The organism is Rothia terrae (assembly GCF_012396615.1).
Lineage (GTDB): Bacteria > Actinomycetota > Actinomycetes > Actinomycetales > Micrococcaceae > Rothia > Rothia terrae.
Map to the genome: position 1 here is coordinate 1 of NZ_JAAXPV010000003.1, position 57,671 is coordinate 57,671.

Here is a 57,671-nt window from a genome sequence, read left to right on the forward strand (position 1 = left end):
TGGCGGTGAGGCCGGTTGTACGCTGGTGTTGCAACGGTTCTTCCGGTATGGCTTGAGGTTATTTGTAGAGATTTAACGCTCATATTTTTGCCGCTGGTGGGGCCGTTGTCTAGTTGGTGGGTGTGGGATTTGCTCTTACTTTTGAATAAGCCTCATTACTGCTCCTATCTGTAAAATAAAGCAGTGATAGATGTGGATATTGGGCTGTTCTTAATTGTTTTCAGTTCAACTATTTTTAGAATCGGGAAAAGAAAATGATTCGTCATTCTTGCAAAATATTTGCATTTACCATGATTGGTGTTACTGCTCTCATGGGATGCGGTGTCCAGACTAATGAAGAAGCTATCCAAGGAAAAGCACAGGAATCCGCATCTTCTCCGACTTCGCCGTCAACTTCTACTGCCTCAGAATCTGAAGCTACCTCCCCAAGCCCAACTTCCTCTACGTCTCAAGCCTCCGAAAGTAATCTACTGGTGGCATCAAACTCCGTTGAATCACAGGGCATTACTAAGAAATACAGCATTGATGGCGACGTGTACGATGTTCTTGGCGACCATATTGTAGGGCCCATTTCAACTAATTCAATTGCCGTTGCATCTCTCTCTTCTGGAGATAACCTCGTTGGAATCAGCCTTGAAGATGTACAGCAGTCAAGCGGTCATAAACATGAATCGATTGTTGGGGCTGTTCTGATGAAAAAGAGTGTAATCGTAATAATGTCCTCTTTGGCGGGGGAAGATAAATATAACACCGGTGAAGACGAGAGTGCTTTTGCGGTTTTTGATACTGAAAGCGGTAAACAAATCGGCGATACAGTCTACTCTGACATATACTCGAGCTCTGCGCGTGATGCTTTAGTCAATAACCAGTCATATACCACGTGGGCTGCCGGGGTACCTGGGGAAAGCTACGTATTGATGAAGGGTCAGGATACCGTCATTAGCAAGGGAGCTGATTCCGGGAATGTAGCAATTTTCGAAGATCAAAAACCGCCTAAGACACAGGTTCTAAGTGATAATGATTTCAAAGTATCCCACGTTTTGCAGGGTGAAAACCTGGTAGCGGTGCCCGGCTATACGCATAACCGTCACACTACACAGATTGGCGCTAACCAAGTAATTGCGTATGCTGACGCTGGTAAATATTCCACAGCGACCCCCTTCGTGACTAGCATCGAGGGTGCAGCGAACGCAGCAACCACTGGAACTGAATTTCCTATTTCAAACTTTTCGAACCGGGAGAGCTTGAAAAATGGCAACTCTATCGCCTACTCACAGGATTCAAAGAACTACGTATTCAATATTGCAGAGGGCACCTCAGTGAACACGGGCGATGTCAAAGGTGATGGGGTAGCACCTGACGGAGTCGTCATGGGAACTAAAGGCACACGCAGCCTTGCTGTTTTGATGAAGGGCGACAAGGTTCTCGACTTGCCTTCAGATGTTTCTTATAGCTCGAACCATGTTGTGACCGATGAATACGTGATTTTGGAACAGTACGGTCAGGCATCGATTTACTCGTATTCCTTTAAATAGGAAACTCCCACATAAGCACCACTGTGACCTCAGAAAGCGTCAAAATACACCCACTTTTCGGAGTATTTTGACGCTTTCTGAGGTCACTGTGCGTTAGGGGCTGGGTTAGGTGACGTTCGTGCCCAGTAGGGTGCCGATCAGCCAGGTTGCCGCCAGCGCCAGCGTACCGCCGATAACAACACGTAAGGCGGCGCGTCCGTACTTGGGGGAGCCACCCCACTTAGCGCCCAAAGTACCGGTGATCGCCAGCGCCACCAGTGTTCCCGCAAATGTTGCAGGAACTCGAATACCTGCCGGCAAAAGCAGAATCAAAAGGGTCGGCAGCAATGCGCCTGCCACGAAGGCTATTGCTGATGAGAAAGCAGCGGTCCACGGTGAGGGGATGTCTTCGGCGTCGATACCGAGTTCAAAATCCAGGTGGGCGTGCAAAGCGTCCTGCTCGGTGAGCTCGATAGCCGCCGCGCGAGCTGTCTTTGCGGTGAGACCACGCTGCATGAGGAGGCAGGTGAGCTCATCGAGCTCCTGTTCAGGTTCCTGCTTGAGTTCGGCTTTTTCTTTGGTAATCAGTGCCTCTTGACTATCTACCTGCGAGGAGACTGAGACGTACTCGCCAAGTGCCATAGAGAGCGCGCCACCGACAACGGCTGCGGCGGCCGCGATGCCGATAGTGTGAACAGATGTGGTTGCGCCTGCAACACCAACAACGGTTGCTGCAACGGAGACAATACCGTCATTCGCACCGAGTACGGATGCGCGCAGGCGGTTGAGCTTCTCTTGGTAGGCGCTATTAACGTGAGCTTCATCGGCGTGCTGGGTGTACTTCAGAGCCGGATCGTGTACAACGGAGGTCAAAAGGTTCGCGCGGTCTTCAATGGTTACCATCATGGTATTAGTACACACCTGTATCAAAAGTTTTTCTAGCAAGTATTTGTACAGGATCAAGTAAGGTAGCGCGTCCTTACCTTCAGCCAACCCCTGCCGTTTCGCTCACGATAAGTAGTTCGAGTGTCAGCAGATGAGCAGAACGCTAAGGGCGGGAGAGCGCCACGCATCTGTCTCTGGTTAGGGTAAAAACCGACAAAACGTAAGAAACAAACATAAACAAATATAGTCGCACACGTCCCTAGGTTTCGTCCTTCAAAAGTGAAAAGCTGAGTATAAGAAACCGGTCGCAACCGGCACTCACACACATCAGGAAAAGACGATGGCAAGTTTAGTCTCAACCAAATCTTCACCTCGCGCATCCACTGGCAGGCGCAAGCGTCCGCTGATTTCAAATGTGCTCGCTAAATACATCATGGCGGTCACGGGCATCATTTTCGGGCTCTTTGTATTCGTGCATATGTACGGCAACCTCAAGGTCTATACGGGTCCGGAACATTTCAATGCTTACGCACTGTTTTTGCGTACTCTCTTTGAACCGCTTTTTCCTTATGAGGGTTTCCTCTGGGTTTTCCGCATTGTTTTGCTCACTTGTTTGATTGGCCATGTTGGATGCGCGTTTCTGATTAGTTCCCGCGCTAAGAAGGCACGCGGTGCGCATAAGCGTCGTGGGCTGCGCGGATTCAAGTCTTTCACGGCACGTACGATGCTTGTTACCGGTATCGTGCTTCTGCTGTTCATCATCTTCCACATTCTTGATCTCACCGCTGGCGTCGCTGTTGCACCCGAAGGCTTCCAGCACGGTTCTGAGGCGGGGAGCTTCGCCTACCAGAACCTGATCGCAAGTTTTCAGCGACCCCTCGCGTCCTTGGTGTACATCGTTGCAATGGTCATTCTCTTTTTGCACCTAGCGCACGGCCTGTGGGCAGCGGTTTATGACTTTGGTGTGACCGTCAGCGAGAAAGTACGCTCTTGGATCATCCTGATTGCCGGCGTATTCGCCCTCATCGTCATGCTGGGCAATATCAGCATTCCCATTGCCGTTCTCACCGGAATCATCTCTTAAGGAACCCACCATGACAGACATCAAAATTACTTACGGCGACGACATCAGTGGCAATGTACCCGAGGGCGACCCCTCAACAGCGTGGGAGCGTCGCCGCGACGACTACAAACTCGTTTCACCGCTGAACCGCCGCAAGTTCAAGGTTATTGTGGTGGGCACCGGTCTTGCCGGTGCAGGATGCGCCGCAGCTCTTGGCGAGCTCGGCTACCAGGTTTCTAACTACACCTTCCATGACTCATCACGTCGTGCTCACTCGGTGGCAGCGCAGGGCGGTATTAACGCGGCGCGCGCTCGCAAGGTTGATAACGACTCGATTCACCGTTTTGTGAAAGACACCGTGAAGGGCGGTGACTTTAGAGGACGCGAGGCGGATGCTTTCCGTCTGGCTGAGGAGTCGGTGCGCGTGATCGACCACATGAACGGTATTGGTGCTCCGTTTGCCCGTGAGTATGGCGGCGAGTTGACCACCCGTTCCTTCGGTGGCGTGCAGGTGTCGCGTACGTATTACACGCGCGGTCAGACCGGTCAGCAGTTGCAGGTCTCTGCGCACCGTGCGCTGCAGCGTCAGGTGGCAGCCGGTACTGTCACCCTGCATACCTACTCCGAGATGCTTGATCTGATTGTGAAAGACGGTCGCGCTGTCGGTATTGTCTCTCGCAACCTGCGTACCGGCGAAATTACGGCAGAAACGGCGCACGCGGTCGTCTTGGCAACCGGTGGTTACGGCAACGTCTTCCACAAGTCCACATTGGCTAAGAACTCTAACTGCACCGCCGCCTGGCGCGCTCATCGTCGCGGTGCCTATTTCGCGTCCCCGGCGTACATTCAGTTCCACCCCACGGCGCTGCCGATTAGCAATAAGTTCCAGTCAAAGACCACGCTGATGTCGGAGTCTTTGCGTAACGACGGCCGTATTTGGGTACCCAAGAAAGCAGGCGATGACCGCCCTGCCAACGAGGTTCCCGAGGACGAGCGCGACTACTACCTAGAGCGCAAGTACCCGGCATTCGCCAACCTGACTCCGCGCGATATTGCCTCGCGTGCGGCGCGTGAACAGATTGAATCTGGCCACGGTGTTGGACCGCTCAAGAACTCGGTCTACCTGGATTTCCGCGACGCGAAAGCTCGCCTGGGCGTCAAGGTGCTGGACGAACGTTACGGCAACCTTTTTGAGATGTACCAGGACGCCACGGGCGAGGACCCGCACGAGGTTCCCATGCGTATTGCTCCCGGTGCCCACTTTGCGATGGGCGGCCTGTGGAGCGACTACGACCAGATGACCAGCATCCCCGGTCTTTTTGTGGGCGGTGAGGCCGGTTGGGGCTATCACGGCGCTAACCGCCTGGGTGCTAACTCGCTCCTTTCTGCCTGCGTTGACGGCTGGTTCACCCTGCCCTACTCGGTGCCCAATTACCTCGCGGATCACCTCGGTACCGCCCCGCTCGATGTGCAGGACGCCGCCGTGCAAGAGACCTTGCGCGAGGTGCGCGACCGCGTCCAACGACTGGTGAACATCAAGGGCAAGACCCCCACGGATCACTTTCACGCTCGTTTGGGCGAGATTTTGTATGAAGGCTGCGGCGTCTCACGCAATGAGGCAAAACTGACTCGCGCTATCGAGCAGATTCGTGAGTTGCGTGAGGAGTTCTACCTGGACCTCTTTGTGCCCGGCACCGGCGAAACCTATAACCAGGAGCTAGAACGCGCAGGACGCGTCGAAGACTACCTCTATCTCGCTGAACTCATGTGCGTGGACGCTCTTGACCGCAAAGAATCAGCCGGCGCGCACTTCCGCGAAGAATATCAAACTGAAGAAGGTGAAGCGGAGCGTAACGATGATGAATGGTGCTTTGTTTCAGCCTGGGAAGAAGGCGCTAACGGCGAGCATATTCGCCACGCCGAGCCGCTGAACTTCGAGATCATCAAGCTACAGACAAGGAACTACAAGTAATGCGTTTAACCATTGAAGTATGGCGCCAAGACAACCCCGAGGTCGAGGGCCATTTTGAGACTCACCTGGTGGAGGGTGCCCAAGAAGAGATGTCTCTGCTGGAGCTCATTGATTATCTCAACGACCAGCTGGTGTCTGAAGGACGCGAACCCATCGCCTACGATTCCGACTGCCGCGAGGGCATCTGCGGTACCTGCGGTATCACCGTGAACGACGACGCCCACGGGCCAGTCAAAAACACCCCGTCATGCCGTCAGCACTTGCGTTCTTTCAAGGACGGCGCGGTACTGCGTCTAGAGCCTTTCCGCTCCGGCGCTTTCCCCGTCATCCGCGACCTCGTCGTCGATCGCTCCGGCATGGATCGCGTCCTCCAAGCCGGCGGTTATATCTCGGTGGACGCGGGTACCGCCGCGGATGCTGATTCCATGCAGATTGGTCACGGTAGAGCAGAAAAAGCTCTGGACTTCGCCGCCTGCATCGGCTGCGGCGCCTGTATTTCGGCCTGCCCCAACGGTGCAGCAAACCTGTTCGCGGGTTCTTTGCTCAACCACCTCTCAACCCTGCCACAGGGCTCAACCGAGCGATCCAAACGCGCCCGCGCCGTCATTGCCGAACTCGATGAATCCTTCGGCCCCTGCTCCGTCTACGGCGAATGCGCGAAAGTCTGCCCCGCAGGCATCCCGCTCTCAGCCATCGCGGCAGTCAACCGCGAACGCGCTCGCGCGCTCATTCGCACCGGCAAGGATGACTAAAATCTAGCTTGATATCACGTTCCCTACGCCCGGAATCACGCGGTTTTCGGGCGTAGGATTAAAGGTGAAAACACCACATACCCACGAGTACCTCTGTTCGTCGTAGCGGGGGCAAAGAAAGCAATCATGGCTTCGACAACTCAACCGGCGAAAACGGCAGAAACCGCCCAGAAAACAGCGCCGGCACCCTCAAAGCAGCGAAACATGGTGATCGCAAAAGTTGTTGCGATTCTCGCCGTCACGCTGATTCTTTACTTCATGCCCGTGCCCGAGGGCGTTGACCCTCGCGGTATGCACATGGCAGGCATCTTTGCCGGTACAATTCTCGGCCTGATTCTGCAGCCGCTTCCTACCGCGTCCGTCGCGTTGATTGGTTTGGCTGCCGCAATGATGACAGGCACGATGGCAGCTAAAAATGAGGCACTCACCGGCTTCGGTAGCTCTACTATTTGGCTGATTGTGGCTGCTTTCTTTATCGCCGACGGCTTCTTGCTCACGGGGCTAGGACGCCGCGTCGCGCTGATCTTTGTTTCGAAGCTCGGTAAGTCATCGCTTGGTTTGGCTTACGGCATGGCACTCACTGACTTTGTGCTCTCACCGGCGACGCCTTCTAACACTGCTCGTGCCGGTGGCGTGGTATACCCCATCGTGAAGTCGCTGGCTGTGGTGAATAATTCTGAGCCCACCACCGATGAATCCCGCAAGCGTCTTGGTGCTTACCTCTCGTTGACTGCAGTTCAGGTCAACACCATCACCGCGGCTATGTTCGTGACCGCTATGGCGGGTAACCCGCTGGCTGTTGGTTTCGCTGAAAAGCAGGGCGTGCACATTACCTGGGGCACCTGGGCTTTGGGTGCTATCGTGCCCGGTCTGATCGCTTTGGTCGTGATGCCCTGGGTCATGATGAAGCTCTACCCGCCCACACTGCGTGAGACTCCGGACGCACCGGCTCAGGCGCGTCAGCAGCTCAAAGAATCCGGCCCCATGTCACGCGGTGAATGGATCATGCTGGTCACCTTTGTGCTTCTGCTGGCGCTGTGGATTCTCGGCTCAACCCTCAAGATTGATGCGACCTCAGCAGCCTTCTTCGGTATCGCTCTTCTTCTGGTGACCAAGGTTCTGACCTGGAGCGATATGGCTAAAAACTCCGGCGCATGGTCAACCCTCATCTTCTTCTCGGTGCTCGTTGCAATGGCTGAACACCTCAATACCCTGGGCGTTATCGGCTGGATCGGTACCTCGGTCAGCAACCTAGTAGGCGGTCTGCCGTGGGCTGTCGCCTTTGTGATTCTGTTCCTGGTGTACTTCTACGTTCACTACTTGTTCGCATCCAACACCGCGCAGATTGTGGCAATGTACGCGGTCTTCCTCTCGGCAGCTATCGCAGCTGGCGCACCTCCCATGTTCGCAGCGCTCATGCTTGGCTTCGCAGGCAACCTGATTGGCGGTCTGACCCACTACGCATCCGGCCCTGCAGGTGTTGTCTTTGGCTCGGGCTACGTGCCCACCAGCGAATGGTTCAAGACCAGCTTCTTAGCATCACTGGTGAATGTGCTCATCTTCGGTGTTATTGGCACCGGCTGGCTGATGCTCATTGGACTGTGGCGCTAAGCTACGCGCAGGTTCTTTAGCAAGTTTTACCTCAAGGACGCGCCGTCCCGCTTCTCCCGCTGGTGTGGGGGAGTGGGGCGGCGCGTCCTTTAGTGTGCGCTGATGTTGGGATGAAAATCGGTGAAAAGAGCACCTGAGATGCAGAAACTTTCCATTACTTGAAAAAGAAAGTGATATTTTCAACCCTAAACCCCTTTTTATTATGAATAATTCATAATAAGATAGATGATGAAGGCGCACGAAGCGCCACGAAAAACATTCACAAAAGAAGGAGCATCATGCCCGTTCTCACCATTGGCGACGAATTCCCCGAGTACGAGCTCACCGGCGTTATCCCCGGCGACCTCTCAAAGGTAGACGCACAGCAGCCCGAGGACTACTTCACCACCGTCTCATCCAAGGACCGCGATGAAGACCAGTGGCGCGTTGTCTTCTTCTGGCCCAAGGACTTCACCTTCGTATGCCCCACCGAAATCGCAGCATTCGGCAAGCTCGCAGACGAATTCGAAGCACGCGACTGCCAGGTTATCGGCGCATCCGTTGACAACGAATACACCCACTACGCATGGCGCCGTTCACACGAAGAGTTGCAGGACCTGCCCATCGTGATGGCATCAGACCTCAACCGCGAACTCGTAACCGCCCTCGGCATCAAGAACGCTGCAGGCGTAGCAGACCGCGCAACCTTCATCATCGACCCCAACAACGTTATCCAGTCAGTATCCATCACCGCTGACTCAGTTGGACGTAACACCGATGAGATCCTGCGCCAGCTCGACGCACTGCAGTCAGACGAACTCTGCGCATGCAACTGGAAGAAGGGCGCAGCAACCATCGACGCATTCAAGGAAATGGGTGGCGACAAGTAATGAGCATTGAAAACCTACGCGGCGCACTGCCGTCATACGCAAAAGACCTCAACCTCAACCTGTCATCGCTGACTCGCATCAACAACCTGACCGAGCAGCAGCTGTGGGGCACTATTCTGGCAACCGCAGCAGCAACCAAGGTTGACTCCGTTGTTGTAGAAATCGCTGAAGAAGCAAAGCAGCACCTCTCAGACGAGGCATTCAACGCGGCTCTCGGCGCAGCAACCATCATGGGTATGAACAACGTCCTCTACCGCACCCGCGGTTACTTGGACGGTGCCTACGACGATCAGCGCGCAAACCTGCGCATGCAGATCATCGGCAAGTCAGGTGGCATCGACAAGGTTGACTTCGAGTTCTTCTCACTCGCAGTTTCAGCTGTCAACGGTTGTTCACACTGCCTGTCCGCTCACGAACACGAAGTTCGCGAAGGCGGCATGAGCAAGGACCAGGTCAACGAGGCAATCCGTATTGCATCAACCATGGCCGGTGTTGCTCAGGGCATCCAGCTCGCTGAGGCACTCGGTGCATAAATAAAGACTTTGCGCACGGGCTAACCGTACGCAAACTTCAGGACTACCTTCACGGGCGCACACGTCCACTACCCCAAAACATGTGCGCTTGGGAGGTGGTCCTTTTTTATTTTTACGCCGAGATCCTGATTAATCGCCGAAATCCTGATTTAAAACAGGAACTCGGCGATTAATCAGGATCTCGGCGGGGTGGAAACTCAGATAGGGTGGGAAATATGAGTACTCAGCCTCGAGAACCGCACTGGCACGACAACCAGCTACCCGCGTCCACCCCTGATGACGGTGCGCCACCCGTTCGCATCCCGTGGCAGCAAGAACCCGTGAACCTGCAGGGAAACTACGGACAGGCGCCTGCCGCCGGTGCACTACATCCCAACTCTCAGTCGGCGTACTCCGCCCATCGTCCTCCTCACAGTTACCCCGGTATGGAAGCTCACCCGCCGGTGCCTGCGCGTCAACCGGTCACGCGCGTCCTGGGCTATCACCGGTTGTCTCACGCAGACCCTAATACCCGCTGGTGGTCGCCACTCGTTGAGGGGCTTATCGGGTTGGGCGTTTTTGCGGGGCTTACTTTCATCATTACGCTACCGCTGTTGGCTGCGATGTTCGTCGACCCCTACTACGCGAATGTTCTGACGGCACCGGACCCGATGAAGTCTATGACGGATGCGGCGTTTGAGAACCCGTGGATGTTTGCCTATCTCTTTGGGTCTATTGCCATCATGTTCCCTGCCTTGTGGGTGGCGCGCCTTTGCATGGGGCCTAAGCCCTGGGGTCTTGTTCATTCAGTGGCAGGACGCATGCGCTGGGGCTGGCTGCTGATATGTGCGGGTATTGCGGCTGTAGTTTTTGTGCTTCTTCCAATGATCATCAACGCGGTGCTGGGTGCAGGTGAGGCCCCGCTTTTGCGTCAGCCACCGCAGCACTTGTGGATTTTTATTGTCTTGCTGCTGACTCTCGTTCCTGTGCAGTGTTATGCCGAAGAGCTCGTATTCCGCGGCTACTTGATGCAAACTATCGGGCGGTGGCTCAAGCATCCGGCTTTTGCGATTATTTTGCCTGCACCACTGTTTATGATCGGGCATACGTATGATCTGTGGGGTCAGGCATCGGTGCTGTGCATGGGCGTGGCTGCCGGTTTCTTGGCGTGGCGCACCGGCGGGCTGGAATCAGGAATTGCCCTGCACGCGGTTAATAACATCATCGCTATGTTTGGCGGGCTGATGGGAACGGGTGATCCTTTCGTGCAGCAGGGTTCTACTTTTGCCGATTTCGCCGTAGTCTTCGCCATCGAGCTCATCTATGTGCTGGCTGTGCTGTGGGTAGCCAAGCGTCGTAAAATTCAGCGTACGCGCGAGATTACCTACTAGCGCACAGTGCCGGATGCGCCAAGCCCGGCGCAAACCGGCATTCTAGCCCTTGGGGGAGAAAATCCACCGTGCGTTGCGGGCTGAGACCTGTACGGGGATCGGCGGGTTGTCACCCTTGATGCTGTAGCTGTGGGTGTCTTCGCTCTTATCACCTGCGAGAACGTCGAAAAGTTCTGTACCCGAGAGCTCGTCAACGGGGTTTGGATGAGTGTACGCGCCGCTGTCGTAGGTGCTCCCGTCATCGATGCGCTGTGTGTGGTGGGTGATGCGTGAACCGCTTTTTTCGGGGTCGTAGTAGAAAGCCTGCAGTTGTGAGTCGCTGGCGAAATCACCGGTGACGGTGGGCGCGTGTTCCGGCGGATGCACACGGATTTTTCACTGGCTGCCTTCGGGAAGCTCAATCTGAAAAATGTCGTTGTGCTCCTCAAAGACGTGAGGCATCCAGAAACTGGCACGGTATTCCTTGCCTGTCTCGTCCCACTGTAGGTCGAATTCTTTACCGACAATGGTGTCGAATTCTCCGTTGTCTTTCAGTGTTTCAGCGCGGGAGTGCGCGAAGTATCCGGTCCCAGCTTCCGAGGGTGTGAAGATAAGTTCTGCCTAGGCGAGATTGCGGTAGGCGTCGTCTCTCCTGGCACCGAACATGTATTCACCGTGCGCGGGGGAGCTCTCGGTATCGTCGGTCGCTACATTTTTGGTGTTGTTCGCAGTGAACTCTTTGTAGGAGCCTTCGGGAAAGTCCCGTGCCTCGGGGTGCTGTGCCGCATCGTACTGCTGGTTGAATTCATCGGTACTCTGCGTGAAAAAATGCGTTGGGAGTGCTATGAGAAAGACGCCTGCAACGACCAAAATCCCGATGAATGCGAGGACGCACATATACAGAGCGCGTCGAGGAGAAAAACGTTGTGTGCTCATGGAGGGGGTAATCTATCTAGCGTGCAGTGTTTGAGGTACACATTACCGAAGTTCTCTTTGCCGTTGCGGAGCTTTATTCTCTCGCGCGCTACATTACGAGCAAACACCGGTCGCCGTACACAGCAAAATATGGCCGTAGTAATCTAGTGCCATGATCATTGACCCACAGCAGAATATTGAAGATCTCGGCGCTTTTGTTCAGGCGTCGCCCACCTCGTTCCATGCGGTTGCTGAAGTTGCGTCGCGTCTTGAAAAATCCGGTTTCACTGCCCTCAACGAAGAGGATGCGTGGGGTGCGGATGCCGCGACCGGCAAGCATTTTGTGGTGCGCGACGGCGCGATTATTGCGTGGGCGGGTGCTGCGCAGGCGGGCAAGGCATCGGGCTATCGCATCCTGGGCGCGCATACTGATTCGCCGTCGTTCAAGCTTAAGCCGAATTCATCGGTGCGTACTTTTTCGTGGAATCAGGTAGGCGTTGAGATTTACGGTGGCCCGCTGTTGAACTCGTGGCTTGACCGCGAGCTGTGTATTGCAGGACGCCTGGCTGTGCTCGATGCGGACGGCAAGGTTGAGCAGCGCCTGGTAACGACCGGCCCGGTGGCGCGTATTGCGCAGCTGGCTATTCACCTTGATCGCGACGTCAATAACGGGCTCAAGCTTGATAAGCAGAACAATATTTACCCGATTTGGGGCGCTGGCGAGTCGAAGGGTGATGTGCTCGGTTATCTCTCCGATCAGGTGCAGGGCGAACCCGTCGATTCCCGCCGCATCCTCGGTTATGACCTGCTGCTGGCTGACACCCAAGCACCGCGAACCTTCGGCGAGAACAACGAATTTTTTGCGTCCGGACGCCTGGACAACCTGTCATCCGTGCACGCCGGTATGACCGCCCTGCAGCGTTTTGTAGAGTCTGAGGATTACAAGGACGCCACCCGCACCGTCATGCTCGCTGCCTTTGACCACGAGGAAGTAGGCTCCGAAACTCGCTCCGGCGCGGCTGGTCCCTTCCTCGAGGATGTTCTCGTGCGCCTGAGCACAGCACGCGGTGAAAGTGCCGAAGAATACCGCTGTTCCGTTGCAGGCTCCATCTGCCTCTCCTCAGATGCTGGCCACCTCACCCACCCCAACTACGCGGGGCATCACGATAACAACGTGCGTCCGCAACCGGCATCCGGCCCGCTACTGAAAATCAATGCGGTGCAACGTTACGCCACGGACGCGATGGGTGCGGGAATCTTCGCTCTGGCCTGCGAAAAGGCTGGCGTGCCCTACCAGGAGTTTGTATCGAATAACAATGTTCCGTGCGGCTCGACCATTGGCCCGATTACCGCAACGCGCATGGGCATGCGCACCATCGACGTGGGTATTGGTTTGCTGTCCATGCACTCGGCACGCGAAATGTGCCACGTGAACGACATGGCGTACATGACCCGCGCCATTGAAGGTTTCTTCTCGCTCTAACCGCTGAAAGTTACTCCTAAAATACGTTTGTACTGACACTAGCGTCAGTACTTTCGCACTATGGGAGTAATTTTTTGAAAGGATCCCATGCCGCTTTCTATCATCGGCGCGTTCTGGCTCATATCGTTCATGCTTGCGTGGGTGCCCGGCGCAGACTGGGCGTACACCATTAACGCGGCAATCAAACACAGGACGCCTGTGCCCGCTGTTGCCGGTGTCTGGGCTTGGGTTACATGATCCTGGCTTTGCTGGCGGCCGTGGGGGCGTCTGCCCTGATTGCAGGTGTGCCCGGTGCGCTGGCAACGCTCACCATTGTTGGCTCTGTGTACCTGCTCTGGCTAGGTATAACGACGCTTCTCAACCCGCCCACCCTGCATGGTGTGGTGCCAGAGTGAGCGGGGGACGCCGCATCCGGCGCCCCTATTTCATCCGGTGCATCGGTGCGAGCAACGACGCCTGCGCGCCAGTTTTGGACTGGTGCCGGTATTAGCGGCCTGAACCCCAAGGCACTGTTGACGTATGTGGTGTTGCTGCCGCAGTTCACCGCTGCTGACAACAGCTGGCCGATGATGATTCAGCTGGGTGTGCTCGGGCTCATCCACACGTTCAACTGTGTGCTGGTCTACCTCATGGTGGGCTTCTCAGCACGCAAGGTTTTGGGTACGCGTCCTGCTGTTGACCGGTGGGTATCACGTGCGTCCGGCATAGTCATGATCGTTATCGCGGTGACGCTGGTGGGCGAACAGGTAGCGCACTGGCTCTAACTTTTCTTCCGCGAGGGGTCATTTATCGTTCAAAATCAGTGGTATTTTGAACGATAAATGACCCCTCGCGGCGTTGGTGGTGCAAAGTTCCAGAAGATGAATCATTTTTTCTGTGACGCAGGCTATGATTTTCGCCCATTTGAGTTTATTCTAGTCCTAAATAAAGTCTTTAGACTCTGACTCAAGAACACTTGATGAAAGGTGGAGCCGATGGCCGGCATTACTTTCTCAGACGTTACCTGTCGCTATGAAGGCGCTAGCCGCGACTCGGTTTCACACCTCAACCTCGATATTAAAGACGGTGAGTTTCTCGTGCTCGTTGGCCCTTCAGGCTGCGGTAAATCCACTGTGCTGCGTATGCTTGCCGGTCTTGAAGAGGTGACCTCCGGCTCCATTCACATCGGCGATGTAGATGCTACCGACCTTCCTTCCCAGGACCGTGACATCGCAATGGTGTTCCAGAGCTACGCGCTGTACCCTCACATGACGGTGCGCGATAACATCGCTTTTCCTCTCAAGATGGCGAAGTTCCCTAAAGACAAAATGAACCGTCGCGTGGAAGAAGCGGCACGCTTGCTTGACCTCACCGATTACTTGGACCGCAAGCCCAAGGCTCTGTCGGGCGGTCAGCGTCAGCGTGTGGCGATGGGACGCGCGATTGTGCGAGAACCGCAGGTCTTCTTAATGGATGAGCCTCTCTCAAACCTGGACGCGAAGTTGCGCGTGCAGACCCGAACCCAGATTTCTGAGCTCACCACTCAGCTAGATGTCACTACGGTTTACGTGACGCACGACCAGACTGAAGCGATGACCATGGGACATCGCGTTGCCGTTCTCAAGGACGGCGTCCTGCAACAGGTAGACACCCCTTCTAATCTTTACGACCATCCGGCAAATGAGTTTGTGGCGGGCTTTATTGGATCGCCTTCCATGAACATTCTCTCGTGTTCGGTAGATACAGACGGTGCACGCCTCGAAAATGCAGTAGTGCCTGTTCCTGCTGAGGTGCGCTCGCGAATGCATGCCGATGGTGCCATCCACTTGGGCGTCCGACCTGAGGACTTTGAGATTGTGAACCCTGAAGAGGGCTTTGAGGTGCACGTTGACTTGGTTGAAGAGTTGGGTGCTGATGCCTATATTCACGCTTCTCTGCCGCGGAGCTCCTCCATTAAGCTCAAGAGCCCCAATGTTGAGCGTCCTGCTCAGATTATTATTCGCACTGATGGTCGTAGCCCAATCAAGCGATTTGACCGCCTGTGGATTGCTCCGCGAGGTATCAGTCACTTCTTTGATGCTCAGACTGGTGACAGCCTGACTCACTAAGTGCAAGTAACACACAGCGCCCGAGCAGTGGTTGAGACTGTTCGGGCGCTTTTCTTGTGCTTTTGGGATTAGGTGAGGTCCTCCAGGGCGTTGAGTCGTACTCTTTCTATGGCTGACTGAAGGGCACCGAGTCGCACCGCTTCTTCGCCAATGGTGGATGTTCTGATTTCGACCCATGGTGTGTTGAGGTATCTCTGTAGCTGACGGTGAATTTCTGCTGTCTTTCCGCGAAAGGCAGGAGCTGCACCGCCGGCGATATTGATGCGATCGAGGTCCAACGGGCCTGCGAGCACGGCGCACACGCGCGCTAATGAATCGGTGAGTTCTGCGACGATGGCGCTGGCAACTGCGTCACCGCGTTCTGCTTCTGCAAAGACATTTTCGGCGGTGAGTTTTTCCGGTGGCCAGTGGGCTAGCGATGTCGGCTCAGCTTCACTCTTTCGAATGGCCTTCTGACCGGCTGTGCGTGCTCGGGCGGCAATACCGTCGGTGCCCTTAACGCCGCTGACGATATCGAGAATCCTGAGCTCACCTGCCATGCCGTGGCGCTGTCGAAGGAGGGTTCCATTGAGTACAATTCCCGCGCCAAAACGCTCCCCGGCAAGGACAGTGGCAAATGAGGTTCCAGCTAGCGTGGGGTCTGTGCTGAGGTCTGCTAGGGCAGCGAGGTTGGCGTCATTATCCGCTGTGATGTTCCATGAGAAGTCCTCCCGTAGGGAAGTGAGATCCGGGTTCATGACGCTCCAGAACGTGCTGGTGCCGTCTTTGGGTGACTTTCCTTCGAAATTGACGGGTGCAGGAACCCCCACCACCACAGTGTGAATGTCGTTGGGTGAGAGGTCCGCGGTGTCTAGAGTCTGCAGGATGGTTTTGAGAATGTATTCTCTGCGTTCGTTTGCGTTTTTCCAGGTGGCGTTGTAGTTGCGGTGGATAGTTGAAATTTCTGAGCCTGCGAGGTCACTGACGGTTGCAGATATGCGGTGCTCGCCGGCGTCTACACCGACTACTAGAGCCCGAGATGGGTTGAACTCATAGCGTTTTGCAGGGCGCCCCATGGCATATTCGCCTGCTTGCCTACTGTCTTGAGCTGAGCGGATCCAGTCTAGATTCTCAAGGTCTTTGCAGAGTGAAAGCACGGTAGCGCGCGTGAGGCCGGTCTTGTCCATGAGCTCTGAGACGGTGGTTGCTGGGGCTCCCCAGAGGGTGTTGAGAACCGACTGTGCGTTAAGACTGCGTGGTGAGAGGGGTTTGGTGGGTTCAGCTGAGATGGGGATGACGGGAGCCATGGGGGAGTCCCCTTTCTGTAATGCCAATTTTTGTTAATTGTATCCATTGAACTTATTTTATTTAGAGTCTATATTTAGTCTCAATAGAACAAGTGTGCCGCACAACACAGGGAGTAAGTATGGGACGTTCTGGCGCTTCATTACCGCTCATGTCACGACGTAACCTTTTTCAAGCTGGCGCCCTCGGCGCGTTCGCTTTTGGGCTTTCAGCTTGCGGTTCGTCCTCTGCCCCCACCATTAGCCTCTATCAGTCAAAGCCAGAGGTTATTCCATATTTTCGTGACTTGGTAAGCTCCTTTAACACCGAGCATCCCGCTATTCACGCAATTCACGATGCCACGAGTAGCCTCTCGGCGAGTTTCGCGCGTGCAACACCGCCAGACCTTGGTTGCCTCAACTACAACTTTGAAATGGCACGTTTTCAAGAACGAGGTGAGCTCTCCGACCTCTCAGACTTGCTCCCCGAAGCTAACATTGCCCCCAGCGTCCTAGAGCTTGTAGACCAGTACCCCACATATCCCGGGCGAACGAGCGTTATCCCTTACTCCATGATGGGCGCGGCAACGTTCTACAACAAAGATATCTTCGATCAGCACGGACTGGACGTGCCGACCACCTACAGTGAGCTGTTGGGAGTCTGCGAAAAACTCAAGAGCGCTGGAGTTACTGCTTTTTACTTCACCAGCGCAGACGCGTGGACGCTTGCGCAGGGTATCGCAGACTACAGCATCGGCGGTGCGATTGATGTTGCTGACTTCTTCAAGAGGATGCGCGATTTAGGCACTGAAGCCTCCAACGACTCTGAGGTTTCATTCTCTAAGAACCTCAAAAAGCCGCTAGAGAAAGCTGTAAAACTTGCCGAGTACACCAACGCGGACGCCACCTCTCGCAAGTATGCTGACGGCAACGTTGCCTTCGCAAACGGTGAGGCCGCCATGTACTTGCAGGGACCGTGGGCTATCACCGAAATTATGGCGTTGAACCCCAAGATGAACATGGGTATCTTCCCGCTGCCAATGACGGAGAACCCCGAGGACCGTAAGGTGCGCGTCAACCTCGACCTTGCCCTGTGGATTCCCGAAGGCTCTCAGCATAAGGACGAGGCACGTGAGCTGCTCAAGTACCTCATTCAGCCTGAAATTGCCGATAAATACAACGCTACAAACAATGGCTTTGGTGTGCGGGCTGATTCTCCCGCAGTCAGCGACGAACGCTTGAAGGACCTTCAGGGTTTCATCGATAAAGCTGCGTTTTACCAGGGAACTTCAACCGCGATTCCCAAGACAATTCCCTTCGAAAACTATATGCAGAGCATTTTCACCGGGGGAAGCATCGAAGAAACACTGGCAACTCTCGATGGCGATTGGCAGCGCAACGCGCGTCGTCAAGGAACCAACTAGGCACCGACACAGAAGAGGAAAATTATGTCGTCTGTAGTTTCAACTACTTCCAAGCGTCGCCGACGCGGGCGCGTAGAACCCATGTTCTACTACTTCTTGGTGCCCGCGCTGGTTCTTTTCACCCTGTGCATCACTGTTCCCGCACTGATGGGTATCTACTACAGCTTTACTGACTCTATTGGTTTCGGTGAATATAACTTTGTAGGTCTCAACAACTACGCGGTGCTCTTTAGCGATCCTGCGATTGTGAAGTCTTACCTGTTCACTATCGGTGTTTCGTTGCTGACCGTTATTTTGGTGAACGTTATTGCGCTGTTTTTGGCCATCGGACTGACGAGTCAGATTAAGATGCGTACTGCCCTTCGTACTATCTTTGTGCTTCCGATGGTGGTTTCAGGCATCATTATCTCGTTTGTCTTCCAGTTCATCTTTGCCAACACTGTGCCTGCCGCAGCAGCCAATATGCACTTGCCTTTCCTCCAAGAATCTATCCTGGCAGATCCTAAACTGGCATGGCTGGCAATCGTGCTGGTGACCACCTGGCAGGCGGTACCGTCAGCAATGCTGATTTATATTGCCGCACTGGTGACGATTCCCAACGATGTCTATGAGGCATCGGCACTCGACGGTGCACACTCACCGCAGCAGCTCATGCGCATCACCCTACCCATGATTTCTGGTTACGTGCTGATTAACGTCATTCTTGGGTTCAAGGGCTTCTTGAGCATGTACGACATCATCGTCGGATTGACCAACGGCGGTCCGGGCACATCAACTCGCTCGGTAGCAATGACCATCTTCACCGGTTTTGATACCGGCGACTACGCCTACCAGATGGCGAACTCCACTATCTTCTTCATCATCACCCTAGCTATCGCACTGATTCAGCTGCGTGTATCTCGCGGAAAGGCACAGTTCTAATGACCGCACAAGTACTGCCCGAAACCCCGCTTCAAGAAGAAGTAAAAAACTCGGCCCCGCGTCGTCGCATCCGCAAGTCAACCAGCTCAGCGTGGATTAAGACGCTACTTCTTGCACTGTGCTCACTCACTGTCTTGCTGCCCTTCTTGGTCGCAGTCTTGATGGCTTTCAAAACGACGGATCAAGCAATCCTCAACCAGGCTTTTGCTCTGCCTAAGCCCTGGAGTATTGAAGGATTCAAAGAGGCATGGACACTGACCAACTTTCCCCGTACTTTCGCGGTATCTGTTCTTATCACGGTCTTCACCGTACTGTTCTCAGTACTGGTCAGCGCCATGGCGTCCTATGCTATCGCTCGTAACTGGAAGCGCAAGTTCTTCCGCTTCTCTAGCTACTACCTCATGGCAGCAATGTTTCTGCCCTTCCCCGTGCTGGCACTGTCGCAGGTAAAACTCTCCGGTTATGTGGGGCTCGATAACCCCGTCGGCGTTATCCTGTTGCACGTCATGTTTGGGTTGTCCTTCAACGTCCTGCTTTTCACCGCTTTTATTCGTTCACTTCCCGAAGAACTAGAAGAAAGCGCTCGAATGGACGGCGCGTCTCCGTGGCGTACCTTCTGGACCATTATTTTTCCGCTCATGCTCCCCATGAGCGCGACTGTGGCTATCTTTGCGATGCTGTCATCATGGAATGACTTTATGATGCCGTCCATGATTATCGCGGATCCCAGCTTGCAGACATTGCCTGTAGTACAAAAGATGTTCCAGACTCAGTTCTCTAATAACTACAACGTGTCGTTCGCTTCGTACCTGCTAGCGATGGCACCGTCTATTGTTGCTTACATTTTTACCCAGAAATGGGTGATGTCTGGTCTTACCCAGGGCGCTGTAAAGTAAATTTTCCACACAACACTATCTAGGAGAGACAGTGACTCAACCCAAGGATTTCAACGGCGAAACCCCGCTTGGCATTGACCCCGACTGGTGGCGTCAGGCAGTGGTGTACCAGGTGTACCCGCGCTCTTATGCGGACGCGGACGCCAGCGGTATCGGTGACCTCAAGGGCATTACCTCACGTGTTCCCTACCTCAAAGAGCTGGGTGTGGACGCCATCTGGCTTTCACCGTTCTACCCTTCACAGCTGGCTGATGGCGGTTACGACGTTGATGATTACCGCGATGTTGACCCCAAGATCGGCACTTTGGATGACTTCGACAAAATGTCGGCTGCTCTCAAGGAGGCTGGTATCAAGCTGATTGTTGATATTGTGCCTAACCACACCTCTAATCAGCACGAATGGTTCAAGGCTGCCCTGGCGGCTGGCCCCGGTTCCCCCGAGCGTGACCGTTACATCTTCCGCGAAGGTAAGGGTGAAAACGGTGAAGAACCACCGAGCGACTGGGTCTCAATCTTCGGTGGTCCCGCATGGGAACGCGTCGAGGATGGCCAGTGGTACCTGCACCTCTTCGCCCCCGAACAGCCTGACCTCAACTGGAACAACCCCGACGTCCACGAGGACTTCAAAAAGACCTTCCGTTTCTGGTCAGACCGCGGCGTGGAGGGCTTCCGCATCGACGTTGCGCACGGTTGCGCTAAAGGCGATATGTGGGGCGACCTTCCCAGCGAGGCTGAGCTTCTTGCCATGCCCAAAGATGGTAACCACCCCATCTGGGATCGCGACGACGTCCACGACATCTATAAGGAGTGGCGTGAGGTCTTCAACGAGTACAACCCGCCGCGCACCGCTGTGGCTGAGGCGTGGGTTGAGACCGACCGACGCCCACCATACGCATCACCCGAAGAACTGGGTCAGGCGTTCAACTTCGACCTTCTTTCAGCGCGTTTCGATGCGGGCGAATTCAAGAAGATTGTCACCGATAACCTTGAGCTTTCTGCCAAGTCGGGTTCATCATCTACCTGGGTGCTGTCTAACCACGACGTGGTGCGCCATGCAACGCGCTACGGTCTTGCTATCGACCCCGAGAAGACGAATGAGCAGGTAGCTCGCGAATGGCTTCTAGCGGGCGGTAGCGAGGATCAGCTCGACCGCGAACTGGGTGAAAAGCGCGCTCGCGCAGCTACCCTCTTTGAGTTGGCTCTGCCCGGTTCCGCCTACCTCTATCAGGGTGAAGAGCTCGGTTTGCACGAGGTTGCTGACATCCCTGATGCTGAGCGTCAGGACCCCACTTTCTTCCGCTCACCCGGCGTCAACATCGGTCGTGACGGCTGCCGCGTGCCCCTGCCGTGGACGCGCGAAGGCAGTTCCTTCGGTTTCGGTGAGGCTAAGGCACATCTGCCTCAGCCGGCATGGTTCGGTGATTACTCTGTCGAGGCGCAGGAGTCGGACGCCGCGTCCACCCTCAACCTCTACCGTGTGGCCCTTAAGGCGCGACGTGAGTTGCAGACTACCGAGGGGCTGGAATGGCTGGAATCCGGTAGTGAGGACGCGTTGGCTTTCCGTCGTCCCAACGGCTGGGTGAATTTCACCAACTTCGGTAATGAGCCCGTGCAACTGCCCGCTGAGCTTGCCGTAGGTGAGTTAAAGGTGGCGTCCGCGGACGTCAGCGGCGATATTGTGCCCGGCGCGACGACGGTTTGGCTGAAGCTGAGCTAGCCCCCACCTTGCGCAAAAAGTTACTCCCAAAGTGCGAACGTACTGACGCTAATGTCAGTACAAACGCACTCAGGGAGTAACTTTTTCCAGCCTAAGCCTTGTACCAGGTATCTGCCGGGGTAACGGGTAGGGCACGCTTGTGGCGTGAGCGCAGGTACTTGCCTTCGAGGTTCTCGGCGGCAGCGGCATCAATCTGCTTGCCTTCAAGATAATCGTCGATCTGGTCGTAGGTGATGCCGAGCTCGTCCTCATCGGTGCGGCCGGGCGTACCGTCGAGTAGGTCTGCGGTGGGCACCTTCCCCCCCAGGCGATCCTCAGCACCGAGGGTCTTCAGTAGCAGGCGGTTTTGACGCTTGTTCAGGCCAGCCAGGGGTAGGACGTCCGCGCCGCCATCGCCGAACTTGGTGAAGAAACCGGTGATGGATTCTGCCGCGTGGTCAGTACCTACAACGAGCAGGTTCTTTTCACCTGCAATCGCGTACTGCGCAATCATGCGGGCACGTGCTTTGACGTTGCCCTTGTTGAAGTCTGCGATGTCGCGCAGAGTTGCCTCGTTGAATGCGGATGCGAAGCCGTCGACCGCGTCACCAATATTGAAGGTGACGGTGTGCTTGGGGCGGATGAACTTGAGGGCTACCTGTGCGTCGTCTTCGTCTGCCTGGGTTTTGTAGGGTAGGCGCATGGCAACGAAGTCGACGTCGGTGCCTTCGATGGCGAGTTCTTCGACGGCGAGCTGGCAGAGTCGACCTGCGAGGGTTGAGTCTACGCCGCCGCTGATGCCGAGCACGAAGCCCTGCGTGCCGGTTGCTTTGAGGTAGTCGCAGAGGAATCGGACGCGTTTGCGGATTTCTTCTGCGGGGTCAACCTCAGGGTGTACGCCGAGTTCTTCGATGATTTTCTTCTGGAGTTCGCTCATATAACCATGGTAGTCCGTGTGAGCGGGGTTATAAAACGTGAGGGCGGCTGGGTTGCTTGTAGTGAAATTGTTTCTAGGCAGTAAGGACGCGGTCTCCTCCACTGCGCTGGTAGGGGCCCGGTAGAGCCAGCTCTACTCTTTGGGCTTACCCCTGTTGGGCGCGGTTTGGCGCCGATAGACTGGATACATCAGATGTAGTTCCCATGAAAGAGAAGAGCAATGAGCACCTCGCCCAACCCGGAAAATCCTAATTTCGATAACGAAAACCGCGAAAATAGTGCGGGGCAGAACCCCTACGGTAGCTACCGTCATTCAGAGAACCAGCAGGGCCAGCGTCAGCAGCCGCGCCAGCTGAATGAGCAGCCCGGCCAGTTTACTCAGCAGCCCGGCAACGTTGGCTTTGGCGGCCAGCAGGGCTATGGGCAGCCTCACCACGGCCAGTTCAACCAGAACGCCGGTTTTGGCGGTCAGCAGCAGACTTTTGACGCTTACGGTAATCCCATTCCGTCGGATGCCAAGATGATTGCGGTGCTCTCGCATCTTTCATCCTTGGTGGCTACGGTTCTCAGCGCGACGTTCTTGAGCTTTGTGGCACCGCTGATTTTCTGGTTTATTTACAAGGATAAGCCGGGGTACGCGTTTGTGCGCGTGGCATCCGCCGGTGCCTTTAACTTCAACTTCACCATGTGGGTGATCAACATGGCGGCGTGGCTGGTTATCGTGATTACTTTCGGTATTGCAGCTGTCTTTATGTGGATTGTTTTCTTAGCAACTACCATCGCGATGCTGGTCTTCCATATCATTGCGGCGGTTAAGGCTAATAACGGCGAGGTCTACAACTATCCCATGCAGATTCGCATCCTCAAGTAGCTAGCTCTGTGTAAACACAAGGAGGCGTGGTGTCTTCTCTTCAGGAGAGGACGCCGCGCCCCCTTGGTATTGGGGCTCTTTAGCGTTTTACTTAGCAGTATAAAGTTGCTGAGCTTCCTTATTTTTGATCTGAATCTGCTGAGCCGACGGTAGTGGGCTTTCTAAATCATCAAAACTATAAGTGCGCGTGAGGTCGGTAGGAACCTTCCAACGCGTACCTGTATCTGCGAGCGAACCGTGTTTTACATCGTAGTACCCGACTTTTCCGCTCAGTGCAATACCACGTGCCCCGTGCATCGATCCCACCAAATGATGGTGAAAGCGAGTCGTCAACCATACCTGATGGGGTGCAAATCTAAACCCTGAACGCCAGAAATGTGCAAAGGGGATAAACCCATTATCCTCAGAAATGTATTCGCGAAGCGATGCGTAACCAGCGTAATCATCGCCTGGAATTGCTTCAACGTAGAAAGTCTTTTCGCGTGGAATGCCTAGTTTCTCGATTTGAGCTTTGGCATACGAAATCAGCTGGGTATGAGCATTTTCATCCAAGGCATCATTCTGGATGCAGATATATAGCTCTGATTCTTCTGGTGTATAACTCTGCTCAGAAAAAGTGGGAACTCCGGTTACGAGATAAGCATCGTCGTAACCGCGCGCTATTCCCAGACTGTCTGCGCTTGCCTGATCTCTTACACTGACGTACTCAAAGTCATGAAAGTCTTCAGGAACTCGGGGCATTAAACCTTGTCCAGTAGCAAGCAGGCGTGCTCCGGAGATTTCACGGGCAGCACGCATCGCATCTACCAGCAGGGTATTCTCCTGCCAGATAGCGTTGACGAACCCACCTCCTAATAAGTGAATCGTTGTGGCTTCTCGTAGTTCCAAGAGACCAACATCGAATTTAGGAGACCCCAAATCTCTGACCAGCTCAGCTGGAGTGCGGTTTAATCCGTGAACATGTTCGTGGATAGCTCGAAAAAGAGTATTAGTGATGTGAAGACGAGGATGTATTCCCTTAAGAAGTGAGGCAACTGTACCAGGTTCTCGCACGTCTAACCAAACATCAACATCTGGGTGATGTTCTGCTAAAAAATGTAGCCAACGAGCAGCTATGAGTTCATCACCGTAGTTGGGAAAACCAGCCATGGAGATCAAATAGACAGGACCTTCAAAGGAAGACTCGGGTACGACTTGTGCCTGGGTAGATGCGGATTTTAGTCCGAGAACTTTGGAGAACATAGTGTGAATTTTACTCAGAAAACAGGGGACGAACATGGTAAGAGGGTGGTCTTAACGGTTTTGCCGTTGAGACCACCCTTCTTAACTTTGCGTTTGGTTCAGTAAGTTCTATTTGTTGTTGAGAACTTGCTGATCAAAGCGGAAGATGAATGCGGCCATCTGACCACGTTCAATGGATGCAGAAGGACGGTACGTGCCGTCGTCCCAGCCGTTGGCGATGCCCTGTGAATGCATCCACGCGATTTCTTTGTAGAAGACGTAGTCAGTGGGTACGTCCTTGAACGGTGAGGTTGCCGGTGGGGTGTACTGTGGTGATCCTGCCATGCGGTAGAAGAATGCTGCCATTTGGCCACGTTCTACTGACGCAGCGGGGTGGAAGGTGCCGTCGTCCCAGCCGTTGGCGATGCCCTGTGAATGCATCCACGCGATTTCTTTGTAGAAGACATAGTCAGTGGGTACGTCCTTGAACGGTGAGGTTGCCGGTGGGGTGTACTGTGGTGATCCTGCCATACGGTAGAAGAAAGCTGCCATTTGGCCACGTTCTACTGACGCAGCGGGACGGAAGGTGCCATCGCTCCAACCGGTAGTGATGCCGCGGCTTGCCAACCAGGAAATCTCGTTGTAGAACACATAGTCCTTGGGAACGTCGGTAAAGCGAGCGTCCTGAATCTTGATGACGCTGGTCTTGCCAACGCCTACAACCTGAGCCTTAGCGCCGTCCTCACCTGCATGGATACCGGAGAGATCACCGGTCGCATTATGCATGTGCAGGAACAGAGCCTTGGTGTCGTGCTGTGAGTTACCGAAAGCAACCAGGCTGGTTTCGGGAGCATCAACGAACAGTGAGCCATTCACGTTCTTATCCGCACCGAATGCGAGTTCCGGATTGACGGGGTTGTAAGAGACCCAGTCAGTGCCTTCAAAGTCACCCTGCTGTGCCCAGCTGGATGAGAAGACCTTGTAGCGGAAGTTCTGAGCCTGCTCATCGGTAATGCCCAGCTTGTCGTACTGGACGGGCAGAACCATCGCGTTGGAGTCCATGGTGTTGGTGTCAATATCGCCAAATGAGCCGTTGAGAGGCTGTAGGTCTACGATGTCGAACTTACCCTCTGCGTTGCGCTTGTGCAGCTCAACTACGGGGTAATCAAGACCGGTGACGCGTGAGGTAATAGCGAAGAAGTCTGCCTGACCGTCATTGTCGATATCGATATCAATCTCGTAGCCGAAGTTGGGGTTTACGGTGTCCCAGTTACCCCATGAGGTGAGACCGAAGTTCACGAACGCGGGCTGATCCTTGACGCCCGCTGCACGCTGTGCCGGGATGGTGGAGTTAGCGCCTGCGTACTGCAGATCTGCTGCCTGAGCTGAAGGAATCGGAAGCTTGCCGGTAGGAATACGCGGGCTTTCGATGCCGAGCTGGAAGGCGCCCAGTGCTGATACGTAGCCGTTCTGGTTGAGTGATGAGCCTGCAAGCTTTACCTTTGCAACCTCTTCATCGGTAGCGAAGTTAATCTTGCTGTCTTCAACCTTCATGTCAGAGACCGGCTTGGGCGCAATCTGAACGGGAGTGCGCAGCTGCAAGTCGCCGTCGGTCAGAATCAAACGGCTTGAGACGGTTGAAATGTACTGGCGTGCCTCGTCCAACTGTTTTTCTTCGGTGGAAGCGTCAAGCTGCTTTGCGAGCTTGGAGCCGTCGATAGTTGCAGTCAGAGTGATTTCAGCGGAGGAGTGCGCACCCACGCTCACCGATGAGGGAGCTGAGATGCTTACGCCTTCCAGGCTGGAGCTGTCTGCCAGCTTGACCTCAAAGGTGCGTGCGTTATCACCGCGGTTTTCAACGGTGACCTTGCGGGTCAGGGTAGTGGTGTCGCCGTGAGCTACCTCAGCTACGCCGAAGGAGGTTGAAACCTGCTCGGGGCGGTCTGAGTTGTAGAGGAAGACATCGTCGTTGATAGCTGCCAATGCGTCGATGCGACCCGAGCCTACGCGCTCAACAGAGAATACATCGCCTTCATCGTCCACGAGATCGTGGTTAGCGGTGTTCATGATTGCTGCCTTGATGTTGGCAGGTGAGTAGTCGCGGTGTGCCTCAAGAACCAGTGCGGCAACACCCGCTACGTGCGGGGACGCCATAGAGGTACCGGTCATGACGGCGGGGTCTGAGCCACCTGCAACGCCTGCTGACTTAATGGAGGTGCCGGGTGCTGCAACGTCGGGCTTGGTAAAGCCCTGTGAACCGTGCTGGCCGCGTGAAGTTGAGGGATTCAAGGTGTCGCGTGCGCCGGTCTCAACAGCAACGGTTGACTGCCAATCGGCGTTGAGCTGGATCTTAGCTCCGCCCTGCTTGACGGCTTCACGAACCTTCTCGGCGCTATCGGAATTGATGCGTACGCCGGGAATGGTGGTGTTGCCAGCGATGCCGGAATCCTCAAGCTTCACCTGTGATGCTAGAACGACGCCCTTACCGCCTGCTGCCTCAATGTGGTCAAAGCGAACCTTTGAACCGCAGGGGAAGTCACCGGTCTCATCTGACCAGTCAATGAAGACCCACTTGCCCGCAAAATCAGTACCGTCGGGGTACGCATCGCAAGCGTAGGGGTTCTCGGGAGTGGTCATGACGATTTCGCCGGTCAGCTGATCTTCGGTTGCAGAACCGTAGTCGAAGTTCGCGCTGTAGTCACCAACAACGTCACCGAGCCCCTTGGGCGCAAGAATCTTTGCCTTGTCACCGTAAGCGTAAGAGCCAATGGAGTTTGCAACGGTTAGCGATGAAATGGTGTTACCGGGGGTACCCAGAATGTTGTAGGTATCGCCTTCGCCGTTGTAACCGTTAGCGTTACCTGCTGCAATAACGGACAGAGTGCCGTTGCGGTAGAGGGCATCCACGATTGCGTTTTCGGGATCATCAACAGAACCGAAGTCTGAACCGAGGGACAGGTTGACGATGTCTGCACGGTCTGAGAAGTCGCCGTCACCGTTGGGGTCAAGCGCCATATCCAGTGCCTGGCCGGTGAGGTTGGTTGAACCTTCACAACCAAAGACGCGGAAGCTCATGAGCTGCGCCTCAGGTGCTGAACCCGGGCCAATCTTCATGTCTTTGACCTGCTCTGCGGTGAGCTTGGTGTAATCGCCCTTGAAGGTGGTGCCGTCAGCGTTGACGCCGTAACCAGCGGTGGTGCCTGCAACGTGAGTGCCGTGGCCACCAAGTTCACAGTCAAGAGGGTTGCTGTCGGGCTGAGGAGCCTTGTCAGCCTGTTCAGCGTCGTAATCATCGCCGGCAAGATCGTAGCCACCCACGAACTTTTCGGGGTCGTAAAGCTTGCTGTCGGCAGCAGGCATATCCTTAGATGCCTTAGCTGCCTTGTACGCCTCATCGGTGCCCGGGCCACCAAAATCAGCGTGAGTGTAGTCAAGGCCGGAGTCAATCACTGCTACCTTGACGTCCTTACCGGTGTGGCCGGTCTGAGTCCAAGTATCAATAGCCTTGGTGTCGATGACGGTGCCACCGTTGCTGCGCTTTTTGGGAATGATGCGGGCAATATGCTCAACATCGCTGCGTCCTGCAAGATCGCGCAGTGCCTGCGCATCGCCCTGAAGTGCCACGCCGCGCACGGTGTTGTGCGTGGTATAGAGAACCTCAGAGTTTGCCTGATCAGAAACCTGAGCGGCCTGGGATTCCACTGCCTTTTCAATGGACTGCGCCTGTGCAGTTGCCTTGACGGGTTCTGACTTGCCTTGGCGAACATTCGCGGGCTGCGTTGCCTCGAATGCGCCGCTGCCTTTGAAGGTGACGAACACGGCTACCTGGCCGGATGCGTCCTTCAAATTGCCGCTGACCTTAGACGTTGCAGGGTTGGTGACGGTGGGGGTTGCCTTGCTCAAATCCAGCGCCTGAGCAGCGGGGAAGGCTGCAAGCGGTAGCGCCAAGCTAAGACCCAAAGCCGTGGACGTGCATGCACGCACAAACTTCTTGCGCGGTGATGTGTTTTTCATATGGGTTCCTCGGGGAGTTTCCAAAGTGGATGTGGTGATATAGTTCACTCACTATTTAGTGGTATGTGTCACCGCTCTGTCAAGGAATCCTGTGAAAAAATCCACCAAATGGGCAAAATGCAGTTTTCTTACGTCATGAACCTTTTGTGACAAACTGTTCCTTGACGTGCAGAAATACCGGCTAGATAAGCTCCAGACGCGCAAAACCCTTATAGAGACCATCCTCGGTGGCATCCGCAGTTACCCAGTCAGCTGCGTCCTTGGCACCCTGCCCAGAATTACCCATAGCGACGCTACGGGCAGCGTATTCGAACATCGGAATATCCACTGCGGCGTCACCAAACGCTACAGTGTCAGCCTGCGATTTATTGAGATGCTCTACCAGCTTTTGCATAGCGGTTGCTTTAGTGATTCCATCAAGCGCTAAATCGCCAAACAGGGCGTGCTCACCCTTGCCGCCCCAAGTCCCCGCTTTCAAATGAGGAAACTGCTGTTTAGCATCCAGAAAATCCTGGTAATCATGCAGAACAAAACTGATCTTATTGAGGTCACTGCGGTAGAGTTCGCCGTCAAAAATCATCTCGGGAAAAGCCTTGCGCAAGGTGAAGGACGCGGCGTCCTGGTTGCCCTTGCCCGCGGCATAGTCGCGAATAGCGGTGGCAGCTCCCTCCTCAAAATCTGGGCTGGCAAACAGGCCGTTATTGCTTTTAAGGAAGAAGGGGAGACCTCGGGCTGTCAGCCAATCCACGATGCCCCGCGAATCTTCAGCGGAGATAAGCTGGTGAGCAACCACCTCTTCACGGTGCTCCACGTAGCTACCGTTGCCGCCAATCAGCCCGTCGACACCGATATCCCAAAGCTCCTGATAAATTTCTGCGCGGCTACGACCGGTACACAAATACACCAGATGCCCGTTGGCGCGCGCGGCACGGATAGCCTGCACCGCAGAAGCAGGAACCTTGCCTTCGTAATCGCAGACAGTGCCATCGACGTCCAAAAAAATCAGCTGAGACAATTCAACCTCCACACAAGTAACTGCACTTTTAAGCCTAGCTACCACCCGCTCCGAGAGGTCAATGTAAGACAGTTTTTAACCCCAAACCCGTCCAAAAATGACCTCTCGACCACTCAACCGCAACTTGTCAGCATAAAAACCCGCAAAAGATAGCCCGCCTACACATCAGACGGGTATTCTTAAAAGCTGGTGTGCACTGCACTTATGCCGTCCAGCAGCGCGGTGTAGAAACCACGCTCACGCACACCGCACCTGCTGTGAAATTCAGCCGGGTGAAGCATCCTTACCAAGGAGTACACATTTCATGCCAGCGATCGTAATCGTCGGTGCCCAGTGGGGCGACGAAGGTAAAGGCAAAGCAACCGACCTGCTCGGCGGACGCGTCGACTACGTTGTCAAGCCCAACGGCGGCAATAACGCAGGCCACACCGTTGTTGTCAACAGCCAGAAGTTCGAGCTCAAGCTCCTTCCGGCAGGCATCCTCTCAGAAAACGCTGTACCCGTTATCGGTAACGGCGTTGTGGTAAACCCCGAAGCTCTCTTCGAAGAAATTGACGGTCTTGAAGCACGCGGTGCAGACACCTCAAAGCTCAAGATCTCAGCAAACGCGCACCTGGTAGCGCCCTACCACCAGACCATGGATAAGGTCACCGAACGCTTCTTGGGTAAGCGCGCTATCGGAACCACCGGACGCGGCATCGGTCCCGCTTACATGGACAAGGTAGGACGCCTGGGCATCCGCGTTCAGGATATTCTCGACGAGTCTATTCTGCGCCAGAAGGTAGAAGGCGCACTGCGTCAGAAGAACGAACTGTTGGTGAAGGTCTACAACCGTCACCACGTAGAAGTTGAAGAAATCGTTGAGTACTTCATGAGCTACGCTGAGCGCCTCAAGCCCATGATTGTTGAGTCCACTCAGCTACTTAACGACGCGCTGGACGAGGGTAAGAACCTGCTCATGGAAGGTGGCCAGGCAACTTTCTTGGATGTTGACCACGGCACCTACCCCTTCGTCACCTCATCCAACCCCACCGCTGGCGGCGCATCCGTCGGCTCAGGCGTTGGCCCCACCCGCATCTCACGCGTGATTGGTATTCAGAAGGCATACACCACCCGCGTGGGTGCTGGCCCCTTCCCCACCGAGCTCTTCGACGAGATGGGCGAGTTCCTGCAGAAGACCGGCGGCGAGTTCGGCGTGAACACCGGCCGCCCGCGTCGTTGCGGTTGGTACGATGCTGTGCTGGCGCGTCAGGCAGTGCGCATCAATGGCTTCACCGATCTGTTCATCACCAAGCTGGACGTTCTCACCGGCCTGGATAAGATTCCGGTATGTGTAGCTTACGACGTTGACGGTGTGCGCTTTGATGAGATGCCCATGACCCAGTCGGACTTCCACCACGCGAAGCCCATTTACGAGTACTTCGATGGCTGGACCGAGGACATCACCGAAGCTAAGTCACTCGATGAGTTGCCCGAGAACGCTCGCAAGTACGTTGAGAAGCTTGAAGAAATCTCAGGATGCCGCATCTCAGCAATCGGCGTTGGCCCCGGCCGCGAGCAGACCATCGTCGTGCGCGACCTTATTGAGGACGAGAAGTAAAAAGAACGAGCTAGCCCCCGATGTTCCGCTCATTCACTGACCTTAAAGTATCAGTGGAAGAGCGAAACACCGGGGGTTAGTTTTTAAGAACCTATTTGCTGGGGCGGCTAGAGCGTGCGAACTGCTCAGCCTTGGCTGCCTCGCTCTGGAACTTCTTCTTGAAAGCGTCGATGCGGGTCTTGAGGTTACCGCCGATCACGTGGTCTTTGCCAGCCAACAGCGCTTCAACGCCGCGTCGGGCAACCAACGCTGGATCGTTCTTCCAGCTGTTATCACCGAACTTGGTGTTATCCATCTTTGCGGTGTGGTGGAAGTCAGTGGCGGTTGCACCGGGCAAAAGCGCGGTCACTGAAACGCCGTAATCCTTCATTTCTTCACGCAAACCCTGGGCGAAGCTGTACATGAAAGCGCGGGTGGGGCCGTAAATAGACTCGAACGGGGTGGGAGTCAAGGCTGACATTGAAGTGGTAATAAGGATGCGTCCACTACGCTGCTTTGCCATAGCGGTCACGACCTTCTTCGCGAGCTTAACCTGCGAAGTGACGTTTAAGTTCAGCATATACAGCTCTTCGTCGAGGTCAGTATCGACGAAAGAGCCGCCCAAGCTCTTACCCGCGTTGAGTACGGCAATATCCAGCGGGCGTCCTAGCTTTTCAACCTCTGCCCACAGCTGCTCAACGCCGCCATCGGCTGTGAGATCAACCTGCACAGGGTAGACTTTGCCGCCGTGCAGGTGCTTGCTGGATTCGTGCACGCGATCGGATGCGCCAACGGTGATGATATCGTAACCGCGCTGGGCTAGTTGCTGCGCAATGTTGAAACCAATACCGGCTGATGAGCCTGTAACCAGTGCCAAGGGAGCCATGTTTTTACCTTTCATGTATCAAAAAGTCTTTATACTTATCTTTCTCTTCCGAACAGTCAAAGTAAAGGTATAAGACGCATCGTTACCGTGTAGCGAACACTGCGAGCGCCGCAGAAAGCGATGCTCGCTAGGACTTTTGCTGCGGGATATACGGCATCGGGAGTACCCTAGAGACAAACACCTACCAGAAACGATGCCATGCACAAACTTGCTTCTTTGCTTGCCGAGATTTTCTCTCCGTTTATTCTCTGCGGAATCCTTATCTCGACCATTGCGCTAGCTACAGACCCGCATCCGCTACCTGCTATTGGGGTTGCCCTGGGTTTTCTTGTTCTGGTGCCGCAGGTACTATCGGTTCGCCTGTATAAAAGCGGCAAAACCACCGACCGTTTTGTGCAGGTGCGTGAACAGCGCACGCAACTGTACGTCATGACGCTGGTATCCGTTGTCATCGGATGCCTGCTGCTTAACCTGCTTCCCACAAGCCGTGACGTGCAGCTCATCATGAATACCGCTGCCGCGACTCTGGTCGTTGCGATGCTTCTCAACTTCATCATCAAAGTCAGTATTCATGCCCTGATGGCGGCGTTGTTCGGGATTGTGTTGCCGGTGTATTTGGGTGGGGCTACGCTCTATTTTGTGGTCGGGGCACTTATCTGGGCGGTGACTGTCTGGGCGCGCCTGCACAACAAGCGTCATAGTGCGCTCGAACTTGTGTTGGGGACGCTCGTGGGTGGCATCGTTGCTCTGTTTTACCTGAGCGCGCTGAACTAACCCTTGGCGCTGCGCTCATCCACTGGGACTTTAACACCTTGTAGTGAGCGGAACACCGGGGGTAATCGTTTTCGTGCAACGCCGTGTCCTCACCTAAGATAGAAACCATGTCTTTGCTACTCAATAAAGTAGCCCGCATCGACGGGCCGATTGAAGAAATCGAAACACTGGCCGAACTGGAAACTAAGTTTTCTGCCGACAGTGATGACCGCGCCTTCATCGGCCTGCTCGACCCAACACACGATGATCTTCAGCTGCTCACCCGCATCTTTGACCTGCACGAGCTGGCAGTGGAAGACTCCGAACACGGTCACCAGCGCGCGAAGCTCGACCGCTACGGTAGCACCTACTTTCTGGTTCTGCGCCCCACCGTTTACCTCGACGAGACAGAAGAAGTCCGCTTTGGTGAGACCCATATGTTCGTGGGTAAAAACTTTGTTATTTGGCTGGTAAAGGACGCGCTGCGTTCTCAAGAAAAAACCCGCAAAGCCATGCAGGACGCCTTCCAAGAAGCACTGGATGAAGAAGGGCGTCCTGTCGTCCCGCTCGTCTTCTTGCACCGCGTCCTTGACTCGCTGGTAGATAGCTACTTCCCTGTAATCGAAGGCCTTGAAAATGACGGGGACGAGGTTGAAGATACCCTGTTTGCCGATAATTCAGAGGCCTCCGAAATCTCTCAGCGCACCTACGGATTGTTGAATGAGGTGAGCGACTTCAAGCGTGCGGTAAAACCTGTGGGACAGATGCTGGATATTCTGATGGGACGCATCCGAATCCTTGCCAAGGCGGAAGACAACGAGGAGCAAGTAGAACTCATCCGCCGGTTTAGAGACGTCAACGACCACGTTTTGCACGTCAATGACCGCGTGGACGACCTGCGCAACTCCCTAGAAAACGCGCTCGCCGTGAATTCAACCATTGTGGCGGAACGTCAGAACGATGACATGAAGCGTATCTCTGCGTGGGCGGCAATTCTGGTTGCTCCCACTATTATCGGCTCAATTTACGGCATGAACTTTGATGATATGCCTGAGCTCCACTGGGCATTTGGCTACCCCGCGTCATTGACGCTCATGGTTCTTGTGTCCTTTGGGCTGTGGGTTGTGTTCAAGCGTAAGGAATGGCTGTAAATTCCTTGAACCGTGAGAGGGGAGGGATGTACCGTTTTTAAGCTCAAAAACGGCACATCCCTCCCCTCTCACGTTATTTTTGCAGGTTGCGTTCTGCCTACCCCCACCCGGTGTGTGAAAAAATAGTGGGATAACCCCGTCGCACTACTTTAGGAACACGATGCTAGAGCATGACTCCTCCCGCGAATTTCATGAAGCCCTCATACCGGCGCTCAGCGCCATGCGAGCAGTTGGTGAAGATTTTACTCAGCTCATGATGGAATACCAGTTCGGTATCAACGAAGTCATGACAAAGGTGGAGATTCTGCGCCAAGAGTTCATGCAGCGCAACCGCTACAACCCCATCGAGCACGTTAGCTCACGCATCAAAACCCCCGAATCTATCGCTAAAAAGCTGGTGCGCAAGGGCATCCCACTAGACTCCGAGCAAATCGCGCAAAACATCTTCGATATCGCGGGTATTCGCATCACCTGCAGCTTTATCGCCGACACCTACCGGGTGCTGGACGCGCTCGCCTCCCAGTCTGACATCACGGTTTTGCAGGTCAAAGACTACATTAAGAACCCCAAACCCAACGGGTATAAGTCTCTGCACGCGATTGTGCAGGTGCCGGTCTTTCTATCTACCGGGCCCAAGGACGTCGTGGTTGAGCTGCAGATTCGCACGATTGCCATGGATTTTTGGGCGGCTTTGGAACACAAAATCTTCTACAAGTACGAGGGTGAAGTGCCTGATCATTTGGTCGATGAGCTTACCGAGACCGCTCGCGTTGCCGCCGAATTAGATGAGCGTATGGAACGCCTACATACATCCGTGCACGGTGAAGGCAACGGGCCGCGCATCGTGGGTAACGATGAAATCGCGAACTCCGCGCTCCTACAACAATTGTGGGAGATGGCCTCTATCAAACACAAAGACTAGCCCCTCTCGGGTACCTACAATGTCACTAATTTAGATAATCTCTACTGCAGATTTTCTCTTAGCGTTTTGACGTCAGAGTGTGAAAGCGATGTCCCTGATACGGTTCAGAGCTATCGAGTGCGTATCAGCATTATCAGTAAATAGAGGCCGCCTACTGCCCCCATGACTAAACCAACCGGAATCTGAAAAGGGCTCAGCGCATGGGCGGCTATATAATCGGCGATCTCGAGTAATGTAGCGCCCAGTAGCGAGGATTGACAGAGAGCGATACCCGGTGTCTTCCATGCACGGGTTGCCAACTGCGGAGCAATCAAAGCCACGAAACTAATGGGACCGCCCAGCATAATAGCTAGAGCAGTTAATAAAACAGCTGCTCCCACCAGCATATTGAGAGTGGCTTTAGGCGGGATTCCTAAACTAGAGGCCAGGTCGTCACCCAGTTCTAGAATTCGTAACCGGCGGGTTAAAAGTAGGGTTGCTGGGACGAAGAATAGAATAAGCAGAACCGGCCCCGCCACCACATCCCACGTCAACGCGTTCAGAGAACCATAGAGCCATGTTTTAGCGCTCTCTGCGGCGTCCAAATCTGCGCGGGTGAGTAAGTAATCGTTGAGCGACCCTAACATTGCTCCCACCGCAATACCTATAAGGATCATCTGGTTTCCCAGGGACGTTCCACCATTTTTGGATGCATGACTCGTTAGAAGAAGGACGATGGCCGCTGTGAGAAAACCTCCTAACACAGCGCCCAGACCGATGCTAATTCCAGGTAAACCAGTAGAATCTGAACTCGTCATAGAGCTAGCGACCAACATAATAAAGAGCGCGCCGCTAGCAGAACCTGTTGTAAAACCAATAACATCGGGCGACCCCAACGGGTTGCGAGAAACAGACTGGAAGATAGCGCCAGCTAATCCCAGCGATGCACCCACCGCTCCCGCAGCTACCAGGCGGGGGAGCCGTTGATTGAAAATAATATGTTGATCTAATGCGCTACCGCTACCGGTTAATACTGACCAGATATTTCCGCTTTCCACCTGATAGGTCCCCGCCAACAGGGTGAAAAGCGCCATGATCACCAATGTTAATAGACACAAAACCGTCCATGTTTCACGCCGAATCTGCACTAGTTCACGCTCTTCCTGCATGCGGAAGGTGCTTTCGCTTAGCGTGGTTCAGAGACTCACTAGGCGCAGTGCAATAGTTTTTTGAGGAGCAGTCAGCGCGCATTGTTTTGCTAAAGCGAGGTGTCTTAGGGGTTGAATTTATACGCATCACCAGCCACAGCAGAATAGGTGCTCCTATAAAAGCAGTGACGATTCCAACCTCGATTTCGTTGGGAATGGCAACGACACGTCCCAAAATATCGGCGCCAAGCATCAGTATAGGACCGGCGATAAGAGACATGGGCAACAGACGTGAAAGCTTGTTGCCTACTAGTATCCGTAAAGCATGCGGCACTGCTAGACCCACAAAGCTAATTGGACCAGCAAGCGCTGTCGCACCACCGCATAAGAGAGTAACTGCGGTAAGAGCTGTTACTCGGATAATCGGTAATGGGAGCCCTAAACTAGCAGCACAGTCATCACCCAACGCGAGAACGGATAGCGGTTTGATGAGTAGTAACCCCGCCACCAATCCAACAAGAATTACGGGGGTAACGGCCGCTATTGAACCGTAAGTGCGCTCAGCAACTGATCCCACCACCCAAAAACGATGAGAATCAAAAGCTACGGAATTAAACATTGTGATAATGCCAGTAATAGAACCGAAACAGGCGTTTAGCGCAACACCAGCAAGAATAAGTCGAGTCACGGAGTCCTGTGAGCGACTGCGAGTACTTCCTAGTAAGAAGGATAAGCAGGCAGCTAACGCTGCGCCTGCCAGGGCGAACCACACCTGACCACCGGTGGAAGTTATCCCAAAAAATGCTACTGCGCTGACTACAGCTATCGCAGCTCCACTATTTACGCCGAGTAGTCCTGGCTCCGCTAAAGGGTTACGAGTCAGTGCTTGCATGAGGACACCGGCACTTGCTAAGGATGCGCCCACCACAATGGCAGCAAGTGTACGGGGTAAACGAAGCTTCCAAACGATAATTGATTCAGTAGTAGTGCTTGGGCTGAAAAGTCCCTGAAAGGTTTCCGTTGGGGTGAGCGCACGAGAACCGATACCTAGAGAAAGTATGATCAGGCACACCAACAGAAGGAGCGAGAGAAAGGCTATAAGAGGGATTCGTCGGTGCGCAAAGATTGAATGGCGCAGTGAGAATTGGCGTGCGCGAACACGACTGATTCCTACGACTGCCACCATACCTCCTAGCAAAAGCCCTCTTGGATAACTATTTCATAAAGTGGATAAAAGCATATATTTATTCGCTAATTCTCTTTAACTTAGGTTACCCTATCCATATGAGCTCACGCGAAAAACTGTCCAACGTTATCCTGTCCCGTCGCTCTTTTGCTGCAGTAGGTGGTGCTGGTATCGCCAGCATTCTTTTGGCTGCCTGCGGCTCAGAAACGCCCTCTACTTCCTCTGAATCTTCTTCTACCGGGGCAACAACGAGTACTGACCTAGCGCCAGCCTCTCTACCCGATGGCATGGGAACCCCTGCTAAAGATGGCGAATTCCCCCGCACAGTAAAGCACTTCCGCGGTGAAACTACTTTGGAAACCAAGCCCAGCAAAATCGTGGTTCTGTCAACCGGTCAATTGGACGATATTCTCGCTTTGGGCATTGTTCCTGCGGCCTCTGCGACTGCTAACGATGCTGATTTAGTACCTACATACCTAGCTGAAAAATATAACGATCAGAAGTCTGCTCTTGATTCTATGGCGACTGTTGGCACACGCAAAGCACCTGATATCGAAGCAATTGCGAATCTCAAGCCGGATCTAATTCTGATTAACAACACCAACAAGGATGACTCCCTCTACGAGTCTCTTAAAGCCATCTCACCAACAGTGGTCACTGAGGGTACCGGCGTGAACTGGAAACAGGATTTCTTGCTGATTGCTGCGGGACTGGGCACCACCGATAAGGCAAATTCATTGCTCAGTGACTACAACACCAAGGTATCTGAGTTGGCCGAAAAGGCATCAGATTCTGACACTTTCTCTTTCCTCTACGCACAGTCTGATCGCAACCGTGTATTCGCAGCGTCCTCGTTTGTGGGGTCCATTGCAGCAGATGCAAAACTAGCGCGTCCTGAATCTCAGCAGGTTGAAAAGACCAGTGTTGATATTAGTGCTGAGCAGCTGGATCAGGCAGATGCTAGCTGGATTTTTTACGGCGTTCAAGGCGAGGATGACGCTGCGCTGAAATCCGAGGCACTCTGGGAGACCTTGAGCGCGGTGCAGAACGATCATGCTGTCAAAGTTGATTCAGATATGTTCTTCTTAAATGCAGGTATAACGGCCGCTCTTGGTGTGATCGAAGATATTCAGAGCGCCCTATAAAGTAGCGCTATAGCTGGTTAGTAAAACTTACTAGAGTTTACTGATTTGTACACCGGATAAAAGCGTAACTTTGTTAATACGCCAGAAGGAAGCGGTGGGACACCTTTACTCAAAAATGACCCACCGCTTCCTTCTGGCGTATTGAGATACCAGACCTACTGCTTATGCACTCGCACCAGGTGTTCGTTGGTGAATTCTCGTAGGGCCCAGCGTTCGTTCTCGCGTCCAAAACCTGAGCGGTTGATGCCACCGAACGGGAATGCTGGTTCTGACTCCATGTGCTTGTTGACGAAGGTCATGCCGGCCTCGATGCGCTCAGCAAACAGGCGTCCGCGCTCCAAATCTTCGGTCCAGACAGACGCCATGAGACCGAACTCTGTGGCGTTCGCGATGCGCAAGGCGTCCTCTTCATCCTTAGCCTTGAAGACGTTGACGACGGGGCCGAAGATTTCCTCCTGCCCAGCCTCAGACTCAACATCCACGTCGGTCAGGAGCGCCGGTGACATGAACCAGCCGGGACGGTCCAGCTTCTCACCGCCGGTCACCAAGGTCGCGCCGTTAGCAACCGCGTCCTGAATCTGCTTGAGAACATCATCGCGAGCTGATTCTGATGACATGGGACCCATGTCGGTGTTGGGGTCGTCGTAATTACCGACGGTCACGTTTTCTACGGCTTCCTTGGCGGCTGCCACAAAGTCGTCGTAGTACTCCTCAAGCACAATGATGCGCTTGGGTGAGGTGCAGACCTGACCGGCGTTGGTGGTGCGGTAGGTCACTGCCTGCTGCGCTAACTTCTTGACATCCGAGGTGTCGAGAACCACGAACGGATCATTGCCGCCGAGTTCCAACACTTGACGCTTGAGATTTTCACCCGCGATGGACGCGATGGATGCGCCCGCACCCTCAGAGCCGGTGAGCGAGACACCCTTAACGCGGAAGTCCTTAAGAATCTTCTCGGTGTCTTTGCTGTCCATGTAGATGTTGGTGTATACACCGCGCGGCAGGCCGGCCTCTTCGAGGAGTTCCTGGAACTTCTGTGATGAGACGGGGCAGATGGATGCCTGCTTCATCAAGATGGTGTTGCCGACCATCAGATTAGGTAGGACAAAGCGCGCGATTTGGTTATAGGGAAAGTTCCATGGCATAACACCCAGCAGAACGCCCAGAGGCTGGTGAACAACATAGGTGCGCTCAGCACCAGATGCCTCTAGTTCGGTGGGCGCAAGGTGAATGGGCGCCTTGTCAGCGAACCAGCGGGCGGTGCGGGCAACCTTTTCAAGCTCCGACTTACCTTGTGCTAAGGGCTTGCCCATTTCGCGTCCGATAATGTCTGCGAGCTCATCTGCGTTCTCGTCAACGAGGTCAGCAAAAGTGCGCAGAACCTTGCCGCGCTGACCGATGGGAGTTGCTTTCCACAGGGTGAAAGCCTCATCAGCAGCGTCGATGATGGCGGGAAGCTGCTCGGGAGTGAGCGTCTCAAAAGTCTGCTCAACTTCGCCCGTGTTTGCGTTGGTTAGTGCGTATTTACTCATAATGTTAAGCGAATCATCTTTCGTGGATGAGAGCTAGAGGTTTGTCGTACAGCGAAACATGGGCTGGTTCTTCTGCCACCTCAACTTTCCGTGGATTTACGCTGTAATTTGCGCGTTTTTACAGCGTGAATCCACGGAAAGTGCGAAATAGTGTTTTGATGCGGTGCATCCACCTCACAAAAAGGGGCGCTTCATGCCTCTGCTGAGTGCGCTTAAGACCGCATAAAATGACATTTAGTAAGCCTAATAAACTAATTATTTTTACTCAGCAAGCTGTCAAAAGAGGCTTCTGACTAGGAGTTAAACCTTTTTAGGTTACTAGAAGTATGCTTAGTGAAAAGAAGTTTAGAAATTTTCATTTTCCAGCTGATTCTGCCTTTACAAGGCAATATTCTGCTCTAGAATAAAAAAGGCTCTTACGGAGCTAGCGTGTAAGAGTCTTCAGCTACTAGAGACGGTCTTCCCTAAACGTTTCTAGAGGATGCTGGAACGGGACTTCTTTGCTCCCTCATTATTGCTTTCCCCCTACACAATGAGGTCGAGCGTCCCTGTGGTGTCTCAGCCAGTGCGCTTTAATTCATCTGGCTGAGGCACCCCTTCTAACCGTAGAAACTTGCAAAGTAAACGCTAAGTTTCTCACTGGTAATAAACGATTGTAGGCTAAGAAGTAGTTTATGGCTAGTGTGTTTGCGGTTTTCCCTATCACATTTCTTCATGATGCGAGGATTAAGCGGACTCTCCTGTGGAGTGCATAGGGTATGGTGTATGAAAAACTACTGGTCAGCCCTAATCTTTTGCCCTCATGCCCTCATCTGCGGTCTTTCCGCATACTTAGATAATTTGGGTATCTTTTCTTCATGTTCCCTCCTGAAAGCAGGAGATGACGACCGATTTTAATTCCACTCAGATTTACACCGCTGTTCGTGAGCTCATTGCCCCGCTGGATGATGACCGCGCGCTCGCCGATGATCTTGCTAGCGCGATTGAACTTGTAGCGGGCGGCGCTATAGCAACCGTTGTTCAGGACGCGGTTGAGGCAGGTCTTGCAGGTAAAGAAGGTTCATATGTCATCTAAACAGTGATGCCTTCGACACAACCGACAAGTTTGCTTATAAAGTTTTGAATAACCTAACTCCTGTGAAAGATACTGATGTGCTAGATTCCCCTAACGCTATTGAATTCAAGTCAGTCACCAAAAAATACGGTGATGTTGTGGCTGTCGATAACCTCAACCTGAGCATCCCCCGCGGCAAAATCACCGTATTCGTGGGACCCTCTGGTTGCGGCAAAACCACCTCTTTGCGAATGATTAACCGCATGGTTGAGCACACCAGTGGTGAGATCCTGGTCAACGGTGAACCCAATACCGCGCAAGAACCCCACAAACTGCGTCGCTCCATGGGCTATGTGCTTCAGCAGGCTGGTCTGATGCCGCATCGTACTATCGTGGACAACATCGCAACCGTGCCTCGCCTCAACGGCACAAGCGCTAAATCAGCGCGCACCGAGGCACTTCAGCTCATGGAAACCGTCGGCCTCGACACCTCACTGGCAAAGCGCTACCCCGCGCAGCTCTCCGGCGGTCAGGCGCAGCGCGTAGGTGTGGCTCGTGCGCTCGCATCCAACTCATCGATCTTGCTCATGGACGAGCCCTTCTCAGCTGTTGACCCCGTTGTCCGTCAGGACTTGCAGAAAGAACTTTTGCGCCTGCAATCAGAGCTTCAGCGCACCATTATCTTCGTGACGCACGATATCGATGAGGCTGTTCTGCTCGGTGACTACGTTGCTGTTTTCGCAGTGGGAGGACGCCTCGCTCAGTTTGGCACCCCCGAAGAAATTCTGCGTGAACCTGCTGATGACTTTGTGGCATCGTTTGTAGGACGCGACCGCGGTATGCGCCGCTTGACGTTCGCGGGCGCATCCGACGTAAAAATTCACCCGCTGACGAGCCAGCACACTCCGTGGCAACAGTGGGAACTCAAGGTAGAAGACGGCAAACCCGCCGGTTGGATCATTGATGGACGCACCATTCCCGGTGGCTCACTCTTTGTCGAGGGCGGCACTTTGCGTGATGCGCTGGACTCGGTGCTGTCATCGCCGTCGGGTGTTGGTGTGGCGGTTGATCGTAACGGTAAGGTGCTGGGCTTACTGAAGTCCGAGGACGTTCTTGCCGCCACTGAAGCTGAGCGTCACCGTCGTTACGGGGTGAACGCGTGAACTGGCTGATGAATAACCTGCCCTATGTGGGGCAGTTGAGCGCGCTGCACCTGTTGCAGTCGATTATTCCGGTAATTGCCGGAACGCTCATTTCAATTCCGATAGCTCGGTTGGCGGTAGGACGCCGCCGCGATGGACGTTCAACCGCCGGTCACACTGCGGGGTCAGCGTTTAAGCGTGGGGCGGTTGTGAACACTGCCGCGCTGCTGTATACCATTCCGTCGCTGGCGCTCTTTGTGCTGATGCCGCTGGTGCTTGGTACCTCGATCACCTCACCGTTGAACGTCTACGTGGCACTCACTATTTACGTGGTTGCCATGATGGTGCGCTCCGCCGTGGATGCCTTTGAGTCCGTCTCACCGGTCACCCTGGAGTCAGCAACGGCTATGGGTTATAAACCTGTGCGTCGTTTCTGGGCAGTGGAACTTCCCCTCGCGGTGCCCGTTATGCTGGCGGGTCTGCGCGTGGCTCTCGTTTCGAACATCTCAATGGTGTCGGTGGGTGCAGTGATTGGTATTCAATCCCTCGGTACGCTTTTTACGGACGGTCTGCGCCGCAACCTACCTGCTGAAATCATCGTCGGTATTGTGGGCACCGTCGTCCTTGCTCTTATTCTTGACCGCCTGCTTGCGCTCATCGGCGCGTGGCTCACCCGCTGGAGGAAAGCATGAATATCTTCGATAAGACGTGGGCTTGGTTTACTGCTGACGGCGCGTGGACGGGCGCCGGTGGTATCTTCCAGCGCGTGGCTGAGCATCTTGGCTACTCGGCTCTTATTTTGCTAATCGCGGCTGTGATTGCTGTGCCGATCGGTTTGATGGTGGGGCATACCGGACGCGGTGAAAACGTGGTGGTCGCTATCACCGGTGCCTTACGCGCTTTGCCGACTCTCGGTTTGCTGACTCTCTTCGCATTGTGGCTCGGGCTGGGGCTGGTGGCCCCGATTGCCGCTCTGGTGATCCTCGCAATTGCGCCGCTTCTGGCAGGCGTCTACTCGGGTATCGCCGCCGTCGATAAGGTGACGGTAGATGCTGCTCGTGCCCAGGGCATGACTGAAAGCCAGATTCTGCGCAAGGTTGAGTTGCCGCTGGCGCTTCCGCTGATTTTCGGTGGCATCCGCAATGCTGCACTGCAGGTTATCGCAACCGTCACCGTGGTCGCCTACATCAACCTAGGTGGTCTTGGCCGCTACCTCATTGACGGTCTTGCTGTGCGTGATTACCCGCGCATGGTTGCCGCCGTTGTTCTCGTTGCTCTTCTTGCGCTCATTGTGGACGCACTTCTTGCTTTGCTTCAGCGCGCACTTACCCCGCGCGGAACCCGATAGGACTTACCCATGAACACTATGAATCGTCGTCAACTTTTTACTTTGGCAGGGCTAGGCACGGGCGTGCTTGCGCTGAGCGGATGCGGTCTCTCCGGCGAAACAGCTTTTGGTAGCGGGGGAGTGAGTGACACCGTGACTGTCGGTTCGGCTGACTTCACGGAGTCGCAGATTATCGCTGAAATTTACGCGGCTGCTTTGAAGAAGCGCGGTATTAATGCTGAAACTGTTCCCGCTATTGGTGCGCGTGAGGCGTACATCGGTGCGCTCCAAGAAGGAACGGTAGGCGTTGTGCCTGATTACAGCGGTAACTTGCTACTCTACTTTGATGCGCAGACCAAGGCGCAGGCTCCCGAAGAGATTATGAAAGCTCTTCCTTCTGCTCTTTCCGATCAGCTTTCGGTGCTTGATCCTTCTCCCGCTGAGAATAAGGATTCGCTGGTGGTCACCGCGGAAGTGGCACAGAAGTTCGGGCTGAAGTCTATTGCAGACCTCGCCGTGCATAACTCTGAGATAACTCTCGGTGGTCCTCCTGAATTTGCCGAGCGTTCGTACGGTTTGCCAGGGCTGAAAAAGAACTACGGTTTTGTGCCGGCTAAGTTCTCACCGATTAACGACGGCGGCGGCCCGCTAACTGTGCAGGCGCTCATCGACGATCAGGTACAGACGGCAGATCTTTTCTCCACCGATCCTGCGATTGTGAAGAATAACTTTGTGGTGCTGGAGGACCCGAAGAATAACTTCTTGGCTCAGCAGGTTGTTCCCGTGGTGAATGCCAAGCAGGTTTCGGTGGCTGCTGCCGATGTACTGAATGAGGTGTCTGCCTTGCTGAAGACCGAGGATCTCATCGCTTTGAACGACAGGGTTTCAGGCGAGGAAAAGACTAATCCGGCTACCGCTGCCAAGGATTGGGTGGATCAGAAGTTAGTAGCCTAGCAATCAGTCCATTGGCTTTACGTTCTGAATAGTTAGGGCGTAAGCGTATAAACGATTTGCTGTATCTTGGGCTGAGGATTTTCCATTTTCTTGGGTGATTTGTTCAGCGAGAGAGGCCATGACGCCGCCGGTGATAAAGGTGAGTTTTTCTTTTTCATCGGTCTTGAGTTCTTCATATTTTTCTGCAAAAAGAAAAGAAGCAAGTTTTCTCTTAAGCCACTGCCTCAGTTCATTCCGAGTGCGGTTGAGCTGGCTTGTATTGCTGAGAACTTCACTGTAGAAATTATGAGATTTTTCAATGTATTCAATCAGTAAGGTCAAAGCCTCTCTCAGACCTTCACTAAAAGCTGGAGCGTCTTCTTGGTTCATGCGCCGGCTCAGCATATCAATAACGAGAGCCCCATAGGCCGCATCAACATCTGCAAAGTGCTGATAGAAAGTGGGTCGGGAGACTCCGGCTTTTTTGCATAGCTGGGATACAGAAATCTTGTCGGGAGGTTCTGTTTGAATGAGTTCTGAAAGCGCTTCTCTCAGGAGAGAGCGAGTCTGAAGTACGCGGGGATCTTCTGAGATCTCAGGGCTTTGGGTCATATGAGCAGTATAACAATGAAGAAATGTACTTTACACCTGTAAATTTACTTTACAGGTGTAAAGTACATTTTATGAACGCGCAAAATTCTTCTGTACCTCCGAAAAAAATTGAACCAAAATTACTGATTGTCATGATGCTGTTCCCACTTTTCATGGCTATCGCTTACCCTCTCTCCTTTATGGGTGCTTTTCACAATCCGGCACCGCATCAGATGCCGGTGGCAATTATCCAAACTACGGATAACGCCCAACAAATAGCTCAAGGATTAGAGGCAGAAGCTGAGGACGCAGTGGAGGTCTCTACCGTTCAAGACGTAGAGACAGCTCAAGAAAAGGTTCTGCGCCTCGAAGAACGCGCTGCCTACGATCCTGCTACGGGAGATTTATACGTCGCCTCGGCTGGTGGGCCGCTCGCCACAAATGCTGCTCAAAGTATTTTTAGTGAGGTTGCGAAGCAATCTCATACCGAACTTCATGTACAAAATCTAAAGAAACCTGCGGAGAGCGATTCTCTGGGTACTGCCTATATGTATGGGGTCATGGGTGCGATTATTGCGGGTTATATCGCTTCTACTATCATCAATGCGCTAGGCAAAAACACTAAGCTGTGGACAAAGCTTGCTATATTGCTTGGATTTGCTGTACTGGCAGGGATTACCGGAACGGCCATCCTCTACGGTTTCTATGGCATCTATACGGAACATTTGGTACCCGTAGCGCTTACTTTTGCCGCCGAGTTTTTTGCTGTCTCCCTCTTCCAACTAGGGGCAGCAAGCCTTTTAGGTCTCGCCTCCTCTTTGTTGGGAATCGTGCTCTTTGTGATATTGGGTAACCCTGCGCTGGGGGTTGCAATAACTTCAGACATGATGCCTGGTTTCTTCAGTTTCTTACACACCTTATTGCCTTCTGGTGCTGCAGGGGATCTCACTAAGCGCACACTATATTTTGATCATGTGGGAATCGGACCAGACCTTTTGAACCTTGTCCTATGGGCAATTCTGGGTTCCGCAATGCTGTGGATGGGTTCCTTAAAGACTCCTGAAAAAGGCACAGAACTTATTGACTACAGCGCAGAGCATCCTTCAGAGAAAGAACCCTTGCTCACTGCCTATGAAGAAGCTTCCGAAGAAAATATGAAAAAAGACTCTGATGGGCATAATCCCTTGCCAGACACAGTCGAGAGAAGTCGCGAACAGGCCCCTCACACCAACCTCCCAGAGACCGAGAAGGATGAAAATGACCTCCGATAATAATGATTCTTCATATGAGATAAGTAGCCATTCAACTGGTTCACACCGCGCAAATTCTAGGCAAGAACGCATGCGTAAACATACTCAAAATTCTTACCGGTCCTTAGGGGATGCACCACCTGCATCCGGGTTGGGAACGCTTTCTAACCCGACTAAACCACCGAGGAAAATTGACCAACGGTTGACCACTAAGAGAATGGTAACCGCCGGTTTGTTACTGCCCCTCTTCATGCTTATTTTTCTACCGCTTACATTAACTGGCACTCTGGACGATGTTCATCCCCGGCATATGGATGTGGCAATCATCGGATCAGAAACAGATGTGCAAAAACAAACCGACGACTTAGACCATCAAACCGCGGGTTCGTTTGATGTTCATCGTGTGGATAATGTGGATGATGCTAAAAATCAAATCAATGAGCGGCAAGTGCGTGCAGCTTACAATCCTGCTGAAGGAAAGCTCTATCTAGCAGGAGCAAACGGTAAGCAGGTGAATAGCGCTGTAACTCAGCTCTTTACACCTGTTGCGCAACAATCTCACCAAGAAATGCAAACTGAAGATATCCAACCCGTGCATGAAGAAGATCCTTCTGGGACCAGTGCGGTCTATCTTGCTTTAGGAGCTATCTTGGGAGGTTTCATGAGCGGTATGATTCTTGGTTTGCTCCCAGTGGACTCAAAACTCCGTCTGATACTTGGTGTTGCTATGCCGGTAATTATTGCAACTGCTGAAATCATTATTGGCTGGGCAGTGTTCGGCATTTTCGACGGTTCTGCCATGGGAACTTGGGGCATACTTTACTTGCTTAGCTTCTCCTGCCTTGCCGTGACCCTGGGCGGCATGCTGGCCATAGGTCCTGCAATGCTACCTATCTCAATTTTCTTGACTTCTTTACTGGGCATGGCAACTTCAGGGGTGACTGCTCCCTTAGATATGGTGCATGCGTTTTACGCAGGAATTCATCCCTGGCTATTCTCTTCACAAGGTATTGAAGCAGTAAAGAACTCCATTTACTTCCAAGATATGTCCTTCGCTCAGCCCATATGGGTAATGCTGATATGGGCGGTAGTAGGCATTGTGCTGGCAGTATTTGGTACGGTTCGTCAGAAGCGTCGTCATCTCTTTGCCACGATGAGTGAGATGGAAGAAGCCCAATTTATGATGGCAGTAGGCGCAGTAGCTCCTTAATCTTTTCTGAGGTAAAGGACATATTCAGTTATTAAAAATCCCGCAGAGAGGGTACCAATGGTGCCAACTCTGCGGGATTTATTTTAGAAATGGAGTTTTGTATTAAGCCACAGGCTCGCGGTTACCCAGGCGCTTCTTCTCAACGGTGCGCTGTTTATCTAGGTCAGCGTCCTTGAATCCGAAGAAGTAAACCAGGCTGAAGGAAACGATTACGGTGGCGATGGAAGCAATCCAGAAGCCGGTCCATGACTGGTCGGGACCAGTGTCAGGATTAATAAAACTGAAGAAGCCTATCAAAGAGCCGACGAAGCCCCACATATTCACGTGCATCAGACCGGTAATGAAACCACCTACAGCTGCACCCACAGAAGCCAATGCGAAAACGCGACCGTACTTGAGGTTAATGCCGTACATAGCGGGTTCGGTAATGCCGCAGAAACCAGCAATAGCAGCGGAACCGGAGAGGCCCTTCATCTGTTCGTTGCGAGTCTTGGCGAATACTGCCAGAGCACCTGCACCCTGAGCAACCATGGTTGCTGAGATAATCGCGTTTAAGTAGGAGTGACCCTGCGATGCGATGTCGTTAGCAACAACCGGGATAACTGCCCAGTGCAGACCAAAGATAACTAGGCACTGGTAGAAGGCGCCGATAACCAAGCCGGAGATAGCCGGTGAGAGGTCATAAACCCACTGAATGGCATCAGCAATGCCGGTTGAAATCCACATGATGATGGGACCAAGAACCACAAGAATCAGGGTTGAAACCACGAAAACTTCAATGAGCGGAACAAAGATCATACGCAGAACGGCAGGAATCCACTTCTTGAGAACCGGCTCAATCTTAGAGCACAACCAGGCGGCTACGATCATCGGGAAGATGGAGTAGGTGTAGGACGCCATGGGGAAAGGAATTCCGAAGAATTCTGCGTTGGTAGAGATACCCAGCAGTGAGCCTGTCGCTTCACCCTTCGCCAGCTCGGCAATAGTGGGGTAAGCCAACACGCCACCGATGATGGAGACGATAATCGGGTCTGCCCCTAGACGGCGTGCGGCGATGAAGCCCACGAAGATAGGTAGGAAGTAGAAGACGGCGTCGCCCATGGCATTGATGATGGTGAAGGTCTGCGAATCTTTATCGACCAGCTCGTAATAGGTCAGAATCGTCAAAAGACCCTTGAGTACACCGGATGCAGCCAGAAGACCGATCACGGGCATCATGGAACCGGTGATCACACCGATGAGCGAGGAGAAGCCCCACTTGAACCATCCGCCCACACCCGAGGGGCGTTCAGTAGGTTCTGCTTCAGACTCGTTTTCTCCGCCAGCTTTGCCTGCGCCAATCTGCTTGACGACGGCGTCGTACACGTCTTCAACGGCGGGGCCGATGACTACCTGGTACTGGCCGCCTGCGCGAGCTACGTCGATGACGCCGTCGAGGTTTGAGACAGCTGAGTCGTTGGCTTTGTCTTCGTCTTTGAGGTAGAAACGCACCCGGGTGATGCAGTGAATCACGCTCTTGACGTTTTCTGCGCCGCCGATGTTGTTGAGAATATCCCACGCCAGCGCATCGTAACCGGTAAGGTGCGCGGGGCGTTCAGCGGTGGTTCCCGATGCGTTGGATGCGGCGGGATCCAGTGCCTGTGCGGTGCTGGTTGCGCCAACGTTGGTGTGTTCAATGTTGCCCGCACGAGCTGCGTTGTGACCGGTTGCAACAGAGCCCGCTGCAACAGATGCGGCACCTGCGCCAGCACCTACAGCTGCACCCTTACCCGTACCCTGAGCAGTGTTCTGAGAAGCGCCTGCACCCTTAAGATGCGCTACCGCAGCAACATCGCCAGCGTTAGCAGCACCTGAGTTCACTGACAGCGACTCAAGAGCCTTAGGGGTGTTGGTAATAGCCAGAATCGCGGTGGTGTCTTTGCCACCTGCGACCACAGCGTCCAAATCCATGGTCGCAATGGGTTCACCAGCAGTAACGGTGTCACCCTTCGCCACGTTCATAGTGAACGGTGCGCCATCCATCTCAACGGTATCAATACCCAGGTGAAGAAGAACTTCCACACCGCTATCAGCCTTAATACCTACCGCGTGCTTGGTGGACGCCACCATAGTCACCGTGCCAGAAACCGGCGCAACAACCTGAGCCTCGGTGGGCTTAACACCAAAACCGTCGCCGAGCTTCTTGCCCGAAAAGACGGGGTCATTGACCTCGCCAATACCGATGATTTCACCGCGCATGGGCGCGAGAATCTCGGCGTTCGATGAGTCAGTCATGATCTCACCCTTCATGTGTGTTGATAAATCATTAGTTTTGCTGACAAGCAAAATAAGCGTTAGACCAAGATTGCCATACTCTGGTACGGCGCCAGCTCAATGGTGTTAGTGTCGGGCGAATGGGACTCATAGTTAGAAATCAGCACCTCACCGTTCACAAACTCCTGCGGCACATCAACCGTGGTCGTCTCTCCATAGAAGTTATTGAGCACCATCAGCTTATTGCCCTCGTATTCACGAATAAACGCGTACACCTGGCTATGATCCTCAGCCCACGGCGCATAGCTACCGCGAGCAATCACAGGGTGCTCCTTACGCAGGCGAATCAGCTCCTTGTAATAGGGCAAAATCTTGCCGTGCGACTGCTCAGCCTCAACATTGATGTCCTCAAAATCAGTCGGACGCAACCACGGAGTCCCGCTCGTAAAACCAGCGTTCTCACCCGCATCCCACTGCATCGGCGTACGCGAATTATCACGCGACTTAGTCTTGATAATCTCAAACGCCTCAGAATCACTGAACCCACGCTCATTCAAAATCTTGTTCGCATTGTGCGACTCAACATCAACATAATCAGCCATCGAATCGTAATTCGGGTCAACCATGCCGATCTCTTCGCCCATATAAATGTAAGGGGTGCCGCGCGAAAGGTGCACGGTGGATGCCAGCATCGTCGCGGACTCAACACGGAAGTTCTTCACATCGCCAAAACGGTTGAGCGCTCGCGGCTGATCGTGGTTGTTGAAGAACAGCGCGTTCCAACCGTCGCCGTCCTGCACACCCACAGCCCAACCGTGCAACAGGCCCTTGAGCGCCGCGAAATCGAAAGGAACCTTCGACCACTTCTCACCGCGGTCATAATCAACCTTCAGGTGGTGGAAGCTGAAAATCATCGACAGCTCTTTATTAGGCGGGTTAGAGTAGCGCACCGCATTAGCAATAGTGGTTGATGACATCTCACCCACTGTGATTGACTCGGGGTCATCAGCGAAGGTTGCGCGGTTCATCTCGTAGAGCCAGGGGTGGACGCGCGGGGTGTCGGTGTACATGAGCTTGTCGACGGTGCCCTCGGGCGCGTCCAGCAGTACTTCGTCTTTACCGATGACGTTGATGACGTCAAAACGGAAGCCCTTCACACCCTTCTTGCGCCAGAAATTCACCACGTTAAAAAGCTCTTGGCGCACGCGCGGATTGTGCCAGTTCAGGTCGGCCTGCGTCACGTCATAGAGGTGCAGGTAATAGAGGTTGGTGTCGCCAAACTGCGCCCATGCCGGGCCACCGAACTTAGATTCCCAGTTGGTCGGAAGCGAACCGTCCGCCTGCAGGGGCTGAAGGTAGAAGAAATCCTGGTATTCCTTTTCACCCGCCAGCGCACGCTTAAACCATTCGTGTTCGGTTGAAACATGGTTGAAGACCATATCGAACATGACGCCGATGCCGTGCTGCGCGAGGGCAGCGATGAGTTCGTCAACATCGTCCATGGTGCCCAGGTCTGGGTTGATGTTGTAGTAGTCCGCTACGTCGTACCCGTTATCGCGTTGCGGTGAGACAAAGAACGGGTTGAACCACACCATGTCCACGCCCAGCGAGGCAATGTAGGGCACTTTTTCGATAACGCCGCGAAGATCGCCGACGCCGCTGCCCGTTGAGTCGTAAAACGACTTGGGGTAAATCTGGTAGATGACCTTATCTCGAAAACTCAACGTTCTCTCTTTCGTATTGTGTGATGGTGTGGGGTTTACTTGCGTCGTGCAAAATCTTGGTATTTGAACTTGTCAGCGCGATGACGCGACTGTGAGAACTGGAAGGCGGTGGTGTCAGCTAGGTGCGCGATTGAGGTAGTGACCGCCACGTAGGAGCCTTCGCATAGTCCTAGAAGTTCTTGGTCTTGGGCGTTAGCGGGTTCGACCGTGATTTGTTTGGGGGAGTAGGCAATGGTTAGCCCTAAGTCGTCTTCGAAGTAGTTGTAGAGGGAGGCTTGCGCGGTGTTCTCAGAGATGGTGGGGACGACGCTTTTGAGAATGAAGTCGTGGTCCACGATGGAGGGTAGTTTGTTGATGATGCGTACACGCCCAACGTAGGTGCATTTTTGGCCAGGCGTGAGTGATGGGTCGATGTCTTGAAATGGCATCGCGGGTAGCGGGGCGTCTTCGAGGGCGAAGACGTGGTTTTCTGAGTCGATGCCGTTGTCTTTGAGGAATTCGGTGTAGCTGACGAGGTGTGAGACCGGTAGGGTGTAGCGCGCGGGTTTGATGACGATGGAGCCTTTGCCCATCATTTTTTGGATGCGGCCTTCGTCGGTGAGTTTTGCGAGGGCTTTGCGTGCTGTTTCGCGGGAGACTTTGTAGTGTGTGGCGAGTTGGTTTTCGCTGGGGAGCATGTCGCCGACGTTGAATTCGCCGTGGTTGATGCGATGGGCGAGGTCGTTTGCGATGTGCTGGTATTTTCCTGCCACGGTGGGTCCCTTGGGTTGGTAGGTGGACGCGGTTAACTTTACCACCTGTCTAGACAGGCTGGATTTGAAAAATCCGAGTGAGCGAGGAAATAATTTTTCAAATCCAGAAAGCCAAGCGCACCTACCCAAACCTGCGCGTCATGTGAAGCGGTGACGATCGACAACTGTGGTTACCGAGCGCGCGAGGAAATAAAACCCCGCCCGAGGTAGCCATGCGCACCCCCCACCCGCGCGTCCTCATCACGTAAATACGCCAGAAACCTTCAAAATGAGACCTTTTTGACCCCTGTTTTGAAGGTTTCTGGCGTATTAACGGTTTAACGGTGCTGTGCGCTGTGCCTAGCTGGTCACCGATGCGTGTGCGCGGTTGTTTTTGCCGAAGATGCGGTAGAGCACAAACACAATAATGAACCACAGGGGAGCTACTAGTAGTGAGAATCGAGAGCCTTCACCTAGACCAAGGGCAACGAACACGATGATGAAGAAGCCGATGGCTGCCCATGCTGAGACGATGCCACCGGGAAGCTTGTACTTAGATTGTGCGTGACGTTCGGGGAACTTCTTGTAGTAGACCAGATAAGAAATGATGATCATGATCCACACGGTTAGGTAGAGGACTGCGATAACACCGGCGAGGTTCTCGAATGCTTGGATGGCGGAGTCTGACATTGAGACGAGTGCTAGTGCGGGAAGCATCAGAATAGCTGCGAACAGGAGTGATCGCGCGGGTACGCCGAGTTTGCTGAGGTGACCGAAGAACGCGGGACTTTGACCTTCTTTGGAAAGTCCCCACATGATGCGTGAGGTGGAGAAGATACCTGAGTTTGCTGAGGACGCTGCGACGGTTAGCATCACAAAGTTGATGAGGTGGAAGGCGATGGGGATTCCAATGTACCCAAAGATCTGCACAAAGGGGCTAGTAGATGAGGTGATGGTGTCCCAGGGCTGAACCATCATGATGAGCGCTAGGGATCCTAAGTAGAAGAGGATGATGCGAGCGGGAATGGAATTAATGGCACGAGGCAGGTTCTTTTTTGGGTCCTCGGTTTCAGCGGCAACTGTGCCAGCAAGCTCAACACCCAAGAAGCTGAAAACACCTAGCTGAAAACCGCCGAGTAGGCCTGAGAAACCATGGGGAATAATCCGCCGTGGCTCCACAGGTTGCTAATGCTTGCTGGGCCGTGCCCGTCGGGCTGGAAGTGAGTAAGGACAAGGACGATTCCTACTACAATCAACGCTACGACGGTCGCGATTTTGATGGTGGCAAACCAGAATTCGATTTCATCGAATGCTTTAGCTGCCACCAGGTTAACGCCGGTTAGTAGAACAATGATGCACAGTGCGGGAATCCATTTGGGGACGTCAGGGAACCATACGTCTAGATAAACGGTAATAGCTACCACGTCGCTGATTGCGATGATGACCCACACCGTCCAATAGGTCCAGCCTATGTAAAATCCTGCCCATGGCCCCACGATGTCATTAGTAAAATCTGCAAATGATTTGTAAGAGAGATTGGAAAGCAGAATTTCGCCCATTGCACGCATCACTAAAAAGGTGAAGAGTCCGATAAACGCATAGACAAATAGAATGCTGGGACCGGCAGTCTCGATTGCTAGACCTGATCCCAGAAAGAGGCCTGATCCGAGTGCGATGAATTCGAGATGGCGTCGTTTCAGGGTGCGCTCGAGCTTGTGCGGTTGCTTGCGGTCGGCGCGACTGACGCGGTGTGTTCAGCCATGATGTTCCTTCCAGGGAGATGATTTTTCTTCTTCTCTGAGCATGGAAGAAAAATGACCATCGACAACTTTCAGACTGCAGGACATAAAACCACTAAAAAATCTCAAAACACGGACTATTTTCTTGCGGCTACTTGTAGGTATATCTGCTGGGGTATGACAGTAAGATGCGGAAACCCCGTGGCTCGCACCTGTGAGGCTTCAAGCACTCTGGTAGAGCTGGCTATACCCTTGAAGAGTAGAACCTGCTCCACTGTTTTAGCGGGTAAAAAGCGAGACGATTGAACCATGACATCGCACAATACTTTTGATAACGAACCAACTGTTCCTCTCGTAGTCGCTCGGGGTGAGGATGTATTCTCACCGGTACCGCAACAGCCGGAAGACCTGCCTGCCGAGTATGAGACACCTAACCGCCCAAAGAGCCTGTGGCGTCGTATGATGAGCCCGCTGTACGCGGTGGGAGTAGGACCTTGGATAGCTTTATTTTCTCTCATTGTTCTAGGGGTTATGAGCTATACGTTTCTTTTACCTGCGCTTCCTTTGGCTGCAGCAGGTGCTATTTTCGGATCATCAGGTGCTCTTCTTCTTGTTCCGGTTGTGATGCTTTTGGGTTTTCTGACCCTGCCGCTACTTGGGCTATGGTTTGGATATTTTGAGCGCTGGCGCATTGAACTCGCTGGCCACGGCAAGATTGCTAGCGGGCATGTACCGGTACCGTTGCATAATTTTGGTGAGTGGCTGAAGGTTCGTTATACAGAGGCGGCTACGTGGCGCGAGGTAGCATCACTGGTCTTTGGTGCTTTTATGGCGAGCATTGCGGGGCTTATCGTTCTGCTCGAGACCATCATTCTCATGATCGCCGGAGTTGTCTGGTACTACCTTGCAATTAATAGAGATCCGTTGAATATCTGGTATGACCCCAGTAGCTTCGGGCTGAACACCATGTTTCAGAGCCAAGTGGAGCTGTACCGTCACTCAGATCCACTGATGTTCTCGAATCTGAACCTTGACCACCCTAATTGGGTCATCACACCGGATATGTGGTGGCTTGCTCCGCTGAGTATTTTTATCGTGCTCTTTTTCTTCGCCTACATCAACGGTCTCTTAGCGGCAACGAGTACAACGCTGTCAAAGCTCATTCTGTCCCCGCGTCCTGAAGAGTATGAACGCAAGGTGGCTAAGCTGACCGCATCACGAACCACCATTGTTGATTCGTTTGAATCGGAACGTCGTCGAATTGAGCGTAACCTGCATGACGGTGTACAGCAGGAGCTCGTGAATATTAATCTGCGTCTGGGTTTGGCAGAGATGGAGGCAAAGAATCTGGTAGCACAAGGATTGCCGGTGGAGAGCATCCAGCAACAGCTCACCCAGTCCAAGACAGAACTTACCCACGCCCTGCAAACCCTGCGTAACACGGTGCGCGGTATCTACCCGGCGGTACTTGAGGACCACGGTTTGTATGCGGCGCTTGAGGAGCTAGCACGTCACAGCGTCATTCCCACCAAGCTGAACTTTCAGCTGCGGGAACGTCCTCGTCGCGAGGTGGAACGCGTTGCCTACTACACCGTCAATGAGGCGATTACTAATACGCTCAAGCACACTGCGGCCACACGGATTACGGTGAACGTATGGGATTCGCTGACGCACCTCATGGTTGAAGTAATCGACAATGGTGGCGGGGGAGCGGACCCCAGTGCGGGCACCGGTCTTGCAGGTCTGCGCGAGCGAGCCGAAGCTCTGGGCGGTAACGTGCAGGTGACAAGCGTCCCCGGTGAATCAAGCACCATTGCGCTGTCTGTTCCTCTCCACGGTTAGTCCAACGGTTCTCTTTGAGGTCATCAGCTTTTATGCATCAATGCCGAGGAAGTGAAGCTGACATCGGGGAGAACCTCGGCACTTTTTCTAGAATGAAGACTATGCGCATTGTTCTTGCTGAAGATTCCGCCCTTTTGCGTGAGGGGCTCAAAATGGTGTTGACTCACCTGGGGCACGAGGTCGTGGCATGGTCTGAGGACGCCCCCGGTCTGCTGGATGCCTGCCAGCGACTTGGCCGCGCCAACATTGACATTGTGCTGACGGACGTCCGTATGCCGCCCACAAATACGTCAGATGGCTTGCAAGCTGCCTTGCAGTTGCGCGAAGCCTACGCTGACTTGCCGATTCTGGTGCTTTCCCAGTACATCGCATCTGCTTATGCGCGGGAGCTATTTGCCACCAGTGCCACCGGCTTGGGGTACCTGCTCAAAGATCGCGTGGGTAACATCGAGGAGTTTGCCCGTGCTCTTACCACAGTCGCCGCAGGCGGCACGGTGATTGATCCGGACGTTATTTCACATCTGATGAACGCGCCGCAAGAGACCAATAAGCTGGCTGCGCTCACCAGCCGTGAACGCGAGATTCTGGCGCTCATGGCGCAAGGTAAATCGAACGCTGATATTGAAGAAGAGCTGTTTGTTTCTAGCGCGACGGTGGCAAAACATATCGGTAACGTATTCGACAAACTGGGTCTGCCGCCGGATGCGGGTAACCGACGCGTGCGACCTGTGCTGACTTTCTTAGAAGCATCCTAGTGAACGTGACGAGAATGATTGCTCGATGATGCTGTTTGGGCAGAGTAGCGGCAACCTACTGTTACGCCTTGGGTCTAACATGACGTATTTTTGCGCGCTGAAAAGTCATAAATAAACATAGAGAAATAGCTCGCCATAAACGCGACATCGCTTGGTCGGCGCATCGTGGATGCGGTGTGATGGTGTTCAACAACGCACGTTGAACATTACTCACAGACTAAGGAGCCATCATGGCAATCACTCAGAACACCGATCATTTTCAGAGCACTCACGTAGGGTCTTTGCCGCGTTCAGAGCGTCTTTTGCAGGCAAACAAGGACCGCCGGGCCGGTGCGCTTAGCGACGCTGATTTTCTCAATGTTTTTACTGAAGAAGTTGATGCGATTGTGGCGCGTCAGGCTGAGGTGGGCGTTAGCATCGTCAATGATGGCGAGTACGGGCACACCACGGTGAGCAACAGTGATTACGGTTCATGGTGGACGTATTCTTTTGAGCGCACCGGTGGCCTTGAGATTGTTGAAGGCATTACTCCCGAAGAGCTTTTCAAAACTCCGGGTAACGGACGTTTGAATGATTTCGGTATTCGCCGTGACTGGAACAAGTTCGCGGATTTTTATTCCACGTTGAATCTTCGGAACGAGAATGATGGTGTATTCCCGGTAGCGACAGGCGAGTTGAGCTACATCGGCCAGGATGAAGTTCAGCGTGATATCTCTGCCCTGAAGTCTGCGGCGCTGAAGGCCGGTGCGCAGGATGCGTTTGTTGCGGCGCTGTCACCGGGCTCTGCTGCTCGTATCGGTAATAAGTTTTATGCAACCGATGAAGAGTGGATTTACGCGTGGGCTGATGTTCTGCGCGAGGAATATAAGGCCATTGCGGATGCCGGTCTGACGATTCAGATTGATGATCCGTCTTTCGCTGAAGCATGGGACCAGCTGGTGCCCGAGCCTACTGTTGATGAGTATTTGAAGTTTACCCAGTTGGCGTTGGAAGCATTGAACTACGCACTGAAGGATATTTCGCAGGATCAGGTTCGCTACCACCTGTGCTGGGGTTCGTGGCATGGCCCGCACACGACCGATATTGAACTGAAGCATATTCAGAAGGCGCTGTTTAGCTTGAATGTTGGTGGCTATACCTTTGAGGCTGCAAACGCGCGTCATGCTCATGAGTGGAAGGTCTGGGAGGGTGTAGATCTTGAGGGTAAGATTCTTTACCCTGGTCTGGTTTCACATTCCACGAATGTTGTGGAGCACCCCGAGTTGGTGGCGCAACGTCTTGAGCAGTTCGCGTCCGTTGCGGGTAAAGAAAATGTGGTGGCATCGACTGACTGCGGTTTGGGCGGACGCCTTCATGAGGACATCGCGTGGGCAAAACTGTCGGCGTTAACTGAGGGCGCGCGCATCGCTTCTGAAAAATTATTTTCGTAAGAAAGTGCGTCAAATTTGTAGGACTTCTTACGGCAGGGCGGAAGAACATTCTGGCCGCTGAAAGGAGTCGTGCCTTATAAGCGGGTAACTGTAGTGTTCGGTCGGTAGCGAACCTGTGAA

At 53.7% G+C, this 57,671-nt stretch carries 47 protein-coding genes and 2 pseudogenes; 32 read left to right on the forward strand and 17 right to left on the reverse strand.

Features of this window, described 5'->3' with window-relative positions; all coding sequences use genetic code 11:
* Positions 1-254 precede the first annotated feature (254 nt).
* The gene (locus HF984_RS02260; protein ID WP_168614070.1) at positions 255-1,535 is read left to right on the forward strand and encodes a hypothetical protein; all 1,281 of its coding nucleotides are present in this window, start codon (positions 255-257) and stop codon (positions 1,533-1,535) included.
* A 105-nt stretch (positions 1,536-1,640) separates the two neighbouring features.
* Here the strand turns inward: HF984_RS02260 and HF984_RS02265 are convergent, their stop codons facing one another.
* The gene (locus tag HF984_RS02265; RefSeq protein WP_247596413.1) at positions 1,641-2,420 is read right to left on the reverse strand and encodes a VIT1/CCC1 transporter family protein; all 780 of its coding nucleotides are present in this window, start codon (positions 2,418-2,420) and stop codon (positions 1,641-1,643) included.
* A 319-nt stretch (positions 2,421-2,739) separates the two neighbouring features.
* Between HF984_RS02265 and HF984_RS02270 the strand changes: the two genes are divergently transcribed.
* The 7 genes from HF984_RS02270 to HF984_RS02300 all read left to right on the forward strand — a co-directional run bounded on the left by HF984_RS02270 (position 2,740) and on the right by HF984_RS02300 (position 10,569).
* Complete coding sequence (locus HF984_RS02270) at positions 2,740-3,483, forward strand: succinate dehydrogenase cytochrome b subunit (RefSeq protein WP_168614071.1); 744 nt, start codon at positions 2,740-2,742, stop codon at positions 3,481-3,483.
* Between the two features lie 10 nt (positions 3,484-3,493).
* A complete protein-coding gene (locus tag HF984_RS02275) occupies positions 3,494-5,434 on the forward strand; it encodes a fumarate reductase/succinate dehydrogenase flavoprotein subunit (protein ID WP_168614072.1) in 1,941 nt (646 codons plus the stop codon).
* Entirely contained in the window at positions 5,434-6,186 is a 753-nt protein-coding gene (locus tag HF984_RS02280) for a succinate dehydrogenase/fumarate reductase iron-sulfur subunit (RefSeq protein WP_168614073.1), read from the forward strand. The genes HF984_RS02275 and HF984_RS02280 overlap by 1 nt, the downstream gene beginning before the upstream one ends.
* Positions 6,187-6,312: 126 nt before the next feature.
* The gene (locus tag HF984_RS02285; protein WP_168614074.1) at positions 6,313-7,797 is read left to right on the forward strand and encodes an anion permease; all 1,485 of its coding nucleotides are present in this window, start codon (positions 6,313-6,315) and stop codon (positions 7,795-7,797) included.
* Between the two features lie 278 nt (positions 7,798-8,075).
* Entirely contained in the window at positions 8,076-8,666 is a 591-nt protein-coding gene (locus tag HF984_RS02290; protein WP_168614075.1) for a peroxiredoxin, read from the forward strand.
* Positions 8,666-9,199, forward strand: a complete 534-nt coding sequence (ahpD, locus tag HF984_RS02295; RefSeq protein WP_168614076.1) for an alkylhydroperoxidase, AhpD family — start codon at positions 8,666-8,668, stop codon at positions 9,197-9,199. Before HF984_RS02290 ends, ahpD begins: the two co-directional genes overlap by 1 nt.
* Before the next feature lie 215 nt (positions 9,200-9,414).
* Positions 9,415-10,569, forward strand: a complete 1,155-nt coding sequence (locus HF984_RS02300) for a CPBP family intramembrane glutamic endopeptidase (RefSeq protein ID WP_168614077.1) — start codon at positions 9,415-9,417, stop codon at positions 10,567-10,569.
* Positions 10,570-10,611: 42 nt separating this feature from the next.
* Here the strand turns inward: HF984_RS02300 and HF984_RS02305 are convergent, their stop codons facing one another.
* The gene (locus HF984_RS02305; RefSeq protein ID WP_168614078.1) at positions 10,612-10,935 is read right to left on the reverse strand and encodes a hypothetical protein; all 324 of its coding nucleotides are present in this window, start codon (positions 10,933-10,935) and stop codon (positions 10,612-10,614) included.
* A gap of 234 nt (positions 10,936-11,169) precedes the next feature.
* A complete protein-coding gene (locus HF984_RS02310; RefSeq protein ID WP_168614079.1) occupies positions 11,170-11,484 on the reverse strand; it encodes a hypothetical protein in 315 nt (104 codons plus the stop codon).
* Positions 11,485-11,635: 151 nt separating this feature from the next.
* Between HF984_RS02310 and HF984_RS02315 the strand changes: the two genes are divergently transcribed.
* The 4 genes and pseudogenes from HF984_RS02315 to HF984_RS02325 all read left to right on the forward strand — a co-directional run bounded on the left by HF984_RS02315 (position 11,636) and on the right by HF984_RS02325 (position 15,033).
* Positions 11,636-12,946 (forward strand): M18 family aminopeptidase, encoded by a 1,311-nt coding sequence (locus tag HF984_RS02315; protein WP_168614080.1) that lies wholly within the window; start codon positions 11,636-11,638, stop codon positions 12,944-12,946.
* Positions 12,947-13,033: 87 nt separating this feature from the next.
* Complete coding sequence (locus HF984_RS11295; RefSeq protein ID WP_210729525.1) at positions 13,034-13,183, forward strand: hypothetical protein; 150 nt, start codon at positions 13,034-13,036, stop codon at positions 13,181-13,183.
* Positions 13,180-13,710, forward strand: a pseudogene (locus HF984_RS11400) (LysE family translocator). Before HF984_RS11295 ends, HF984_RS11400 begins: the two are co-directional and overlap by 4 nt.
* Positions 13,711-13,920: 210 nt before the next feature.
* Positions 13,921-15,033 carry an ABC transporter ATP-binding protein gene (locus HF984_RS02325; RefSeq protein ID WP_168614081.1) on the forward strand — a complete coding sequence of 371 codons (1,113 nt, stop codon included), beginning with the start codon at positions 13,921-13,923 and terminating at the stop codon, positions 15,031-15,033.
* A 68-nt stretch (positions 15,034-15,101) separates the two neighbouring features.
* Here HF984_RS02325 and HF984_RS02330 read toward each other — a convergent pair whose 3' ends face one another.
* Positions 15,102-16,319, reverse strand: a complete 1,218-nt coding sequence (locus HF984_RS02330) for an ROK family transcriptional regulator (RefSeq protein ID WP_168614082.1) — start codon at positions 16,317-16,319, stop codon at positions 15,102-15,104.
* 119 nt (positions 16,320-16,438) lie between these two features.
* Between HF984_RS02330 and HF984_RS02335 the strand changes: the two genes are divergently transcribed.
* From HF984_RS02335 to HF984_RS02350, 4 genes are read left to right on the forward strand one after another with little or no spacing between them, the layout of a single operon-like run.
* Positions 16,439-17,719, forward strand: coding sequence for an ABC transporter substrate-binding protein (locus tag HF984_RS02335; protein ID WP_168614083.1), 1,281 nt, complete (start codon positions 16,439-16,441; stop codon positions 17,717-17,719).
* Positions 17,720-17,743: 24 nt separating this feature from the next.
* Positions 17,744-18,640: a carbohydrate ABC transporter permease gene (locus HF984_RS02340; RefSeq protein WP_168614084.1), complete on the forward strand. Its 897-nt coding sequence runs from the start codon at positions 17,744-17,746 to the stop codon at positions 18,638-18,640.
* Positions 18,640-19,536: a carbohydrate ABC transporter permease gene (locus tag HF984_RS02345; protein WP_168614085.1), complete on the forward strand. Its 897-nt coding sequence runs from the start codon at positions 18,640-18,642 to the stop codon at positions 19,534-19,536. The genes HF984_RS02340 and HF984_RS02345 overlap by 1 nt, the downstream gene beginning before the upstream one ends.
* A gap of 31 nt (positions 19,537-19,567) precedes the next feature.
* Positions 19,568-21,253, forward strand: coding sequence for an alpha-amylase family glycosyl hydrolase (locus tag HF984_RS02350; protein WP_168614086.1), 1,686 nt, complete (start codon positions 19,568-19,570; stop codon positions 21,251-21,253).
* Between the two features lie 91 nt (positions 21,254-21,344).
* Here HF984_RS02350 and nadE read toward each other — a convergent pair whose 3' ends face one another.
* Positions 21,345-22,169: an ammonia-dependent NAD(+) synthetase gene (gene nadE, locus HF984_RS02355; RefSeq protein ID WP_168614087.1), complete on the reverse strand. Its 825-nt coding sequence runs from the start codon at positions 22,167-22,169 to the stop codon at positions 21,345-21,347.
* A 219-nt stretch (positions 22,170-22,388) separates the two neighbouring features.
* Between nadE and HF984_RS02360 the strand changes: the two genes are divergently transcribed.
* A complete protein-coding gene (locus HF984_RS02360; protein WP_168614088.1) occupies positions 22,389-23,039 on the forward strand; it encodes a DUF4870 domain-containing protein in 651 nt (216 codons plus the stop codon).
* An 87-nt stretch (positions 23,040-23,126) separates the two neighbouring features.
* Here the strand turns inward: HF984_RS02360 and HF984_RS02365 are convergent, their stop codons facing one another.
* The 3 genes from HF984_RS02365 to HF984_RS02375 all read right to left on the reverse strand — a co-directional run bounded on the left by HF984_RS02365 (position 23,127) and on the right by HF984_RS02375 (position 29,301).
* Positions 23,127-24,281: a polysaccharide pyruvyl transferase family protein gene (locus HF984_RS02365; protein WP_168614089.1), complete on the reverse strand. Its 1,155-nt coding sequence runs from the start codon at positions 24,279-24,281 to the stop codon at positions 23,127-23,129.
* 108 nt (positions 24,282-24,389) lie between these two features.
* Positions 24,390-28,274 carry a S8 family serine peptidase gene (locus HF984_RS02370; protein WP_168614090.1) on the reverse strand — a complete coding sequence of 1,295 codons (3,885 nt, stop codon included), beginning with the start codon at positions 28,272-28,274 and terminating at the stop codon, positions 24,390-24,392.
* A 181-nt stretch (positions 28,275-28,455) separates the two neighbouring features.
* Positions 28,456-29,301 carry an HAD family hydrolase gene (locus HF984_RS02375; RefSeq protein ID WP_210729528.1) on the reverse strand — a complete coding sequence of 282 codons (846 nt, stop codon included), beginning with the start codon at positions 29,299-29,301 and terminating at the stop codon, positions 28,456-28,458.
* Positions 29,302-29,593: 292 nt separating this feature from the next.
* Here HF984_RS02375 and HF984_RS02380 point away from each other — a divergent pair, with 292 nt between their 5' ends.
* A complete protein-coding gene (locus tag HF984_RS02380; protein WP_168614091.1) occupies positions 29,594-30,889 on the forward strand; it encodes an adenylosuccinate synthase in 1,296 nt (431 codons plus the stop codon).
* 91 nt (positions 30,890-30,980) lie between these two features.
* On the opposite strand, the gene HF984_RS02385 is transcribed toward HF984_RS02380, so the two are convergent.
* Positions 30,981-31,754, reverse strand: a complete 774-nt coding sequence (locus HF984_RS02385; protein WP_168614092.1) for an SDR family NAD(P)-dependent oxidoreductase — start codon at positions 31,752-31,754, stop codon at positions 30,981-30,983.
* Between the two features lie 198 nt (positions 31,755-31,952).
* Between HF984_RS02385 and HF984_RS02390 the strand changes: the two genes are divergently transcribed.
* From HF984_RS02390 to HF984_RS02400, 3 genes are all read left to right on the forward strand, one after another.
* Positions 31,953-32,528, forward strand: a complete 576-nt coding sequence (locus tag HF984_RS02390; RefSeq protein WP_168614093.1) for a hypothetical protein — start codon at positions 31,953-31,955, stop codon at positions 32,526-32,528.
* A gap of 107 nt (positions 32,529-32,635) precedes the next feature.
* Entirely contained in the window at positions 32,636-33,658 is a 1,023-nt protein-coding gene (locus HF984_RS02395) for a magnesium and cobalt transport protein CorA (protein ID WP_168614094.1), read from the forward strand.
* 160 nt (positions 33,659-33,818) lie between these two features.
* Positions 33,819-34,580: a GTP pyrophosphokinase gene (locus HF984_RS02400; RefSeq protein WP_168614095.1), complete on the forward strand. Its 762-nt coding sequence runs from the start codon at positions 33,819-33,821 to the stop codon at positions 34,578-34,580.
* Positions 34,581-34,690: 110 nt separating this feature from the next.
* Here the strand turns inward: HF984_RS02400 and HF984_RS02405 are convergent, their stop codons facing one another.
* Together HF984_RS02405 and HF984_RS02410 are read right to left on the reverse strand one after the other, a co-directional pair.
* Positions 34,691-35,728: a FecCD family ABC transporter permease gene (locus HF984_RS02405; RefSeq protein WP_168614096.1), complete on the reverse strand. Its 1,038-nt coding sequence runs from the start codon at positions 35,726-35,728 to the stop codon at positions 34,691-34,693.
* Positions 35,712-36,893: a FecCD family ABC transporter permease gene (locus tag HF984_RS02410; protein ID WP_168614097.1), complete on the reverse strand. Its 1,182-nt coding sequence runs from the start codon at positions 36,891-36,893 to the stop codon at positions 35,712-35,714. The genes HF984_RS02405 and HF984_RS02410 overlap by 17 nt, the downstream gene beginning before the upstream one ends.
* Before the next feature lie 98 nt (positions 36,894-36,991).
* Between HF984_RS02410 and HF984_RS02415 the strand changes: the two genes are divergently transcribed.
* On the forward strand, positions 36,992-38,038 hold the full coding sequence (locus HF984_RS02415) for an ABC transporter substrate-binding protein (protein WP_168614098.1): 1,047 nt from the start codon (positions 36,992-36,994) through the stop codon (positions 38,036-38,038).
* Between the two features lie 155 nt (positions 38,039-38,193).
* Here HF984_RS02415 and HF984_RS02420 read toward each other — a convergent pair whose 3' ends face one another.
* Entirely contained in the window at positions 38,194-39,570 is a 1,377-nt protein-coding gene (locus HF984_RS02420; protein WP_168614099.1) for an NAD-dependent succinate-semialdehyde dehydrogenase, read from the reverse strand.
* Between the two features lie 880 nt (positions 39,571-40,450).
* On the opposite strand from HF984_RS02420, the gene HF984_RS02425 reads away from it, so the two are divergent.
* The 5 genes from HF984_RS02425 to HF984_RS02445 all read left to right on the forward strand — a co-directional run bounded on the left by HF984_RS02425 (position 40,451) and on the right by HF984_RS02445 (position 44,047).
* Positions 40,451-40,645, forward strand: coding sequence for a hypothetical protein (locus tag HF984_RS02425; RefSeq protein ID WP_168614100.1), 195 nt, complete (start codon positions 40,451-40,453; stop codon positions 40,643-40,645).
* Positions 40,646-40,722: 77 nt separating this feature from the next.
* The gene (locus tag HF984_RS02430; RefSeq protein ID WP_311242058.1) at positions 40,723-41,787 is read left to right on the forward strand and encodes an ABC transporter ATP-binding protein; all 1,065 of its coding nucleotides are present in this window, start codon (positions 40,723-40,725) and stop codon (positions 41,785-41,787) included.
* A complete protein-coding gene (locus HF984_RS02435) occupies positions 41,784-42,458 on the forward strand; it encodes an ABC transporter permease (protein WP_168614101.1) in 675 nt (224 codons plus the stop codon). Before HF984_RS02430 ends, HF984_RS02435 begins: the two co-directional genes overlap by 4 nt.
* Complete coding sequence (locus HF984_RS02440) at positions 42,455-43,114, forward strand: ABC transporter permease (RefSeq protein WP_168614102.1); 660 nt, start codon at positions 42,455-42,457, stop codon at positions 43,112-43,114. The genes HF984_RS02435 and HF984_RS02440 overlap by 4 nt, the downstream gene beginning before the upstream one ends.
* A 9-nt stretch (positions 43,115-43,123) precedes the next feature.
* Complete coding sequence (locus tag HF984_RS02445) at positions 43,124-44,047, forward strand: glycine betaine ABC transporter substrate-binding protein (protein ID WP_168614103.1); 924 nt, start codon at positions 43,124-43,126, stop codon at positions 44,045-44,047.
* Between the two features lie 3 nt (positions 44,048-44,050).
* Here HF984_RS02445 and HF984_RS02450 read toward each other — a convergent pair whose 3' ends face one another.
* Positions 44,051-44,638 carry a TetR/AcrR family transcriptional regulator gene (locus HF984_RS02450; protein ID WP_168614104.1) on the reverse strand — a complete coding sequence of 196 codons (588 nt, stop codon included), beginning with the start codon at positions 44,636-44,638 and terminating at the stop codon, positions 44,051-44,053.
* Positions 44,639-44,709: 71 nt separating this feature from the next.
* On the opposite strand from HF984_RS02450, the gene HF984_RS02455 reads away from it, so the two are divergent.
* Together HF984_RS02455 and HF984_RS02460 are read left to right on the forward strand one after the other, a co-directional pair.
* Entirely contained in the window at positions 44,710-45,888 is a 1,179-nt protein-coding gene (locus HF984_RS02455; protein ID WP_168614105.1) for an ABC transporter permease, read from the forward strand.
* 70 nt (positions 45,889-45,958) lie between these two features.
* On the forward strand, positions 45,959-47,077 hold the full coding sequence (locus tag HF984_RS02460) for an ABC transporter permease (protein WP_168614106.1): 1,119 nt from the start codon (positions 45,959-45,961) through the stop codon (positions 47,075-47,077).
* 102 nt (positions 47,078-47,179) lie between these two features.
* Here the strand turns inward: HF984_RS02460 and HF984_RS02465 are convergent, their stop codons facing one another.
* From HF984_RS02465 to HF984_RS11405, 4 genes and pseudogenes are all read right to left on the reverse strand, one after another.
* Positions 47,180-49,351 (reverse strand): PTS sugar transporter subunit IIABC, encoded by a 2,172-nt coding sequence (locus HF984_RS02465; RefSeq protein ID WP_168614107.1) that lies wholly within the window; start codon positions 49,349-49,351, stop codon positions 47,180-47,182.
* 59 nt (positions 49,352-49,410) lie between these two features.
* The gene (treC, locus tag HF984_RS02470; protein ID WP_168614108.1) at positions 49,411-51,054 is read right to left on the reverse strand and encodes an alpha,alpha-phosphotrehalase; all 1,644 of its coding nucleotides are present in this window, start codon (positions 51,052-51,054) and stop codon (positions 49,411-49,413) included.
* 35 nt (positions 51,055-51,089) lie between these two features.
* Complete coding sequence (gene treR / locus HF984_RS02475) at positions 51,090-51,806, reverse strand: trehalose operon repressor (RefSeq protein WP_210729530.1); 717 nt, start codon at positions 51,804-51,806, stop codon at positions 51,090-51,092.
* A gap of 339 nt (positions 51,807-52,145) precedes the next feature.
* A pseudogene (locus HF984_RS11405) lies at positions 52,146-53,485 on the reverse strand (amino acid permease).
* 348 nt (positions 53,486-53,833) lie between these two features.
* Here HF984_RS11405 and HF984_RS02485 point away from each other — a divergent pair.
* The 3 genes from HF984_RS02485 (at position 53,834) to HF984_RS02495 (ending at position 57,551) form a co-directional block, all read left to right on the forward strand.
* The gene (locus HF984_RS02485; RefSeq protein WP_168614109.1) at positions 53,834-55,366 is read left to right on the forward strand and encodes a sensor histidine kinase; all 1,533 of its coding nucleotides are present in this window, start codon (positions 53,834-53,836) and stop codon (positions 55,364-55,366) included.
* Between the two features lie 101 nt (positions 55,367-55,467).
* On the forward strand, positions 55,468-56,121 hold the full coding sequence (locus HF984_RS02490) for a LuxR C-terminal-related transcriptional regulator (protein ID WP_168614110.1): 654 nt from the start codon (positions 55,468-55,470) through the stop codon (positions 56,119-56,121).
* 230 nt (positions 56,122-56,351) lie between these two features.
* Positions 56,352-57,551, forward strand: coding sequence for a cobalamin-independent methionine synthase II family protein (locus HF984_RS02495; protein ID WP_168614111.1), 1,200 nt, complete (start codon positions 56,352-56,354; stop codon positions 57,549-57,551).
* Positions 57,552-57,671 lie beyond the last annotated feature (120 nt).

What these genes read in the sequence shown, in the direction of transcription:
- HF984_RS02410 (WP_168614097.1), bottom strand. Translation starts at nt 36,893, where the DNA reads ATGGTGGCAGTCGTAGGAATCAGTCGTGTTCGCGCACGCCAATTCTCA.
- HF984_RS02260 (WP_168614070.1), top strand. Translation starts at nt 255, where the DNA reads ATGATTCGTCATTCTTGCAAAATATTTGCATTTACCATGATTGGTGTT.
- HF984_RS02345 (WP_168614085.1), top strand. Translation starts at nt 18,640, where the DNA reads ATGACCGCACAAGTACTGCCCGAAACCCCGCTTCAAGAAGAAGTAAAA.
- HF984_RS02440 (WP_168614102.1), top strand. Translation starts at nt 42,455, where the DNA reads ATGAATATCTTCGATAAGACGTGGGCTTGGTTTACTGCTGACGGCGCG.
- HF984_RS02460 (WP_168614106.1), top strand. Translation starts at nt 45,959, where the DNA reads ATGCGTAAACATACTCAAAATTCTTACCGGTCCTTAGGGGATGCACCA.
- HF984_RS02400 (WP_168614095.1), top strand. Translation starts at nt 33,819, where the DNA reads ATGCTAGAGCATGACTCCTCCCGCGAATTTCATGAAGCCCTCATACCG.
- HF984_RS02495 (WP_168614111.1), top strand. Translation starts at nt 56,352, where the DNA reads ATGGCAATCACTCAGAACACCGATCATTTTCAGAGCACTCACGTAGGG.
- HF984_RS02485 (WP_168614109.1), top strand. Translation starts at nt 53,834, where the DNA reads ATGACATCGCACAATACTTTTGATAACGAACCAACTGTTCCTCTCGTA.
- HF984_RS02465 (WP_168614107.1), bottom strand. Translation starts at nt 49,351, where the DNA reads ATGACTGACTCATCGAACGCCGAGATTCTCGCGCCCATGCGCGGTGAA.
- HF984_RS02405 (WP_168614096.1), bottom strand. Translation starts at nt 35,728, where the DNA reads ATGCAGGAAGAGCGTGAACTAGTGCAGATTCGGCGTGAAACATGGACG.
- HF984_RS02425 (WP_168614100.1), top strand. Translation starts at nt 40,451, where the DNA reads ATGACGACCGATTTTAATTCCACTCAGATTTACACCGCTGTTCGTGAG.
- HF984_RS02360 (WP_168614088.1), top strand. Translation starts at nt 22,389, where the DNA reads ATGAGCACCTCGCCCAACCCGGAAAATCCTAATTTCGATAACGAAAAC.
- HF984_RS02395 (WP_168614094.1), top strand. Translation starts at nt 32,636, where the DNA reads ATGTCTTTGCTACTCAATAAAGTAGCCCGCATCGACGGGCCGATTGAA.
- HF984_RS02450 (WP_168614104.1), bottom strand. Translation starts at nt 44,638, where the DNA reads ATGACCCAAAGCCCTGAGATCTCAGAAGATCCCCGCGTACTTCAGACT.
- ahpD (WP_168614076.1), top strand. Translation starts at nt 8,666, where the DNA reads ATGAGCATTGAAAACCTACGCGGCGCACTGCCGTCATACGCAAAAGAC.
- HF984_RS02330 (WP_168614082.1), bottom strand. Translation starts at nt 16,319, where the DNA reads ATGGCTCCCGTCATCCCCATCTCAGCTGAACCCACCAAACCCCTCTCA.
- HF984_RS02290 (WP_168614075.1), top strand. Translation starts at nt 8,076, where the DNA reads ATGCCCGTTCTCACCATTGGCGACGAATTCCCCGAGTACGAGCTCACC.
- nadE (WP_168614087.1), bottom strand. Translation starts at nt 22,169, where the DNA reads ATGAGCGAACTCCAGAAGAAAATCATCGAAGAACTCGGCGTACACCCT.
- HF984_RS02335 (WP_168614083.1), top strand. Translation starts at nt 16,439, where the DNA reads ATGGGACGTTCTGGCGCTTCATTACCGCTCATGTCACGACGTAACCTT.
- HF984_RS02365 (WP_168614089.1), bottom strand. Translation starts at nt 24,281, where the DNA reads ATGTTCTCCAAAGTTCTCGGACTAAAATCCGCATCTACCCAGGCACAA.
- HF984_RS02325 (WP_168614081.1), top strand. Translation starts at nt 13,921, where the DNA reads ATGGCCGGCATTACTTTCTCAGACGTTACCTGTCGCTATGAAGGCGCT.
- HF984_RS02315 (WP_168614080.1), top strand. Translation starts at nt 11,636, where the DNA reads ATGATCATTGACCCACAGCAGAATATTGAAGATCTCGGCGCTTTTGTT.
- HF984_RS11295 (WP_210729525.1), top strand. Translation starts at nt 13,034, where the DNA reads ATGCCGCTTTCTATCATCGGCGCGTTCTGGCTCATATCGTTCATGCTT.
- HF984_RS02455 (WP_168614105.1), top strand. Translation starts at nt 44,710, where the DNA reads ATGAACGCGCAAAATTCTTCTGTACCTCCGAAAAAAATTGAACCAAAA.
- HF984_RS02280 (WP_168614073.1), top strand. Translation starts at nt 5,434, where the DNA reads ATGCGTTTAACCATTGAAGTATGGCGCCAAGACAACCCCGAGGTCGAG.
- HF984_RS02275 (WP_168614072.1), top strand. Translation starts at nt 3,494, where the DNA reads ATGACAGACATCAAAATTACTTACGGCGACGACATCAGTGGCAATGTA.
- HF984_RS02340 (WP_168614084.1), top strand. Translation starts at nt 17,744, where the DNA reads ATGTCGTCTGTAGTTTCAACTACTTCCAAGCGTCGCCGACGCGGGCGC.
- HF984_RS02310 (WP_168614079.1), bottom strand. Translation starts at nt 11,484, where the DNA reads ATGAGCACACAACGTTTTTCTCCTCGACGCGCTCTGTATATGTGCGTC.
- HF984_RS02385 (WP_168614092.1), bottom strand. Translation starts at nt 31,754, where the DNA reads ATGGCTCCCTTGGCACTGGTTACAGGCTCATCAGCCGGTATTGGTTTC.
- HF984_RS02265 (WP_247596413.1), bottom strand. Translation starts at nt 2,420, where the DNA reads ATGATGGTAACCATTGAAGACCGCGCGAACCTTTTGACCTCCGTTGTA.
- HF984_RS02380 (WP_168614091.1), top strand. Translation starts at nt 29,594, where the DNA reads ATGCCAGCGATCGTAATCGTCGGTGCCCAGTGGGGCGACGAAGGTAAA.
- HF984_RS02415 (WP_168614098.1), top strand. Translation starts at nt 36,992, where the DNA reads ATGAGCTCACGCGAAAAACTGTCCAACGTTATCCTGTCCCGTCGCTCT.
- HF984_RS02445 (WP_168614103.1), top strand. Translation starts at nt 43,124, where the DNA reads ATGAACACTATGAATCGTCGTCAACTTTTTACTTTGGCAGGGCTAGGC.
- HF984_RS02270 (WP_168614071.1), top strand. Translation starts at nt 2,740, where the DNA reads ATGGCAAGTTTAGTCTCAACCAAATCTTCACCTCGCGCATCCACTGGC.
- HF984_RS02420 (WP_168614099.1), bottom strand. Translation starts at nt 39,570, where the DNA reads ATGAGTAAATACGCACTAACCAACGCAAACACGGGCGAAGTTGAGCAG.
- HF984_RS02390 (WP_168614093.1), top strand. Translation starts at nt 31,953, where the DNA reads ATGCACAAACTTGCTTCTTTGCTTGCCGAGATTTTCTCTCCGTTTATT.
- HF984_RS02370 (WP_168614090.1), bottom strand. Translation starts at nt 28,274, where the DNA reads ATGAAAAACACATCACCGCGCAAGAAGTTTGTGCGTGCATGCACGTCC.
- HF984_RS02285 (WP_168614074.1), top strand. Translation starts at nt 6,313, where the DNA reads ATGGCTTCGACAACTCAACCGGCGAAAACGGCAGAAACCGCCCAGAAA.
- HF984_RS02300 (WP_168614077.1), top strand. Translation starts at nt 9,415, where the DNA reads ATGAGTACTCAGCCTCGAGAACCGCACTGGCACGACAACCAGCTACCC.
- HF984_RS02490 (WP_168614110.1), top strand. Translation starts at nt 55,468, where the DNA reads ATGCGCATTGTTCTTGCTGAAGATTCCGCCCTTTTGCGTGAGGGGCTC.